Source organism: Burkholderia sp. Bp9142, assembly GCF_003853415.1.
Classification (GTDB): Bacteria; Pseudomonadota; Gammaproteobacteria; order Burkholderiales; family Burkholderiaceae; genus Burkholderia.
Genome location: NZ_QTPP01000002.1, coordinates 1 through 56,985, shown reverse-complemented (window position 1 = coordinate 56,985; position 56,985 = coordinate 1). Strand labels below are relative to the sequence as shown.

Below are 56,985 nucleotides of genomic sequence, written 5' to 3'. Positions count from 1 at the left end.
GCACGGTTTCGACCGTGCGCACGCGGAACGCGGCCTTCGAGATCGCGTCGAGCATCGTGAGCTGGTCCGGCGCTTCGTGGATGTATGCCAGATCCTGGTCGAGGTACGGCGTTTCGATCTGCCCCGTGATGTGCAGCAGCGCGGTGCCGGCCGTCAGCGCCTCGACCATCGCGCCGGCCGCGTTGCCCGCCGCCGTGCCCGTGCTCGTGAACGCGACGCCCAGGCCGCCCGACACGCGGGCCAGGCCATCGGCCATGTTCACCGCGCCCGCTTCACCGCGCGCGCCGACATACCGGATGTTGCCGCGCGAGTTGATCGCGTCGAGGATCGGCATGTTGTGGATCGAGATGACACCGAATGCGGTCTTGACGTCGCACTGCTCGAGAAAGGCGGCAATCAGCTCGCCAACCGTGGTTTTTTTAGACATGGCGTGCAAAGCCTCCAGAAACGTCGATATGGCTGCCCGTCGTATAGGACGACAGATGCGTTGCGAGATAAAAAAGTGCCCAGGCTGCCTCGTCAGGCGTGCCGAAGCGGTTCAGCGGAATGTTCTTCTTGCGGGCGAGCGCGCCCGTCCAGTCCTCCCAGCTTTCGCCGGCCTGCGCCTGCGCTTCGTAGCGGCGGCGCCACTGGCCCGACTCGACGATGCCGATCAGGATCGAGTTCACGCGGATGCGCTGCGGCGCCAGTTCGGTCGCGAGCGACTTCACGAGGCTCAGCACGCCCGCGCGCGCCGACGACGTCGCGACCATGTGCGGCTCCGGCTGCAGCGCGAGCAGCGAGTTCACGCAGGTGATGCTCGGCGCCTGCGCGTCGCGCAGCAGCGGCAGGAACGCGCGCGTCGGGCGGATGATGCTGAAGTACTTCAGTTCGAGCTCGTCGCGCCATGCGACGTCGGTCGTGTCGGCGAAGGTCGACACGCGGCCCTGGCCCGCGTTGTTGACGAGCATGTCGGCCCGGCCGAAGCGGTCGGACACGGCCTGCGCGAACGCGGCCACGTCGGCTTCGTCGAGTACGTCGCAGCGCACGGCGAGCAGTTGCGCCCCCGGGTATCGCTCGCCGAGCCTCGCTTCGGCGCGCGCGAGGCGTTCGCCGTCGCGGCCGCAAATCGCGACCGACGCGCCGGCCTGCAGGAACCGTTCGGCAGTCGCGAGGCCGATGCCGGACGAACCGCCCGTCACCACCGCCACCTGCCCGGTCAGATCGATCTCAATCATGTCGTCGGTCCTCGCCGGGCCGCCCCAAGAGGATTGACCGCCCCCTTGGGGGGCAGCGTGCGAAGCATGCGTGGGGGTCTCATTTCAATCCTAAAGCTTTGAGAAACGTGTGCTCGTCGTCCGAGCGGTAATTGAGCCGCCGCGACAGTTCCGCCGCCGCGCGCTGCACCTTGTCGATCAGCCCGTCGGCGATCAGCGCCGCGTCGATCTCCGGCCGCGGCACCGTCACCGTGATGCACGCGACGATCTTCTGCGTGTCGTTGCGCACCGGCGCCGTGACCACCGAGATGCCGCGCTCGAACGACGAATTGCTGACGCCGTAGCCGCGCAGCGCATCCTCGCGGATCACTTCGTACAACGCGTCGACCGATTCCGGCGTCGCGCTCGTCATCCGGTTCAGCTTGCCGTCCGGATACAGCGCACGCAGCTCCTTCAGCGACAGGTCGCCCATCAGCACGTGGCCATGGGTCGTCGCATGCGCGGGCAACCGCGTGCCGACGTTCACGCGAATCGAGCTGAACACCGGCGACTGGCTCTGCGCCTTCGCGACGAACACCACGTCGCGGCCGTCGCGGATCACGATGTGCGTCGTGAAGCCGGTCGCATCGCGCAGGCTCTCGATCACCGGCAGGCCGAGATCGGTCAGCTCGAGCGAGCTCAGGTATTCGAAGCCGAGCCGCAGCACGGCGATGCCGAGCTTGTAGTTGCGATCCTTGTCCGCGCGCTCGAGAAAGCCGAGCGATTCGAGCGTCTGCAGCAGACGGAACACCGTCGTGCGCGGAATGCCGAGGCGCTTGGACAGTTCCGGCGCACCGAGTACCGGCTCGCGCGGCGAGAATTCGGCGAGGATGCGCAAGCCGCGTTCGAGGCCCGGCACCACGTAGCTGGCCTCGGACTTCGCGGTGTCGGATTCTGGTTGTTGCAGCGGTTCGCTCATGCCCGCCCCCGCTGTTGATCGCACTGGCGACAAACAGCATCGATCAGTGCGGAATAGACATCCGGCGCTTCCACATAACCGGCGTGACCGGCCTGCGGAATCACCTGCAGCCCGACGTGCAGCGCGGCCGCGATACGTTCGCACGCGGCAGGCGGCGTGATCGCGTCGTGCGCGCCAACGGCCACCGCCGCGCGGCCCGTGAAGCCCGCGAGATCGGTTGCCAGGTCGGCGTTCGCGAGCAGATGCGTGGCCTGCGCATAGCCGGCCGGCACGATGCGCGCCATGTTCCAGCGCACCCACGCCCGCGCATCCTCGCTCGCGAATCCCGACAGCATGTTGCCGCTGCGCTGCTCGGCGAGCCCGGCCGGGCCGAGTTCGTCGAGCATGGCAAGGCGTGCATCGCGGCGCGTGTCGCGCGTTTGCGCGGGCGCGCTGCCGTAGCCGCCCGCGGGCGAGATCAGCAGCAGGCCGGCGATTCGCGCGGGCATCACGCGGGCCAACCCGCCCGCGATGATCGCGCCGAGCGAATGCCCGACCAGCACGCAACGCGCGATGCCGAGTGCCTCGAGCCACGCGTTGAGCGACGCCGCGTAATCGGCGGCCGCCGGCGACGTGCCGTGCACGGGGGTCGACACGCCGTAGCCGGGCGCATCCCACGCGAGCACGCGGCGCGACGCGCCGAGCGTGTCGAGCTGGCGCACCCACGATGCGGCGCCCGAGCCGATCCCGTGCAGCAGCACGACGGGCAGCGCGTGGCCCGCATGCTGCGCGCCGGCCTCGCCTGCGCCAGCCTCACGGTAGCCGATCGTGCCCGCCGCGCCGGCTTCGCAGCGCTGTTCGGGAAACTGCCCGAGCAGCGCGGCGAACGCCGCGGTGCGGTCGCGTTCACGTTTGTCGATGACACGCATTGCTTGCTCCGCCCCGTCTCAGCGCTTGATCTTCGCGAGCGGCGAATCCGGCGGATACGTCGGCGTGATGGGCTTCGGCGAACCGAGCATCACGCACATCAGCGCGTCTTCCTCGCCGATGTTGATTTCCGTGCGATACACGCCCGGCGGCACCGAGATCAGGTCGCGCTCGCCGAGGACTGCTTCCCAGGTCTCGCCGTCGCGCTCGCAGATCACCTTCATCCTGCCGCGCAGCACGAAGAAGATTTCCTCGACGTCGATGTGGATGTGGCTCGGGCCGATGTTGCCGGCCGGGATGACCATCGTCGAAAACGTGAAGTTGCCGGCCGGCACCGTGTTGACGTCCTTCGCGACGCCCGTGCCGCCCGTGCCGACGTAGCGCATCTGCGCACGGCGATACTTCGGGTCGTAGTCGGCCTGGAACTTCAGCGCGTCCCAGTCGTAGCGCCGCGTCGCATGGCGCGCGACACGCCCTTCCATCCAGTCGCCGAAGCTTGCGCCTTCCGGCTGGTCCCACGACTTGCGTTCGAGATCTGCGTCCGCCATCGTCCTCTCCTTCATTCCCAGTGAAAACTTCAATTCAATTCATCACGAAGCCGCCGTTCACCGGCAGCAGTTGACCCGTCACGAAGCGCGCGCCGTCCGACAGCAGGAACAGCACCGGGCCCGTCACGTCGTCGGGCACCTGCGTGCGCGTCAGCGCACGGCCCTGCATGTAGAACGCATGGCGTTCAGCCGGCACGTAGGCCGTCGCCTCGACTTCGGTGAGCCCCGGCGCGATCGCGTTGACCGTCACGCCGTGCGCGCCGAACTCGCGTGCCTGCGCATGCGTCATCGCGATCACGGCGCCCTTGCTCGCGACGTACGCGAGCAGCTTCGGCGCGCCCCACAGCGCGGTGTCCGATGCGAGGTTCACGATCGCGCCGCGGCCCGAGCGCGCAAGGTGCGGCAGCGCCGCATTGCTGACGAGCCACACGCCGCGCACGTTCACGTTCATCACGGCATCCCAGGTCGACACGTCGAGTTCCGTCGACAGCTTGCCGCCCGAGTTCGTGATCGCCGCGTTGTTGATCAGCGCGTCGATGCCGCCGAGGGCTGCCGCGCCCTGCGCGACGAATGCGTCGACGCTCGCCGGATCGGCCAGGTCGAGCGCGAGGAAATGCGCGGTGTGGCCGGCTTGCACGAGCTGCGCGGCCAGCGCGCGGCCTTCGTCGACGAGCACGTCGCCGAACGCGACCTGCGCGCCCGCTTCGACCAGCGCCTTCACGAACGCGGCGCCGAGACCGCGCGCGCCGCCCGTGACGAGCACGCGGCGCCCCGGCAGCGACACGACCGGTGCGGACTCAGCCATTCGCCGGCTCCGCCGCGGCGTGCGCCGCACGGTGCGCGTCAAGCGCGGACAGGTGCTCCTGCGCGCGCTGGCGCAGCATCCGGCGCACGCGCGTGATGCCGACGTCGTGCTGGTACAGGTATTCGTGATCGCGCGCATGCGGCGCGAGGCTTTCGAGGACGTAGCGGTCCTGCTCGAGCACGTCCCAGTGCAGGCCCTCGAGGCGGTTGCGGTACATGAAGCGCCACACGTCGCGCTGCCAGCCGCTGACCTTGCGGGTGCGCCAGAAGTAGACCTGGCAGTTGTCGCCGTCGACCGGCGTCGCGAAGCCGACGATCCCGAAGTTGCCGCCCGGGCCGAACTTCTGCTTGTACGGAATCGCGAGACGCATCCACAGGCAGCCCGTTTCGCCGAGCTCGACCCAGTCGAAGTTCACGTCGCGCTGGCCGATCTTCTCGAACATCAGGCCCGTTTCCGTCTTGCGCACGCGCATCTCGGCCTGCTTGTCGCCTTCGGCCATCGAGTGCGACGTCGCGTGCAGGTACGCGCCGTGCATCGGGTCCATCACGTTGTCGATCGCGTACTGGTAATTGCACTTCCAGTTCGACACGCACAGGAAATGGCCGTACTCGTCGGCGACCAGTTCTTCCGGCAGGTTCAGCGGCGCCGGTTCGCCGTGCGCTTCGTCGCCGAACCACAGGAAGATCGCGCCGGCCTGTTCTTCGACCGGATACGACTTCACGCACTTCGTGCCTTCGAGCGGACAGTTCGCGACCGCCGGCACGCGGCTGACCGTGCCGCCGCCGTCGACTTCGATGCCGTGATACCAGCAGGCGATGTTGCCGCCGAGGTTCCAGCCGAGCGACAGGCGCGCGCCGCGGTGCGGGCAGCGATCTTCCAGCGCGTGGACCTTGCCCTCGTGATCGCGCCACAGCACGATCTGCTCGGACAGGCGCGTGAGGCCGACAGGCGCGTTCGACACCTGCCAGCTCGGGGCGACGGGATACCAGTAGTTCTTGATGCCGCGGTCGAGGTAGTCGCGGACCGGGTCGTGTTGGGCTTCGTGTTGGTCGGGGGACGTCATCAGTGTGCTCCGGATGCGGTTGTCGGGTCGGCGCTCAGGCGCCCGGCGCGGTCGCTGCGGTCATTCCGCGAGCGAGGCCATTTCGGCGCGGAAACGCTCGGCGGTCCAGGCGGTGCCGTCCGGTGCGCGAAAGCCGATGCGGTTCAGGCCCGCGACGACATCGTCCAGCTCGGTCGCACCGCTCTCGAACACGCGTTCGAGCGCATCGCCGAGATCGTTCTCGTACTGCGTCGGCGCGGCCTTGCGGTTCTGCCAGACCTGGTTCTCGACCTGGCCCGGGATCTCGATCTGCCCCTTGCCGGCGACGTTGTTCGGCTGAGGCGCCACCCACGGCTTCAGGAAGGGATTGAAGTTGACGGTCGCTTCTTTCATGTCATTCCACCTTGACTTGGATTTCTTCACCCGCAAGGCGCACCGCGTACTGCTTCAGCGCGCGCCCGCCCGGGCCCTTCAGGCATTCGCCCGTCCTGATGTCGAACACGGCCTCGTGCAGCGGGCATTCGACCGTGCCCTCGTCGACGAACCCCTGCGTCAGCAGCGCGTACGCATGCGGGCACACGTTCTCGAGCGCATACACCTCGTCGCCGACGCGGTAGATCCCGATTTCGACACCGTCGGTCCGCTTGAACTCGATCGGCGTGTCTTCCGACAGCGCGCCGGCGTGCCCGGCGCAAATCCATTGTTCAGACATCTCACACCCTTCCTTCTGATCGACTCTCGGTTCGCTCCTGACTTGTTCCATATCCGGAACAGCAGTTTATGGATGGTGATTATAGAAGCGGCTTTCCACGAGCAAAACAAAAAGCTGCATGCCCTAGGGAAAACACCGACCGTTGAGTCGACGCGCTCCGCCGCAACGCCCATCAAATGTAATTTTGTGTTTTCGGCCGGGCATTTAAGTCTGTTTTTCCGGATTCTCCAACCCGCGTTGCGGATCGCCGTCATCCCCATCCGGCCCGATAAATTTATTTTTGATACGGTGCACGACACCTCTATACTCCATTCCATCAAAGGCACATTGTTCCTTATATGGAACATAAAGAATGCCCGCCCCGGTGGCGGAAACGCGCGACGGCCGGCCGTCCCCGCGCCCGCCGCCACGGCATGTTTTCCGTCAGGTTTGGAGAGTCAGGAGATCAAATGCTCAAGCAAGCGGTAGCAGCAGCAGTCATCGGAATGAGCGCCGTGTCCGGCGCGTGGGCGCAGAGCAGCGTAGTGCTGTACGGCAGCATGGATGCCGGCGTCGCGTACGTGAACAACGTCGGCGGCCATGCGAAGTGGGCAATGATCCAGGGCAACACGCAGCCCGACCGGTGGGGCCTGAAAGGCAAGGAAGACCTGGGCGGCGGCCTGTCGGCGATCTTCCAGCTGGAAAACGGCTTCTATACGAACAACGGCCAGTTCGCGACCGCGAACACGATCTGGAACCGCGCGGCGTTCGTCGGGCTCAGCTCGGAGCGCTACGGCACGCTGACGCTCGGCCGCCAGACGCCGCTGACGTTCGACTATCTCGATCCGCTCAGCACCGCGTATCTCGCGATGAGCTGGTATGCGTTCCACCCCGGCAACATCGACGGGCTCGCCGCGACCGGCAACGTGCCGTACAACAACGCGGTCAAGTACCGTTCGCCGAGCTTCGGCGGCTTCTCGGCCGCGGCGACGATGGCGCTCGGCAACACGACGAACTTCTCGACCGGCAAGTCGGTCGGCGTCGCGCTGAACTATGCGAACGGGCCGTTCAAGGCGTCAGCCGTCTATTCGAACGAGCACGACCGCTCGATCCTGGTCGGCCAGACGGGGATCACGTCGTTCCAGGGGCAGAACACCGCGAACGGCTATCTGGCGAACAAGGTCGAGAACATCGGCGCGGGCGCGTCGTACCAGATCGGCGACTTCCTCGTGCACGGCCTCTACACGCGCGTGAAGATGCAGTCGAACGGGTTTTCCGACACGTTCCAGAGCTACGACGCGGGCGTGAACTATCGCAGCAGCGCGTTCAACACGATCGCGGGCGGCGCGGCGACCACGACGCTGGCCGGCCGCCGCTGGACGCAGGTCGAGCTCGGCGACATCTATTCGCTGTCCAAGCGCACGCAGCTCTATGCGAACGTGCTGTTCGAGCACGGCTCGGGCGGTGCGAAGGCCGCGTTCTTCACGGCCGGCGCGTCGAGCACCGCGAACCAGGTGATCGTGCTGACCGGCATTCATCATTCGTTCTGAGCGGCGACGGGCGCACGCGCCCGATGACGAAAACGAAAAGAGCAGCCGTTGGGCTGCTCTATTTTTGCTGGCGAAGCCGTGCGATGCGGCGGCCTGCTCGACAGGTCAGAACATCGCGACCCGATGGCGCGCGTGCGCGAATGTCGGGTCGCTTTCGAGCGGCCGGTAGTTCAGGCGCTGCGACAGGTCGACCGCCGCGCCGCATACCGCTTCGACGAGCCGCTCCTTCTCGCCGGCCTCGCCGATTTCCGAGCGCGGCACCGTCGCCGTGATGGCCGAGACGATCGCGCCCGAATGCTCGCGCACGGGCGCGGTCACCGCCGAGATGCCGCTCTCGAACGCGGCCTCGCTGACCGCATAACCGAGCCGCGCGTAATGACGCACGCGCTCGTACAGCTCGTCGACGGTGCCCGGCGTGCGCTCGGTGAACTGCTCGAGCCGCTTTTCCGGATACAGCTGGCGCAGCGCGTCGCGCGTGAGGTCGCCCATCAGCACGTGGCCGTGCACGGTCGCGTGCGCGGGCAACCGCGTGCCGACGTGCACCTTCACCGAACCGAACATCGACGTGTTGCTCTGTGCCTTCGCGACGAACACCACATCGCGCTGGTCGCGGATCAGCAGGTGCGTCGACAGGCCCGTCGCGTCGCGCAGCCGTTCGAGCACCGGCGCGCCGAGGTCGGTCAGTTCCAGCGAATTCAGGTATTCGAAGCCGAGCCGCATCACGCCGACACCGAGCCGGAAATAGCGGTCGCCGTTCACGCGCTCGAGAAAGCCGAGCGCTTCGAGCGTCTGCAGCAGACGGAAGGTGGTCGTGCGCGGGATGCCGATGCGCTTCGACAGTTCGGGCGCGCCGAGCACCGGCTCGCGCGCGGAGAATTCGGCGAGGATCCGCAGCCCGCGTTCGAGGCCCGGAACCAGATACGACGACGCGCCGCCGGACGATTCGTCGTCGCCCGCGCCCGGCTTCGACGCGTCGTGGTCGACGTCGTCGCTGGCTGCCGCGCGCGGCGCGCTTGCCGGCTTCGCCGGCGGTTTCGGTGCACCGCTCATCGTTGGATTGACCCTGTGCACATGGACGGAATGAAAGCGTTCACGAAAGACCCGCAATGCTTGATTATGGAATTTCGACCGAGTCGGATCAACACGATCCCGCGCAGGTGGCCGACGGCGCGGTGCGCCCGACCGGACAGCCGGACTGTCATATAGCCTGATGCGATCGAAAGAATAACAGCGATAGACAGGACTGCCCACCGGAACGTCGCCGGGTACCGTGGCGGCAGTGAACGACGGGCAAATGCGAGCGCACCGCATGCGATGTCGCATACGGATCGATTCGGGCAAGTCGGAAAGGAGGGAAAGGAACAGGAAAACGCGTGACAACGAACGACCACGCCGGGCCGGGATCGGGATTGGGGTCGGCGCGACGGCGTCAGGCCGTCACGGTGTCGTCATACTCGGCGCGCGCGCGCTGGCCGGCGGCATAGGCATCGGCTTCGCCGCGAAAGCCGTCCGTGCTGAATGCGACGACTTTCACGCCAACGCCGGACGCCCGCTTCACCGTCAGCGCCCATTGCCATCCGCCGTCTTGTTCGAAGACGTGCAGCGAGGATTCGAGGGATGAGTCCAGTACGGTCACGGGTTATGCTCCTGCCCTATGGGTCCCATTGGCCACGCATCGGGCATGTCGAAAAAATGCGCCGGTTCGCGGCGCGTTTCAGCTATTCGATAGTCTAGTCAAGGAATGTTGCGACGCACCATCAGGGCTTACACTTGCCTATCGGAACCAGGTGGTCGATCGAATCCGCCTGAAAACCCTTGCGGCACGGGCCTCGCGGGCATGGTTGCGCCGCACCATACAGCACTCGTGCGGCAACGCGCCGCATGGACGACCGACGGATCGTATCGATCGAAAACGGGTCATGATCGAACGTGAGCGCGCGGCGCCGGGGCGGCAGGGCCAGCGGCTAACGACCCGCCGCCGCTGGCATGACTCTCCGGAACGTCAGATTGATGCGCTCGCCCTGCACGGCCGGCGCCTTCGGCACGCGGTGCTGCCATTCGGCCTGCGTGCGGCCGCGCATCACGAGCAGGCTGCCGTGCGTCAGCCGGTACGCATGCACGACGCCGGTCGCACGGTGACGCAGGTCGAACACGCGCATCGCACCAAGGCTGACCGACGCGATCACCGGTGTTTCGCCGAGCTCCGGCTCGTTGTCCGCATGCCAGCCGAGGCTGTCCTGTCCGTTGCGGTAACGATTGAGCAGCACGCTGTTGAAATGCGCGCCGCACGTGGCCTCGACTGCACGCTTCAGGTCGAGCACGGCCGCCGTCCACGGCGCGGGCACGTTGCGGATCCCCGAATACACGTAGACGGCGTCCGGCTCGCCCTGCCACGCGGTGAGCCGCGGCAGCGGAATGCGGCCGCGCGGCGTACGGATCGTGTCCTGGCGCCATGCGACTTCATCGATCAGCGCGGCCAGCACGCGATCGGCGTCGGACGGTGCGAGCCAGTCCGGGTACCAATCGACGTCGGGCGCGGGCGTATCGGCGAATAGATCGGGCGTCGACATGTCGGGATCAGGCAAAAATGAACGGTACAGACGGACCATGTCTGCATGGTAGACAACGGCGACACGCGCCGCCATGCGCTGTCATTCCGGCGCGCGACGCGGCCGTCCGCGCGAACGGCGAAGCCGATGCATTTGCGGCGTGTCACGCGATCATCACGGTGCGCGTCGATTTCGACGCTATCGCGCCCGTCACCCAGTCGCGCGCGTCAACCGGATCAGCGTGATTTCGGACGGCACGCCGAAGCGGTTCGGCGGCCCCCAGTAGCCGGTGCCGCGGCTCGTATAGAGCCACATCGCGCCGAACCGGTCGAGCCCGCCGATCACCGGCTGCTGCAGACGCACGAACGGCGGCCACGGCAGGAACTGGCCGCCGTGCGTATGGCCGGACAGCTGCACGGTGAAGCCGGCGCGGCTCGCCGCTTCCGCGCTGCGCGGCTGGTGCGCGAGCAGGATCTTCGTCGCGACGTCGCGTGGCGCGCCCGCCAGCGCCTGCTCGGGATCGCTGCGATGCGCGGGATCGAACCCGCCCGCCGTGAAATCGGTGACGCCCGCGAGCACCGCCCGCGCACCGTCGTGCTCGATCAGCACGTGCTCGTTGAGCAACACCGTCAACCCGATTCGCCGGAATTCGTCGATCCACGCGTGCGCGCCGGCGTAGTACTCGTGGTTGCCCGTCACGAGGAAGCTGCCGTGCCGCGACTGCATGCGGCCGAGCGGCGCCGTGTGTTCGCGCAGCCGCTTGACCGAGCCGTCGACCACGTCGCCCGTCACGACGACGAGATCCGCATCGAGCGCATTGACCGCCCGCACGATCCGCTCGATATAAGGCCGCTTGATCGTCGGCCCGACGTGAATGTCCGACAGTTGCACGATCGTCAGCCCGTCGAGCGCGGCCGGCAGCCCGTCGACCGGAATCGACACGCGCTTGACCGCCGCCGTGCGGCGCGCGCCGACGAATCCGATCGCGGTGACCAGCACCGCGGCCACCAGCACGCCGAGCGCCGTGTCGGCGCTCGCGCCGCTCCAGGCGCCGTCATGCCCGAGATGCCGCCACACGATGACGCCGAGCAGCACCAGCTCGCGCAGGAACGTCAGCACCAGCAGCGACGAGAAGAAGCCCATCGCGAGCGAGCCGGCCCAGCCAACGAGCGTCGCGGCCCAGCCTTCGTCGAAGCGGCGCGAGAACATGCCGACCGGGATCAGCACGACGAAGCTCGCCAGTACCAGCGCCGCGATCGTGCGCGCGAGCGGCGACGCGAATGCGCCGGGAATGATCCGCAGCCCGACATACAGATGGAACAGCACGCCGATTGCGATGAACCGGACAAAGAAACTTCGCATGGAACACTCATCCTCGTTGCGCTACCACCGTCGCGCGGCGCATCGGCCGGGATCGTGACGTCAAGTTCTCGTCATGCCCCGCGCCACGCGCCGCGTCCTTCGCACGATGGTACACAGATACCGGCCGACTCGACCGGGCGCGGATTCGCAACCGCTCGAGCAGCAATCCGGCAATCGCTGCCTCGATTCCCGCACATCGGCGAACAAACGTCGGCGGCGGGGTTCCGCCTGACGATCCTTTACAGTCCGTCGGCACCCATGCGAAAGCAAGCGCTGGCAGAATCGCGGACCGCGCCACGACCGCACCCGAACCGCCTCCGGGCGCCCCGGCGCGCGCCGCATCGCTGGCGGTCCGCATCGCGCTGATTTATGATCGGCTCCGTATCGCGGAATCGTCGTCGCGGCAACGAACCGCATTGCGCCGTGCCCGGCATCCACCCCCAACGTCGAGCTCGTCACGCCATGAGAAAAACAACGCCGCGCGTACCCCTGCGCGCCGCCGCCACCCTGGTGCCCGCCCTGCCGCTTGTGGGCTGCACGTCGCGCGGCGCACCGTCGTACGTCCTGTTCGGCGCGTATTTCCCGCTCTGGCTCGTCAGTGCGATCGTCGGCATCGTCGGCGCGATCGTCGCGCACCGCGTGTTCGTCGCGACCGGCTGGGCCGCCACCGTGCCCTACCAACTCGCCGTCTGCACCGCGATCGGGCTCGTGGTCGCCGTGATCGTATGGCTCACCGGCACGGGGCCGTTTGCATGAAGGCCGCCGGAATCGCCCGCCCCTCCACGAAAGGCCGCGTGATCGCGCTGGCGATCGTCGCGCTCGGCATCGCCGCGCTCGCGTATGCGTACCACCGCACGTCGGCCTACCCGTCCACCGACGACGCGTCGATCGACGCGGACCTCGTCCACGTCGCGTCGCCCGTCGGCGGCCGCATCGTGCGTCTCGCCGTGCACGAGAACCAGCGCGTCGCGAAGGGCGACCTGCTGTATGAAATCGACCCGGTGCCGTACCGGCTGACGGTCGCGCAGGCGCAGGCCGATGTCGAGCTCGCGCGCGCATCGCTCGACACGCGCCGCCGGTCGCTGATCGGCGAGCATTCGAACGCGGCGGTCGCCGCCGAGCAGGTCAAGCGCGCGACGCAGAATTACGACCTCGCGACGCGCGACGCGAACCGCCTCGCGCCGCTCGCCGCGCAGGGCTACGTGAGCGCGCAGCAGTTCGACCAGGCGAAGGTGCGGCAGCGCGATGCGGCCGTGTCGCTCACGCAGGCCAAGGAACAGCAGCGATCGTCCGCGCAGACGATCGGCGACGATGCCGACGCGATCGCGACGCTCCATGCGCGCGAAGCCGCACTCGCCCGCGCGCAGCACGCGCTCGACGATACGGTCGTGCGCGCGCCGCACGACGGGCTCGTGACGGGCCTGACGGTGCTCGCCGGCGAAACCCTCGCGCCGAACCAGTCGATCTTCACGCTGATCGACGCAAGCGAATGGTTCGCGGTCGGCAATTTCCGCGAGACGTCGCTGAATCGCATCGCGGTCGGCGATTGCGCGACCGTCTATTCGATGATCGACCGCAGCCGTCCGCTGACGGGCAAGGTGGTCGGCATCGGCGCGGGCATCGCGGACAGCGATCGCATCAACCTGCCGCGCGCGCTGCCGATCGTGCAGCGTTCGGTGAACTGGGTGCATGTCGCGCAGCGCTTCCCCGTGCGCGTGAAGCTCGCCGAACCCGACGGCAAGCTCGTGCGTGTCGGCGCGAGCGCGATCGTCGAGGTCCGGCATGGCTCGGCCTGCCGCTGACGTCCGCGCGCCGGGCCCGCGCGAAGTCCTGCGACTGCTCGCGCCGTTTCCGGGGCGCACGTCGATCGCCGTGCGGGTCGCCTTGATCTGCGCGCTGACCGTGCTCGTGACGAGCGCGTACGGTACGCCCGAAGCCGCGCTGTCCGCCTACGTCGTGTTCTTCATGATCCGCGCCGACCGCGTGACGAGCATCGTGCTCGCGGCGGCGCTGCTGCTGATCGTCACGGTCGTGATCGGGCTCGTGCTCGGCATCGCGATCTTCAGCATCGACTATTCGATCCTGCGGGTCGCATGCATGGCCGTGCTGTCGGTCGGGCTGCTGTACCTGACGTCGGCCAGCAAGCTGCGCCCCGTGGGCGCGATCCTCGCGATGATCGTCGGCTTCGGGCTCGACCAGCTCGGCCTCGCGCCGTTTGGCGAAGCCGCGACCCGCGCGCTGCTCTATATCTGGCTGACGATCGCGATCCCGGTCGGCGTTGCGATCGTCGTCAACCTGCTGATCGCGCCGTCGCCGCGCCGGCTCGCGCTCGCGCAGATCGCCAAGCGCCTGCGGCTCGCCGCGCGGCGGCTGCGCGGCGACGACGACGCGCGCGCAGCATTCGACGCCAGCCTGCGCGAAGGCGACAAGCAGTTGCTGACGTGGCTCAAGCTGTCGAAACTCGAAGGCTCGTCGAGCGCCGCCGACGTTGCGGCGCTGCGCCAGGCGATTGCGTCGAGCACGGCGCTGATGGTCGGCGTCGCGCTGGCCGATCGCGAACCGGACGCGCGGCTGCCCGCCGCGTTCGCCGCACCGATCGCGGCCACGCTCGACGAGATGGCGGCCATTCTCGAGCGCGGCGGCTATCCGGTCGACGCGACGCTCGCGCTGCCGCCGGCCGATACACTGCCGCCGCTCGCGCGCGTCGCCGCGACCGATCTCCATGCGGCGATCACGCGCTTCGCGGAACCGGGCGCGGCGGCCGATACGACTGCACCCGCGCCGGCCGCCCCCGTCAGCGCGTCCGCTGCCGCCCGCCCCGAGCCCGTCGCCACGCCCGCGCCGGCGCCGCGCGGCGGCTTCTTCCTGCCGGATGCGCGCAGCAATCCCGATCACATCCGCTATGCGCTGAAGACGACCGCCGCGGCCGTCTTCTGCTATCTGCTGTATTCGCAGCTCGACTGGTCGGGCATCCATACGTGCGTCGTCACCTGCTACATCGTGTCGCTCGGCTCGACCGCCGAGACGGTCGAGAAGCTCACGCTGCGGATTGTCGGCTGCATCGTCGGTGCGCTGCTCGGCACCGCGGCGCTCGTGTTCGTCGTGCCGGCGCTCTCGTCGATCGGTCAGCTGATGGCGCTGGTGTTCGCCGGCGCGTGGCTGTCCGCGTGGGTCGCGTTCGGCTCGCCGCGCATCGGGTATGCGGGCTTCCAGATCGCGTTCGCGTTTTTCCTGTGCGTGATCCAGGGCGCCGGCCCCGGCTTCGACCTGACCATCGCGCGCGATCGCACGATCGGCATCCTGCTCGGCAACGTCGTCGTGTATCTCGTATTCACGCGCATCTGGCCCGTCAGCATCGGCAAGCAGATCGACGTCGCGCTCGCCGCGCTGCTCGAGCAGTGGCGCCGCGTCGTGCAGATCGCGCAGCCGGCCGAACGTCGCACGCTCGCCGCCGAAGCCTTCGCGCGCCACGGCGCAATCGCGCAGGAACTCGGCCTCGTCCACTACGAACCGTCGTGGGTACGCCCCGCCGCCACATGGCTTGCCACCCGGCGCCGCGCGCTCGCGGAACTCGGCGCGCTCGAAGGCCCGCTGTTCCTGCTCGCCGAGCGCACGCCGGGCGACGCGGCGATCAGCGCGCGGCTCGCGCGCGTGGTCGTGCTGCGTGACGGCGACCCGGCTGCCGACACTGCTGCGCCGGCGCCGCCGTCGACAGCAAGCGCGGCAACCATGCCGGCCCCGCCGCCGGCCGCCGCGCCCGCCGACCCTGCACGCGACGCGCTGCTGAACCTGATCGACACGCGGCTCGCGCACATCGCCGACGCCGCGCGTCAAGCCACCCCGAAGGAGCCTGCCCCTCATGCGCGTCCCTGAACCGCTGGCCGCGTCGATCGCCGCCGCCGCGCTCGCGACTGCCGTCGCGCTGGCCGGTTGCGCAACGTCGTCGATCGATCTGGCGCCGGACGCACCCGATCGCCCGTGGCAGCCGCAAACGTCGACCGCGGGCGACATCGTGCCGGCCCCGCCGCTCGCGTCCGCGCAACGCGCACCGCACGACTACACGCTGCCGGCCTCGCCCGCGCTCGCATCGGTGTCGCCGCCCGCCGCGCTCGATGCCGCGCATCCCTACACGCTGCCCGAACTGATCGACCTCGCCGAATCGACGAACCCGCTGACCCGCATCGCGTGGAACGACGCACGCAACGCGGCGCTCGCGGTCGGCATCGCGAAGGCCGCGTACCTGCCGAACCTGTCCGCGACCGCGATGGGCGCGTACCAGACGAGCCACGGCTCGACATCCACAATCCTCGGCGACGCGTCGAGCAACACGACCGTGCACGGCACCATCTCGGCGCTGTCGCTGCAATGGCTGCTGTTCGATTTCGGCGGCCGCGCGGCGCGCGTCGAGGCGGCCGAGCAGGCGTCGGTCGCGTCGAACGTCGCATTCACGGCCGTGCATCAGCAGGTGATCCACGACGTGACGGTCGCGTACTACCGCTACGAAGCCGCCCGCTCGCGCGCGGCCAGCGCGCAGCAGGGCCTGGCGAACGCCGATGCGATCCTCGCGGCGTCCCGCGCACGGCTCAGGCAAGGCGTCGGCACCGTCGTCGAACTCGCCCAGGCGACGCAGAACCGCGCGCAGGCGAATCTCGCGCTGGTGCAGGCGAACGGCGCGCAAAGCGACAGCTATCTCGCACTGGTTTCCGCGCTCGGCATCTCGCCGCTGTCGAAGCCGTCGATCGCCGCGCTGCCGAAGCGGTCGCTGCCGCCGGCGCTCGCGTCGTCGGTCGACGCGATCGTGTCGGATGCGATCGCGCGCCGTCCCGACCTGCAGGGCGCGTATGCGCTCGAGCAGGCCAACCGCGCGAAGATCAAGGCCGCGGAAGCCGCGTTCATGCCGAAGATCTTCCTGTCCGCGTCGACGTCCTATGCCAGCGGCGGCACGGCGATCACCGCGCTGCCCGCGATCGGCGACCAGGCGCCGACCGTCAACCTGAACGGCAGCCGCTACGGCGGCGGCGTGTTCCTCGGCGTGACGATCCCGCTATACGATGGCGGCCTGCGCTCGGCAGTGCTGATGCAGGCACGCAACGATGCGCAGAGCGCTTCCGAGCGCCTCACGCGGACCAAGGAGGAAGCCGTCCGCCAGGTCGTCGCCGCACAGAATGCGGTGCAGACGAGCCTCGCGTCGCACGACGCGGCCAAGGCGCTCGTCGATGCCGCGCAGACGAGCTACGACGCGGCGCTGACCGCGTACCGGAACGGCGTGGGCTCGGTCACCGATGCGACGATCGCACAAAGTCAGCTGCTCGCGGCCCGCAACGCGGAAGTCGACAGCTACGCCGGCGCGCTGTCGGCCGCCGCCGCGCTCGCGCTCGCGACGGGGACGATCGGGTCGTCGCAGTAGCCGTCGCGGTGAGGCGCCGGCCGTGCGCGGCCGGCCGCCAAACCGGTTGACGGGTGCGCGGGCGGCCTACTAGAATGCCGCCCATTCTTCCTTCAGGAACCATCGTGGACAGTTGCAGCACTCCGTTGCGTGCGCCGCTTGCCGCCTGAACGCCTGTCCGACGCAGTTCTCCTGCCGCGGCTCGCGTTCCGCGAGCCCGCACGCCTCCCGTTTCACACCGAATGACGCATTCGCGCGGTACAGTGCCGCGCGATGACGGCCATCGTGCCGCGTTCGGCATCGCGCCGCCGCGACGCGGGCCAACATGCGCTCATTGCACGGCAGGACACTCATGACTCTCGATTTCGCACTCCGTCTTTTCGTCGCGTTCGCCTGCGGCGTCGCGATCGGCCTCGAACGCCAGATGCGGCAACGCACGGCGGGCCTGCGCACGATCACGCTCGTCGCGAGCGGCGCGTGCCTGTTCGTCACGCTCGGCGTGCTGACCGGCAACGGCGTGGCCGGCGTCACGCAGATCGCCGCCTACGTCGTGTCGGGCGTCGGCTTTCTCGGCGGCGGCGTGATCATGCGCGACAAGGGGTCGATCCAGGGCATCAACACGGCCGCGACGCTGTGGTGCTCGGCCGCCGTGGGCGTGCTGGCCGGCTCCGGCCACTTCGTGCCGGCGCTGGCCGGCACGGGCGTCGTGCTGCTCACCAACACGGTACTGCGCGGCGTCAGCCAGGCGATCAATGCGACCCCCGTGTCGAATGCCGATCTCGTGCGCGAATACCAGATCACCGTGATCTGCCTCACCGCGGACGAAGTGCACATCCGCACGCTGCTGTCGAATTCGATGTATGCGAAACCGCTGTCGTTCCAGAGCCTGACCAGCGAGGACGTGCCCGAGCAGCCGGACCGGCTGAAGGTGACCGCGACGCTGAAGCTGCATCCGAAGGATCAGCAGAAGCTCGAGCAGATCGCGAGCCGGATGAGCATGGAGAAGAGCATTTCCAGCGTGAGCTGGACCGCGAAGGAAGCGGAACCGCTGATGGAGTGAGCGGCAGCGGTCGCGCGTGCGATCCGGCGGCAGGACTGCCCCGCCGCCGGTGCCGCGTCAGGGCGTTTCGATGAGTCCGGCCCCGATCGCCTTGACCACCGCCTGGACCTTGTTCGTCGCGCCGAGCTTCTCGAGAATGTTGTTCACGTGGAAGTTGACCGTGCGCTCCGAGATGCTGAGGATCTGGCCGATCTCGCACGCGGTCTTGCCTTCGGCCGTCCAGCACAGCACCTCGCGCTCGCGCGCGGTCAGCGTGACGCTCGACTCGGGCGACAGCTTCGGCACCATGAAGCGGCTCATCAGCGAATGCGACAGGTTCGCGAGCCAGTTCGTCTGCAGCGTCAGCATGTTGATCTCGGCCGGCGTGAGCCGATCCGCATGACGTGCGATGCTCAACAGCCCGAACGCGCCGCGCGCCGCCCAGCTCGACTGCGCAACGCCCACCGACAGCCCGTAGTCGCGCGCGTCCTGCCACAACGGGCACGGGTCGATCCGGTCGACGTCCGGCCACACGATCATGTTGGTGCTCAGCGCGCCGTCGCGAACCGTCGAATCGATCTCGATGTAGTTCTGCGCCTGGTAGCGCGCCATCCAGCCGTCGGGATAGGTATTGAAGATCGCGACGGCCGGCTTCGATACGGGCAGCGGCACGCGAATGCCGTAACAGCAATATTCGAAGCCGAGGCGTTTAGAATAGGCAGCGATCCGCTGGAAGAGCTGCTGCTCGTCTTCCGCGGCACTGAATTGTTGGTAGGCATCCTGCCAGCGTAATTCCATTATTTCTCCGACAACGTCACGCTGTCATACCTGTCAGGTGCCAGCGCCGGTTCGGGGCTGATACATTCCGCGCATGACTTCACCTTTGTTGCACCCGGTCCGCGGCCCGTCTCCGGACGGCTACGTACGGCTGTCCGAAAACGCACTGGCCGCGCTCGCGCTCGACCATGTCGCCAGCGACCTCGACGCATCGCTGCTCGCGGAACTGCGCGACAGCGCCATCGACGCGCGCCTGGCCGGCTACACCGAATGGCACCGCCCGGCCAGTGCCGGCGTCGCATACCTGACGGTCGGCTGGGACTGGTATCTCGAACGTGCAACGGGCGCGTTCGTGATCGCGGGCGGCGATGTCCGCAGCAACATCATGGCTGTGGACGCCAACGGCACCGACCTCGGCATGTTCCGCACCGCCGCCGCGCTCGTCGCGCGCCTGGCGGGCATCGACTGGGCCGCCGCCGTCGCATCGGCGCTGCTCGGTCGTAACGACACCTATCATGCCGGTCCCACGCTCCAGTGACAATCGGCCACGCTTTCCTCTGACATTTCCTCACGACTGGCGCTCTTTATAAGCAAAAGCCGCCCGTATTTCAATCCCGCCGATCAAGAAACCGTTACCACCGGTCAAATCGCGTCGGCACACGTCTACCTGTAAGAGTTACCAGTTACCGCCTCCTCGGGACGCGCGCTGTAATGCGTGCATACAAAGACCAATCCGAGGACACCATGCGAACCTTCGTTCACGAGGAAGGGCGGTTGCCGCACGAACTTGCAGCGGATCTAGGGCGCTATCGGCGCCGTGTATTCGTGGAACAGCTCGGTTGGGCGCTTCCGTCGGCGAACGAAAGTTTCGAGCGCGATCAGTTCGATCGCGACGATACCGTCTACGTCTTCGCGAGAAACGCCGGCGGCGACGTGTGCGGATGTGCGCGCCTGTTGCCGACTACCCGCCCGTATCTGCTGAAGTCGCTATTCGCCGACCTGATCGCCGAAGACGTCCCGCTGCCGCAATCGGCCGCCGTCTGGGAGCTGTCCCGGTTCGCGGCGACAGGCGACGAAGGTGGTCCGGGCAATGCCGAGTGGGCCGTCCGCCCGATGCTCGCCGCAGTCGTCGAATGCGCGGCGCAGCTGGGCGCGCGGCAGCTGATCGGCGTGACGTTCGCGAGCATGGAGCGGCTGTTCCGCCGGATCGGCGTGCACGCGCACCGGGCAGGCCCGCCCAAGCAGGTGGACGGTCGTCTGGTTGTCGCGTGCTGGATCGACATCGATCCGCAAACGTTTGCCGCACTTGGAATCGAGCCGGGACGGGCCGCCCGGCAAGCCATCGCCGCCTGAGCCGGAACGCGCGTAGTCCGGCCGCGGCATCGTAACGAAGGAGAACCAGCTTGGACCAGTCTCAGGTCTTTCGCGCGATGATGCCCGGCTTGACGGGTGCCGGCGGCGCCCGCATCGCAGTCGCCTACCCGTCGTTCCTGCGGCCGCTGCCGCTCGTGCGGCTCGATCGCCGCGGCCTCGTATTCCGGGCGGCCGGCGCCGCGCCGCTCGTCTGCGGGCTGCCACGCACGGCGATGCTGCTGGTCGCCGACGAGCCGCTCTGCTCGCTGCGCCTCGTGATCCGCGACATCGCCGTTGCCGACGACGGCCGGCACGACCTCACGATGCAGCCATCCGGGGCCGCCGGCGACGAACTGCTGTGGCACGCGCTACGCGAGCGCGAACCATACCGGCAGATCCGGCAGCCGCTCGCGCCCGTCGACGCGGCCATCGCATCGAACGGCGAGCCGCAGGCCGCCGGGGATGCCGCGCAGCGTCCGTCGCGCAGCGCGGCATTCCGTCTGCGCAGCCACAGCGATGCGCTATTCTTCGCCGACTGGCTCGAATATCACTTCGATGAGTTGCGCGCGCTGTCGCAGCGGCACGGGCCGCAATTGCAGCTCAACCAGTTGCAGCGGCAGGTCGCCGACGACGAGGTGGGCGTGCGCTTCCTCTACGACATCGATGGACACGCGACGCGGCACGCGCTGACCGACTGCGCGCGCGAGGCCTGCGCGTGGATCGAGATGGAAATGCGCGACAAGTACGCGGTACCGGTTGCGCAGGAGCGGTTCGGCGCATTCGCCGCGCACGCGCGGGCAGGCGGCAAGTGAGCATGTGCGAGCGACGGCGGGCCCGCGGATACGCGACGGTCGGTGGGTCGAACGGCAAATGTTCCGTGGCAGGACGTGGCGGAATGTCGGATCTCGGGGAGGAGCCGCGATACGCGGTGCCTCGCCCTTGCCGCAGGCAGGAAGGCTCGATCAGCGCTGCGTTGCACAATTACAACTAGGGCTTGCCATCCCTCGGGTTTTCCCTTAAAGTTGCGTCTGTCTCCTCCATGTCTCCAAACATGGATTCAGCCCGCTCCAGTAGCGGGCTTTTTCTTGCCTGCGCGGTTTAGCGGGGACACATCAAAACTCCCTGCCATCCGGCACATTCACCGTGGCCGGCGGCTTATCATCGGCGAACCGTCACGCACAGCCGACGTCGTCATGCACGCCCATCTGCGCATTGCCCGCCCGTCGCCGACCTCGCCCGAACCGAGCGTATGTACCGCGACGCGTTCGAATTGTCCGTACTCGCGCGCTTCGACGATCACGACGGCTTCTCCGGCGTCATGCTCGGACGAAAAGGGCTCGACTACCACTTCGAGTTCACGCATTGCCCGGCGCATCCGGTCGCACCCTCGCCCACGCCCGAAGATTTGATCGTCTTCTATGTGCCCGACAACGGCGCCTGGGAAGCCGCATGCGCACGCGCAGCCGCGCACGGCTTCATGCGTGTGGCGTCGTTCAATCCGTATTGGGATGCCTCCGGACAGACGTTCGAGGACACCGACGGCTACCGGATCGTCCTGCAGAACGCGGAATGGCGTTGACGGGCAGGCATGCCAGAACCGTTGCGCACTAAGATCGGCGGCGGGACGAACAGTCATCGCGCATGCGGCAAATACCACATGCGGCGGTCGCAGCGCGTGGCCTTGCGGCGACGCGAGATGATCACCGAGATCGCGTGCGTCGGATTGCGCTTCGAAGCGTGCGATGGTTGCCCGCGCATCGGCCACCGACCTCGGGCCGCGCGCGAGCCATGCGGTCACGTCGGGATCTGAACGCGTCGCCACCAGCGCGCCGGCATCGTCCGGGCGCCGGCGATGCAACATCAAACGTTCGGTTTCGATCTTCGATGGCGCGGTCAACCGTGATCGGGATGTACAGAGCGCACGGGATGCGTCGAGCCGCACGCGGGCAATTTCGATAGCGCGGTAACGAGCCCGAATGCAAACTGAAGGAGTGAGACGATCGCGATCGTCGCCTGAACCGGCAAGAAGCGTCGACGGTCACAAGCACCGACGACGAGAAATGAATGCAGCGGAACGCATCGCCCGGCCCGGCGTTCGCCGAATGCGCGCGCGGGCGCCCGTTCGGGCGCCCGCGCGTCGAACGCGCTTACTCGTTCTCTTCGAAGTAATGCCCGAACTTCACCTGCTTGGTCCGGATATAACGCTCGTTTTCCTCGCGCATGGGCACCGCGAGCGCCACGCGTTCGCAGACGGGAATGCCGTGCTTCACGAGCGTGTCGAACTTCTTCGGGTTGTTGCTCATCAGACGCACCGACGTCACGCCGAGGATCCGCAGGATCGCGGCGGCCGAGTCGTATTCGCGGGCATCGTCGGGCAGGCCGAGGTCGAGATTGGCCTCGACCGTATCACGCCCCTGCTCCTGCAGTGCGTATGCGCGGATCTTGTTGCTCAGGCCGATGCCCCGCCCTTCGTGGCCGCGCAGATACAGCAGCACGCCGCGGTCTTCCGCCGCGATGTAGCGCAGCGCGAGATCGAGCTGCTCGCCGCAATCGCAGCGGTAGGAGCCGAACACGTCGCCGGTCAGGCACTCGGAATGCAGCCGCGCCAGCACGGACTGCTCGCCGGTGACGTCACCCATCACGAGCGCGAGATGTTCGGCATCGCTGCCCGACACGCGGAAAGCGTACGACGTGAACGTACCGTAGCGCGTGGGCAGCGACGCGGTGGCGACGAGCGTCACGCACTCGTCGGCCTGGCCATTGCCCGGCGTGGGCGATTGGGGACGCGAAGACATCATGAATTGAGTCGAAACGATCAGGAATGTAGGAGTTGTGTGGATAGTGCGTGACCGGAGTTTACCGCTAATCTGAAAACGTCACGCGACTGCCTCAGTCGGCCCGGCTATACTGGGCCCATCGGGTGCCGCGCATCACGCCCTGCCTTCCCTGCATCGTCCCGCACACGGAGAAAGCAAATGAGCACGACTGTCGCGCAAATTCTCAAGGCCAAGCCGGATTCCGGCCGCACGATCTACACCGTCACAAAAGCCGATTTCGTCTACGACGCCATCAAGCTGATGGCCGAAAAGGGAATCGGCGCCCTGCTGGTCGTCGACGGTGACGACATCGCCGGCATCGTTACCGAGCGCGACTACGCGCGCAAGGTCGTGCTGCAGGACCGTTCGTCGAAAGCCACCCGCGTCGAGGAAATCATGACGGCCAAGGTACGCTACGTCGAACCGTCGCAATCCACCGACGAGTGCATGGCGCTGATGACCGAGCACCGGATGCGCCACCTGCCCGTTCTCGACGGCGGCAAGCTGATCGGCCTGATCTCGATCGGCGACCTGGTGAAGAGCGTGATTGCCGACCAGCAATTCACGATCAGCCAGCTGGAACACTATATCCACGGCACCCCGGCGGTCACGTCCGTCTGATCCATCCCAGCGAAAAAGGCCCAAACGCGCGAGCGTCTGGGCGGGAAAGCCGCCGGAATGCGGCGACGGAGGTTCTGCTCTGCTGACGCGGACGCGCGCTAGCGGCGCGCGTCCCGTCGGTCACATGCTGTGCTCGGGCGGACCCGGGATGTTCAGTTGCCGAAGTAGACGGAGTTCACGGGGTTCGGGGCTTCACGCGTGACGCGGCGGCCCGACTGGCCTGCGCTCATCGCCACGGCACCGTAGCCGCTCGTATCGGCTTGCGCGAGCATCGGCTGGTTCGGCTGAATCCGTTGTTCCGCGGCCTGGATGTCCTGCGGATATTGGGAATCGCTCGCGACCGGCTTGTAGCCGTTCTGTTCGAGTTGCACGAGATCGGCCCGGACCTGCTCACGGGTCAACCCCAGCCCGGACTGTGCGAACGATGCGATCGGGGCGGCAAGGACGGATGCAGCGATCGCTGCGTAGATGATCGACTTCATGATGGACCTCCGAAATATGTTCTCTTTTGGCGTCGCTCCCGGCAGGACTGTCTGAAGCGATGGAAACAAGTGTAGTGCTCGCGATACCAAGGGGAAACCCTTGGTTTGAACATACAGCGTTGCGTTTTTGGAAAATATCCATCGCCGTCGGGTCACTGGATCGCCATCACTTAAAGCATTTGCACAACAATGCCTGACGGAAGGCCGACAGCCGAATCGCCGATCCGGAAGGTTGTGTTGTAGAATCGTAAGGCTTTATTCACCCGTCGGTACCCTATCCACCATGCACGCGCCCACGCCTCTTTCGGTTTTGCCGTCCGGCCCCGCCGGCGTGTGCATGCGCGCCGGTCATCCGGCGCCCACCTGCATTCGACGCACGGCCCAGGCACCGCTCGCCCCTGCCCGGCGCCTGATCTGACGGCACGGTCTCCTCCCGGAGCCAGGTCAGACAGGCTCCGGGCGATCCTCATAGGCATGCCACGCCTGCCCCCGCCGATCATTTGGAGAACTGCCATGAAACAACGCCTTTACCAGCTGAGCGAAGTCGACGTCGCTCGCCTCGAGAAGCACGCCGAACACAACCCGCGCTTCCAGGCGATGCTCGACGCGCTGCTCGAGCGCGCGGACATCGTCCAGCCCGACGCCATCAAGGCGAACGTCGTCACGATGAACTCGCAGATCACGCTGCTCGATGAAGCGTCCCAGGAACAAGCCACCTGGACGATCGCTTATCCGGATGCCGCCAATCTCGAACTTGGACGCCTGAACGTGTTCTCGCCGGTCGGCATGGCGCTGCTGGGCACGCAACGCGGTCAACTGGTGAAGGTGCTGCAGCCGAGCGGCGCCGAAAAGCTGATGAAGGTCGCGGCGATCGTGTTCCAGCCGGAAGCCAACGGCGAATACACGCGCTGACGCCGCTGCGGGCCGGCAGCGTATCTCGGCCATCCCAAACGAAAAGCGAGGCCCCGAGCCTCGTTTTTTTGCGTCCGGACGATACGCACCGTCGTCGCGACCTGCGTCGCCGTATTCGACAGGCGAAAAAAAGGCGCCTGAAGGCGCCTTTTTCGATACTGCGAAGCTGGTTACCCAGCCGTCACGCTTAGAAGCGGTGACGCAGACCAACCGTTGCTGCGGTTTGGTTGATCGACGAGCTCGGCAGGTTGTTGTTGAAGCTGTCGCCGTTGTAGATCGATGCGCCAATGCCGTTCTTCGCTGCACGCTGGTACACAGCTTGTGCGTAGACGTCCGTGCGCTTCGACAGCGAGTAGTCAGCTTGCAGGCCGAACTGGTTCCAGTGCGTGCTGCCGTTGTTGATCTTCGCGTTCGTGTACGTGTAAGCAGCACCCAGGCCGAGAGCCGGCGTCAGGTTGTACTTTGCGTTGACTTCGTAGTTGTCGGTGCGCAGCGTGCCCAGACCAACTGCGTTGTTGTCGAGACGTGCTTGCGTCCATGCAGCGCCGACTTGTGCCGGGCCGAATGCGTAACCAGCAGCAGCACCGTACGTGCGGACGCGGCCTTGGCTGGCAACGCCACCGATTGCCGACGACGTCGCGCCGTTTGCGTTCGTACCGTCACCCAGGTTCGCTTGCGAGTATGCACCCGCCAGCTTCAGGCCTTGGAACTGGTATGCAACGCCTGCGCTGTACGCACGGTTGTTACCGAAGTTCGTGTTGTTCGAGAACGAGTACGTGCCGCCGAATTGCAGGCCAGCGTAGTTCGCGCTCGTGAACTTGATGGTGTTGTTCGCTGCGACGTCGCCGGTCGTGCTCAGACGGTCGAGGTTCAGCGGGTGCGCGAAGTACGTGCCGCCCCACGAGCCCGTTGCCGTCAGCGGCGCCAGGTAGTCTTGCGTTGCGTCATACTGCTTACCCAGCGTGACCGTGCCGTACTGGCTCGACAGACCGACAAATGCTTGACGGTTGAACATGCCGCCGTTGTTGCCCAGCTTGCCGTTACCGATGCCGAAGCCGCTTTCCAACGTGAAGATTGCCTTCAGGCCGCCACCCAGGTCTTCCGAGCCACGCAGGCCGAAACGGCTCTGGTCAATGCCCGAACCCATCGCCCAACGCGACTTGCCAGCTTGGCCGAGTGCCGGCTGGACGTTGCTCGTGTAGGTGATGCCTGCGTCCAGCACGCCGTACAGCGTGACGCTGCTTTGCGCGTGAGCGACGGTAGCGAACGATGCTGCAGCTGCTGCAACGATCAGAGTCTTGTTCATTCGTGGAGCTCCCTTCTAAAAAGAGGCAGGTCTCGCGACCTTGTTCATAAACGGTCTGCAACCGCCCGGGAGCGCCATCGGTCCTGCTGGCCGCGCCCGGATAGTTGCCCGTTTGGGAACCGTGAGTTTAGGGGTGTACCCTAGGGGCGCGATCTGCAAATAAAGAAATAACCTTTTCCAGAACTAGAAATAATGAAAGTGGGGACGATTTATAAGTATTTGTTTTAACGTATTTTTTTGACTTCTTGACGGCCGCTTTTTGGCCCCTCCTATCCCACCATTCCTTCATGTCAGCGTCTTGACGGTTGCATAGAAACAACAAGCGGAATCGGCAAATCGCCCGAAATCGGTAGTTTTTACCCGACGAAATCTCAAATACCGGGCCGCGCCGCCTAAAAACCAATCGGTCGACGGTAAACACACCTCCGCGCGGCCGCTGCTGGTGGCCTACGCCGTCGGCACTGGGCCGCAATGGGAGATGGGCCGCGCCACCGGACGACCAACGGGCCGTCGTGACATGCAGTAACAGCCTTAACGGCCTGCGTAACCCGGCAACGAGACCGGGAGGCTAATGTACGGCGGACCCGACTACATATAAGAGGACCCACGATGAATCGACGCTCGTTGTTGCGCGCCATCGGACTGACCGCCGCCGTCGCGGCGACCGGCGGCTGGCTGCGTACCGCTTCGGCTCAGCCCGCACCGCCGGGATACCGGCCGCCCGGACCGAACCACGGGCCCGGCAGGCCGCCTTATCCCGATCGCCCCGGCTTCGCGCCGCCGGCACCGCGGCACGATCGCCGGCCGCCGCCGCCCCGACCGCACGGCTATGTCTGGACCGACGGCTACTGGCGCTGGCAGCGCGGCCACTATATATGGGTGTCCGGCCGTTGGGTCGCGCGGCGCCCGGGGCGTCGGTGGGTGCCCGGCTACTGGCGGCGCCAGGGGCCGGTGTGGGTCTACGTCGACGGCACCTGGCGATAGGCGGTCGCCCGCGCCGGCTTTCGGTCGGCGCAGCGCCGTCCGGCGGACGACCCGGCGCCGTTCGACGGCAGGACGGCGCGCCGGCGTGCGAGGCGGCTAATCGGCGCCCGAACCGGCCCCGGACGGCAGCCGATCGCATCTGCCCCGATCACGGTGGATCGCGCGCCGCAAGCCGCGATCGCCACGCATAGGTTGTCCCCTTCGCAACAACGCGCGCGAGCAGCACTCTCAGAACGTTCGGATAACGAAATCACTCGATGCCGGCGCGGCAAATGCATACAGCCGCGGCCGAGCACCGGATAACGCGCGGATCGCCCTCCCTTCTCCTCCCCGCTTTCCGGTCCTCATCGCGCGCACCCGCAGCTAACCCGTTTGGATGGCACGCAGCGCCGGCATTGTTGCCATCATGCCCGTCATTCCACCCGGGCGGCATCGACACCGTGATGGCGCGCCCGCCGGAATGCGCGGATTTCGAGCCGTCGTCTATCTATGGCGGGCTGCCGATCGCACGTAGTGGCAATCCCGACGAAGTCGCGAGCCTCGTGCTGTTCCTCGCATCCGACGAATCCGCGTACTGCACGGGCTCGGAATTCATCGTCGACGGCGGGATGCGCGCGGGCAGCGCGTTCCACTGATCCGGGCCGCAGCCGACACGCGACGCCGCGCTCAGTACCCCTTCGGCCGGATCACCCGGGCGCCGACATCGCGCGTCGCCTGCTTGGCCCCGACGGCCAGCCACCCGCCAGCGCCTTGTACAGCGCGACCGTCGACGTCGCGCTGCGCATCCGCGCGTCGGCCGCCGCGTCCTGCGCCTGCAGCAGCGTTCGCTGCGCGTCGAGCACTTCGTAGTAGTCGATCGCACCGGCCGAGAAACGCGTCTGCGCAAGCTGCGCGGCGCGCGCGCTGTCGTCCGCGGCACGTACCAGATGGGCGGTCTCGTCCCGCGTACGCGCGACGCGCAGCAGCGCGTTCTCCGTTTCCTCCAGCGCGCCGAGCACGGTCTGCCGGTACTGCGCGAGCTGACCAGCCGCTTCCGCGTCGCTCGCGGCGATCCGCGCGCGCACGCGGCCGACGTCGAGGAACGACCAGTCGATGCCGAGCGCGATCAGGTTCGTGTCGCTGCCCGCGCGGAAGAACCCGTAGCTGCTGGTCGCGCTGCCGAGCAGCCCCGCCAGCGTGAAGCGCGGAAACAGGTCGGCCGTCGCGACGCCGATGCGCGCGGTCGCCGCATGCAGCCGCGCTTGCGCGGCGGCGACGTCCGGACGCCGCAGCAGCAGGTCGCCCGGCGTGCCCGGATCGATGTCCGCGGCAAGCGCCGGCAGCGGCGCCGGCGCACCGTTCGGCGTATCGAAACGGCCGATCAGCGCGTCCGGCGTCTGCCCCGTCAGCACCGCGAGCCGGTGCTCGTCGACGCCGATCGCGGCTTCGTACACGGCGATCCGCGACGTCGTCGATTCGTACTGCGCGCGCGCACGCGCCGCGTCGAGTTCGGAGCCGCGCCCCGCGCCGACGCGCGCATTGATCAGCGCGAGCGTCTGCTTCTGGTTCTCGGCGTTCTCGCGGGCGATTCGCAATCGCTCCTGCGAGCCGCGCAGATCCACATAGGTGCGCGCGACTTCGCCTGCGATCGCGACACGCACCGCGCGCACGTCGGCCGCGCTCGCGGCCGTTTCCGCGCGCTGCGACTCGATCGAGCGGCGCACGCGGCCGAACAGGTCGAGCTCCCACGCCGCGTTGATCCCGACGCTTGAAATCGGCGTATCGCGCTGGCTGCGCGGCGCGCCGAACGCATGATCCTTGCTCGTCAGCTGATGGCCGGTCTGGCCGCTCGCGGTGAGCGTCGGATAACGGTCGAACGTCGCTTGCGACAACAACGCGTTCGATGCGTCGTAGCGCGAAACGGCAACCTGCAGGTCCTGGTTCGCCGCGAGCGCCGCATCGATCAACTGCGTGAGCGCCGGGTCGCCGAAGCCGCGCCAGAACGCGGCGTCGGCATCGGCCGACGCATCGGGCGGCACCGCATCCTGCGCGGCCGGATGCGTGTCGCGCGCGAACCGCGCGGCGCTCGCCGTGTCGGGCCGCTTGAAATCGGGGCCGACCGCGCACGCGGCGAGCGTCACCGCCATCGCGAGCGCGGAAAGACGGAAAGCGGCGCTCATCGGTTTTCTCCTTCGAGGGTGCCGTGCTGTTCGCTCCAGACGGCCGGCGTGCCGCCCGCGAGCTTGCGTATCGCCACATAGAACACGGGCGTGAGGAACAGCCCGAACAGCGTGACGCCGAGCATCCCCGCGAACACGGTGACGCCGGTGGCCGCACGCACCTCGCTGCCCGCGCCGCCGCCGATCAGGAGCGGCACCGAGCCCGCGATGAACGCGACCGACGTCATCACGATCGGGCGCAGCCGCAGCCGGCACGCCTCTAGCGCCGCTTCGATCGCGCCCTTGCCCTGGATTTCGAGTTCGCGCGCGAACTCGACGATCAGGATCGCGTTCTTGCATGCGAGCCCCATCAGCACGACGAGACCGACCTGCACGAACACGTTGTTGTCGCCGCCGGACAGCCATACGCCGAACAGCGCCGCGCACATGCACACCGGCACGATCAGGATCACCGCGAGCGGCAGCGTCCAGCTCTCGTACAGCGACGCGAGCACCAGGAACACGAGCATCACCGCGAGCGGGAACACGACGATCGCCGCGTTGCTTTGCGTGACCTGCTGGTAGCTGAGGTCGGTCCATTCGAGCGTGATGCCCGGCGGCAGCACGTCCTTCGCGATCTGCTGCAACTTCGCGATCGCCTGCGACGACGACATCGCCTTCGGATCGGCGTCGCCGATCAGGTCGGCGGCCGGATAGCCGTTGTAGCGCACGACCGGGTCCGGCCCGTACGCGGGCGCGACCGTCACCATCGAGCCGATCGGCACCATCTCGCCCTTCGCGTTGCGCGTGCGCAGGTTGGCGATGTCGGCGGCCGTCTGGCGGTGCCCGGAATCGGCCTGCGCCATCACGCGGTATACGCGGCCGAATGCGTTGAAGTCGTTCACGTACATCGAGCCGAGATAGACCTGCAGCGTATTGAACAGGTCGGTCAGCGCGACGCCCTGCGCCTTCGCCTTCAGCCGGTCGACCTTCACCTCGAGCTGCGGGATGTTCGCCTGGTACGCGCTGACGGGATAGCTCATCCCGGGCGTCTTCGCGACCGCCGCCTGGAACGTGGTCAGTGCCTTCTGCAATTCGCCGTAGCCCAGCCCGCCGCGATCCTCCAGGTACAGCGCGTAGCCCGAGCCGTTGCCGAGGCCCTGGATCGGCGGCGGCATCAGCGCGTAGGTCATGCCGCCGCCGATCGCCGCGAAGCGCGCGTTCAGGTCGGCGTTGATCTGCGCGGCACTGCGGTGACGCTGGTCGAACGGCTTCAGGATCACGTACGCATTCGTGATGTTCGGCGTGTTCACGCCCTGCAGCGCATTCAGCCCGGCGAACGCCGGCACCATCTCGACGCCGTCGGTGCCAAGCGCAATCTTCGTCATCTGCTCGGTCACCGCGCTGGTGCGCGCAAGCGACGCGCCTTCCGGCAGCTTCGCGCCGGCGAACAGGTACAGCTTGTCCTGCACGGGGATGAAGCCGCCCGGCACCGCGTTGAACAGCAGCGCGGTCGCCGCGAGCAAGGCCGCATAGACCGCGAACACCGCGCCGCGCCGCTTCAGCGTGCGCGCGACGACGCCGTGATAGCGCCCCGAGCTGCGCTCGAAGAAGCGGTTGAACGGATGGAACAGCCAGCCGAATGCGCGATCGAGCACGCGCGTGAGCATGTCCTTCGGCGCACCGTGCGGGCGCAGCAGTTTCGCCGCGAGCGCTGGCGACAGCGTCAGCGAATTGACCGCGGAGATCACGGTCGAGATCGCGATCGTCACCGCGAACTGCCGGTAGAACTGGCCGGTGACGCCCGACATGAACGCCATCGGCACGAACACCGCGCACAGGACGAGCGCGATCGCGACGATCGGCCCCGACACCTCGCGCATCGCCTGGTGCGCGGCATCGCGCGGGCTCAGCCCCTGTGCAATGTTGCGCTCGACGTTCTCGACCACCACGATCGCATCGTCGACGACGATCCCGATCGCCAGCACGAGGCCGAACAGCGTGAGCGTGTTGATCGAATAGCCGAGCAGGTAGAGCCACGCGAACGTGCCGACCACCGACACCGGCACCGCGACGAGCGGAATGATCGACGCGCGCCAGGTCTGCAGGAACAGGATCACGACGGCCTCGATCAGCGTGTGCTGCACCGCGCGGATCGATTCGCGCACGAATACGGTCGGATCCCACACCGGTCGGTACGCGATACCGGGCGGGAAGCGCTTCGACAGTTCGTCGAGCTTCGCATACACGGCCTTCGCGACGTCGAGCGCGTTCGCGCCCGGCGACAGGAAGATGCCGACCACGGCCGAATGCCTGTCGTTGAAATACGAGCGCAGCGTGTAGTCGCCCGCGCCGAGCTCGATGCGCGCGACGTCGGACAGCTTCACGACCTGGCCGTCGTCGCCGTTGCGCAGCACGATGTCGCCGAATTCCTGCACCGTGCGCAGCCGGCCGCGCACGTTGATCGACACGAGGAAATCGTTGTGCTTCGGCGACGGCTCCGCACCGAGCTGGCCGGCCGACACCTGCACGTTCTGCTAGCGCACCGCGGCGATCACGTCGCTCGCGGCCAGCCCGCGCGATGCCAGCCGGTTCGGGTCGAGCCAGAGGCGCATCGCATAGTCGCCGGAGCCGTACACGCCCACGTCGCCGATGCCGGTCAGGCGCGACAGCTCGTCCTTCACGTGCAGCGTCAGGTAGTTGCGCAGGTATAGCGAATCGCGGCTGTTGTCCGGCGAATAAAGGCTCACGTACATCAGCGGCGTCGGCGACTGCTTCTGCGTGGTCACGCCGTACTGGCGCACCTCGTCCGGCAGGCGCGACAGCGCCTGGCTCACGCGGTTCTGCACGCGCACCGCGGCCGTGTCGGGATCGACGCCCTGCAGGAACGTGACGACGACCTGCAGGCTGCCGTCCGAGCCCGCGACCGACTTCATGTACATGATCCCTTCGACGCCGTTGATCGCCTCTTCGAGCGGTTCGGCGACCGACTCGGCGATTTCCTTCGGGTTCGCGCCCGGGTACGTCGCACGCACGACGACGCTCGGCGGCACGACTTCCGGATATTCGCCGGCCGGCAGCATCGGAATCGAGATCAGGCCGATCGCGAAGATGACGATCGACAGCACGACCGCGAAGATCGGCCGGTCGATGAAGAATCGGGAGAAATCCATCGCATGTCTCCCGTTACCGCGCGGCCGGCACGCCGGCATCGGCCAGGGCCTGCGTGCCGCTGCCCGGGCCGCCGCCTGCGCCCGCATCCGCGCGCGCGGGCAGCGCCTTCGGTTTCACCGGCGCGCCCGGATAGTAGATCCGCTGCACGCCGTCGACGACCACGCGATCGCCGGACTGCAGCCCCTTCTCGACGATCCGCTCGCCGTCCAGCTCGCGGCCGATCGTCACGTCGCGGCGCAGCGCCTTGTCACCGGCGCCGATCACGTACACATACTTGCGATCCTGGTCGGTGAGCACGGCCTTGTCGTCGACGAGCAGCGCGTCCTGGTCGCGGCCGCTGACGAGCTGCACGCGAGCATAGAGACCCGGCGTGAACGTATGGTCCGCATTCGACAATCGCACGCGCGCGCGGATCGTGCCGGTTTGCGGATCGAGCCGGTTGTCGAGGAAATCGACGGTGCCCGCGTGCGGGAAGCCCGTCTCGTTCGCGAGGCCCACACGCACCGGATCGGCACCGATCGCACGATGCTTCGGATCGGCGCGCCGCGCGTTGTAGCGCAGGTAGCTCTGCTCGTCGCAGTCGAAATACACGTAGACGGGATCCTGCGACACGACGGTCGTCAGCAGCGTGTCGTCCGCACGCGCGAGGTTGCCGGCGGTCGCGATCGCGCGGCCGACACGGCCCGCGATCGGCGCACGCACCTCGGTGAAGCCGAGATTGAGCTTCGCGTCGGCGACGGCCGCGTCGGCCGCCTGCAGGTCGGCGCGCGCCTGCTCGGCGGTCGCGCGCGCGTTGTCGAGTTCCTCCTGGGAGGTCGCATGCGCATCGATCAGCGTACGCACGCGCTTGAGCTGCACGTTCGCGAGGCTCGCGGCCGCGCGCGCCCGCTGCTGCTGCGCAATCGCGCGGTCCAGCGCGATCCGGTACGGACGCGGGTCGATCTCGAACAGCACCGCGCCCTGCGCGACGAGGTCGCCCTCCTTGTAGGCGACGCGTTGCAGATAGCCGCTCACGCGCGGCCGCAGCTCGACCGCGTCGACCGCTTCGACGCGTCCGTTGAATTCGTCCGCGAGGCGGATCGTGCGCGGCGCGACGGTCGTCACGCCGACTTCGGGAAGGGGAGGTGCCGACGATGCGCCTTTGCCGTCGTGACAGCCCGACAACGCCAGCAGCAATGCACAGGCCGCGCCCAAAGGCGACGTCCTGCGTAGGGATAGGGAGAGCATGATGCCTCGCGACGGGTTAAACTGCCGCGTAGCATAAAAGTTGAAGTTAACTTCAAGTCAAGCTTTCCCGGAGGGCGTCATGGGTATCGACGAAACCCCGCAATGGCCGCTGATGTCGATCCGCGAAGTGGCCGCGCGCAGCGGCGTGCCGGCATCGACACTGCGGTTCTACGAGACGCGCGGTCTCATCAAGTCGCACCGCAACGGCTCGAGCCATCGCCACTATTCGCGCGCGGTGCTGCGCTTGATCGCGTTCATCGTGTTCGCGCAGAAGATCGGCTATTCGCTCGACGAGATCGCCGAACAGCTCGTGAGCCTGCCGGAAGACACCGCGCCGACCAACAAGGACTGGCAGCGGCTGTCGCGCGGCTGGAAGCAGCGCGTCGCGAGCCGGATCGAGGAGCTGCAGCGGCTCTACATCAACCTCGACGAATGCATCGGCTGCGGCTGCCTGTCGCTGAAGCGCTGCAAGTTGACCAATCCCGAGGATCGCGCGGGGCGCAACGGCCCCGGCGCGCGGCGCTGGCTCGGCGATACGCCGCCCGATCTCGACTGACGCACGCGGCCGACCGGCGTCTGCTCGCGGATCGTCGCCGCGATGGCCGGTGCGATGCCGGCATCGCCGAACAAGCGCGTATCGGCGATCTAGCCGGGCGCGACCGTATTGATCGTGACGCCGCGCGGCCCGAGTTCGCGCGCCAGCGCGACGGCACGACCGCCGAGCAGTGCTCGCGCTGCGCGACACCGCGCGGCACGCGGTTGGCACGCTGGGGCTGGTGGCTGCGACGTGACGGCGACGTGATCGCGCGCGTCGCGCGCGCGGCGCTCAGTCGAGCAGGAAGTTGAGCGCGACGTCGAGCACGGCCTGCCGGAACGCATCCTGCCGCGTGGGCAACGACGTGAACTCGAGAATCAGGTGGCTATACGATACCGTCGTGCCGACCGCGCTCGCGATCATGAAGAACAGCACATCGGGATCGACGGGGTGGATCGCGCCGGCGTCGACAGCCTCCGCCAGCAGCGGAAACATCGCGTCGTGATACGGACGCACGAGCCGCTCCCGCAGCCGGTCGAGCCGCGCGCCCTCCTCGGTCGCCGCCGTCGAGAAGAACATGCCGATGTCCGGCTCGTCGAATTCGTGATCGACGCACAGCTCGATCGCGTGCCGCACGCGCTCGTGATGCGGCAATGACGACGTGCGCAGCGCACGCAACGCATCGAACATCGGCTCGGCCAGCTCGGCGATCTGCTCGACGACCGCCAGCCACAGCGTTTCCTTCGTGCCGAAATGATGGGCGATCAGCGCCGCGTCGATGCCCAGCTCGCGCGCGACCTCACGCACGCTCGTCGCATCGTAGCCGCGCTTCGCGAACGTGCGGCGCGCGGCTCGCAATATCACGTCCGGACCGACGGACGCGTCCGCCAGCGGCCGCCCGCGCGTGCGTCGCTTCGATGGCGCGCACTCAGTGACTTCTGCCACGTATTCCTGCTCCTGTTGATTGATTCGAACGCCCGTGTTCGTGCCCCGATTTCGCGTCGCCGGAGCCGGCCGCCTTGCCCCGCTCCGTTGACACGCGAAGCCGGGAAGCGCTAGGATCATACCTTATTCATCACGTGATGATTTATCCATGACAACCCCAACTTCTCCTGCTCGTATCGTCATCGTCGGCGGCGGAATCGCCGGCTTGCAGCTCGCGACCCGCCTCGGCGAACGCCTTGGCCGTAGCGGGCGCGCGCAGGTCACCGTCGTCGACCGCAGCCCGACCCACGTGTGGAAGCCGATGCTGCACACGATCGCGGCCGGCACACGCGACGTGCAGCAACAGCAGGTGATCTTCCTCGCCCACGCGCGCGACCACGGCTACACGTACCAGCCCGGCGAATTGAAGGGGCTCGATCGCGCGCGCCGCCGCGTGCAGCTCAGCGAGATCCGCTCGCCGGACGGCGAACTACTGCTCGACGCGCGCGAGCTCGAATACGACGTGCTGATCCTCGCGCTCGGCAGCCAAGCCAACGATTTCGGCGTGCCGGGCGTGCGCGAGCACTGCTACTTCATCGACAGCCAGCAGCAGGCCGAAACCTTCAACGAAGCGCTGCGGATGCGCGTATTCCGCAGCGTCGCGCGCGACGAGCCGTTTCGCGTCGCGATCGTCGGTGCGGGCGCGACGGGCGTGGAGCTGGCAGCGGAGCTGAGCCGGCTGCTGGAAGTCGCGCAGGCGTATGGCGATGCGACGGTACGCGAGCGGCTGCAGCTGACGCTGCTCGAAAGCGGCCCGCGCATCCTCGCCGCGTTTCCGCCGAGGATTTCCGCGTCCGCCCAGCGCCGGCTCGAACAGATCGGCATTCACGTTCTGACGTCGACGCGCGTCACGTCGGCCGATGCGAACGGCTTCCACTATGGAGACGGTTCGTTTGCCGAAGCGGATTTGATGGTGTGGGCGGCCGGCGTGAAGGCGTCCGATTTCATGCAGGCGCTGGGCGGGCTCGATACGAACCGCGCGAACCAGATCATGGTCGGGCCCACGCTGCAGGCCACGGCCGACGAACACGTGTTCGCAATCGGCGATTGCGCGAGCCTGCAACCCGACGGCCAGGAGCGGCCGCTGCCGCCGACCGCTCAGGTAGCGACCCAGCAGGCCGAGCATCTCGCGAAACACCTGCCCGCGTGGCTCGACGGCAAGCCGTTGCCACCGTTCGCGTTCCACGATTTCGGCGCGCTCGTGTCGATCAGCGACTACGACGCATTCGGCACGCTCGGGCAATTCGGGTTCTTCCGCGGCGGCTTCATCCAGGGGCGTTTCGCCCAGTTCAGCCATCTGATGCTGTACCGGCGGCACCAGCAGGCGCTGCACGGGTTCCCCAAGGCGACGCTGCTGTGGATCGCCGAACGGATCAACGGCTGCGTGCAGCCGCGCATCCGCCTGTCTTGATACATTGCGTAACGTTTCGAGGAAAGCAGACATGAGCAACAGTGCAGCCGCCTGGCTCAGGACCGTCGCCGCGATCGGCAGCTTCGACATGCCGTCCGTCTCATGGGTCGCGCCGCGCCGGCGCAGCGTCACGCGCGACCGCTTGCCGTCGTGGGACGCGACGAGCCAGCCGACCATCAGCGTGCTCGAGCGGTCCACCGCCGACACCGTGATGATTTCGTGGCGCGACGCGTGCACCGGCCACTACGGTTACCAGAAGTGGCGGCTGTTCACGACGCGCAAGCGCGGCGTCTGCGCGCTGTCGGGGCGGCCGATCGCGCCCGGCGACAGCGTCTATGCGCCACAACTGCTCGGCTCGGCACCGGGCAACGCCGCCGCGATGGTGCTGGCGGCGTCCCTCGACGAGGCGTGCGCCGCTTAAGCGGACGTCGCCCGACCGGCGCCATAAGCCGGATCGCCGTTCTGCCGTTCCAGTTCCGCATCGAGATGCGCGGCATGCGCCCTCGCTTCGGACTCCGACATCAACTCGCCTTCCCACTTCGCGACCACCGCGCTGGCGATCGAGTTGCCCACCGCATTGGTGGCCGAGCGGCCCATGTCGAGGAACGTGTCGACGCCGAGGATCAGCAGCAGCCCCGCTTCCGGAATGTCGAACTGGTGCAGCGTCGCCGCGATCACGACGAGCGATGCGCGCGGCACGCCGGCCATTCCCTTCGACGTCAGCATCAGCACCAGCAGCATCGTGACCTGCGTGCCAAGCGACAGATGAATGTTGTACGCCTGCGCGATGAACAGCGACGCGAACGTGCAGTACATCATCGAGCCGTCGAGATTGAACGAATAGCCCATCGGCATCACGAAGCTCGAGATCTTGCGCCGCACGCCGAACCGGTCGAGCGCGTCGAGGATCTTCGGGTACGCGGCTTCGGAACTGGCGGTCGCGAACGACAGCATGAACGCTTCCTTGATCAGCGCCAGCAGCTTGAACACACGACGGCCGAGGAACAGCAGGCCGGCGGCCACGAGCGTGCTCCACAGCAGGAACAGGCTCACGTAGAAGTCGCCCATGAACACCGCGAACTTCAGCAGGATCGACAGTCCGTTGATCGCGACGGTCGACGCCATCGCGGCCAGCACCGCGAGCGGCGCGAGCTTCATCACGTAGCCGGTGATCTTCAGCATCACGTGCGCCAGCTGGTCGATCGCGGCAACGAGGATCTTGCCGCGCTCGCCGAGCGCCGACAGCGCGACGCCGAAGAACATCGAGAACACGACGATCTGCAGGATCTCGTTGTTCGCCATCGCCTCGGCGATCGACTTCGGCACCATGTGACTGACGAAATCCTTCAGCGTGAACTTGGACGTCGCGAGATGCGCGGATGCGCCGACGTCGGGCAGCGGCAGGCCGAGGTTTTCCCCGGGGCGCAGCAGGTTCGCCATCAGCAGCCCGAGCAGCAGCGAGATCAGCGATGCGGTGACGAACCAGCCGAACGCCTTCACGAACACACGCCCCACCGACGATGCGTCGCCCATGTGCGCGATGCCGACGACGAGCGTCGAGAACACCAGCGGGCCGATCACCATCTTGATCAGCCGCAGGAACACGTCGGACACGAGCGAGATGTAGCCGGCGATTTCCGTCGCGGACTGCTTGTCCGGAAACTGCGTGTAGATCATGTAGCCGATGAAGATGCCGGCCGCCATTGCGAGCAGGATCCAGACTGCCGCGGACATTCGTTTGTTCATAACGGTACTCGACGCACGGTGCAGGAATGGAAGAAAACGCCGCGCCGGTGCCGTGCCACGGTGTGCGTTGCGGGCCGGTCGTGCGCCCTATCGCTGCTTCGGCGCTCGCGCGATGGCGAACGCCGGTTGCAACGGTTCAGCGTGATGCGATCAAATCGGATCAGGTCGGTACCCGTCAGTAACCGATCGCCGATCCGGCCGGGCGGCGCGGGTCGTTGACGCCGTATATGTAGCCGACGCGTACATTGCCGGAGACCGACGAGTCGTTACCGGAACTCTGGCGGCTCGCCGCTTCGGTGCCGGGCAGACCGACCATGATCAGCTCGGCGGCGCCCCACGGCGTCTGCTCGACCATCTTGTAGCCCATCTTGTGCAGGATCGCGAGCGTGTCGGGCGACAGCCCGCGGGTCTCGTAATAGACCTCGTCCGGCAGCCATTGATGATGAACGCGCGGCGCACCGACCGCATCCTGCGGCGTCATCCCGTAGTCGATCACGTTCAGAACGGTCTGCAGCGTGATCGTGATGATGCGCGAGCCGCCCGGCGAACCGACCACCATGAACACCTTGCCGTCCTTCTTCACGATCGTCGGCGCCATCGACGACAGCGGCCGCTTGCCCGGCGCGATCGAGTTGCGCGTGCCCTGCACGAGGCCGAACAGGTTCTGCGCGCCGACCTTCACGGTGAAGTCGTCCATCTCGTCATTCAGGAAGAAACCCGTGCCCGGCGCGATCACCACGGCGCCGAAGCGGCCGTTGACGGTGTACGTCGTCGACACTGCGTTGCCGTCGTGATCGACGATCGAATAGTGGGTCGTCTCCGGCTTCTCGTGCACACCGACGCCCGGCTGCACGTCGACCGACGCCGTCGCCATCTCGCCGCTGATCTGCTTGCGGATCTCGGCTGCATACTGCTTGCTCGTCAGCTTCGCGACGGGATTGTCGATGAAGTTCGGGTCGCCCAGCAGCGTGTTGCGATCCTCGTATGCATGGCGCATCGCCTCGGTCATGTAGTGGACCACCGACGCCGACTGGTAGCCCATCTTGCGCAGGTCATAGCCTTCGAGGACGTTCAGCGTCTCGCACATCGTCACGCCGCCCGAGCTCGGCGGCGGCGCCGACACGAACTCGTAGCCGCGATACGTACAGGTCAGCGGCGTGACGTCCTGCGCGCGATACGATGCGAAATCGGCTGCCGTGATCAGGCCGCCGCCGCGCTTCGCGGCCGCTTCGACGATCTTCGGGATCTCGCCGTGATAGAACGCCTCGGGGCCCTGCTCCGCGATACGCTCGAGCGTGCGCGCCAGGTCCTTCTGCACCAGGCGGTCGCCCGGCTGCAGCGGCGTGCCGTCCGGGCGCAGGAAGATGCGCGCGGCTTCCGGATCCTTCTTGAAGCGCTCGATCGTCGTGTCGAGGATGTCCGTGTCGCCGCGCGTCAGCACGAAGCCGTCACGCGCGAGCCGGATCGCCGACTCCATCACCTGCTTGCGCGTCAGCTTGCCGTACTTGCGCTGCGCGAGGTCGAGACCGGCGACCGTGCCCGGCACGCCCACCGCGCGATAGCCGTACAGGCTGTCGTCCGGAATGACGTTGCCCTTCGCATCGAGATACATGTTCGCCGATGCCGCGGCCGGCGCCGTCTCGCGGAAATTGATGAACCGGTCGCGGCCGTCGGCCAGATGCACGGTCATGAAGCCGCCGCCGCCGATGTTGCCGCAGCACGGATTGGTCACCGCCTGCGCGTAGCCGACCGCCACGGCGGCGTCCACCGCGTTGCCGCCCTTCCTCAGGATGTCGACACCGATCTGCGACGCGAAATGCTGCGACGACACGACCATGCCGTTCTTCGCTTCCACCGCGGGTTCCGAAGCGGCGAGCACGCACGCGCTCATGGCAGACAACAGGGTGAGTACTACGAGCCGCCTCATGACGGAATCCTCCAGACGAATAACCGGCCATGCCGTGATGCGCGACCGGCCCCGAGGGCTGGCCAACGCTACTGATCAGGCATGTAATGAACAGTACATTCCAGCGAGGCCGCGATCATATCACCGGGATTTTTATTCAAAAACCTAGGGTTATCACTGAACCATTCCGCGATATCTGACGGTTCACCGTTGCTTTGAATGTTTGTTTTATTACACATGTGAATGATTGAAGGTGGTGCGATGCGTCCCTCTAAACTGCAGTCGTACACGGCCCGCAGGCCGTCGATCGGCTAACATGCATGGAGTCGCCGGCAGACATATGTCTGCCGTTTGTCATTCAGATACGAGCAAGCCGGAGTGCCCGATGGGGACAAGCATCAGGGCGTTGCTGCTATCCCAGATGGATAGCTTCACGCCGTCGGAACAGAAGGTCGCGCATGCGCTGCTGGATCGCTATCCGAGCCTCGGTCTCGGGCCGATCGCGAGCTTTGCGAAGCAAGCCGAAGTCAGCGACCCGACCGTGTTTCGCTTCGTCGTGCGGATCGGCTTTCCGAACTACTCGTCGTTCCAGCAGGCGTTGCACGACGAGATCGACACCGCGATGAATTCGCCGCTCGCGCGGATGGATGCGTTCCACTCGGAATCGGGGATGCGCGACAGTAATTCAGCGATCTTCCAGCGGCTCTCGCAAGCGCTCGCCACGACGATCGAGGAACTCGACGCGGCGGCGTTCGACGAAGCGGTGACGCTGCTGGCCGATCCGGATCTCCGCGTGTTCTGCGGCGGCGGGCGTTACACCGCGCCGCTCGCGTCGCTGTTTTCCTTCACGCTCGCGTATGCGCGCCCGCATGTGCAGTACGTCGAGCCGAACGTGAATCTCGCGTCGGTCACGCTGACGGACATGGGGTCTGCCGACGTGCTGGTCATTTTCGATTTCCGCCGCTACCAGAAGGACAGCATCCGGTTCGCGCAGGCTGCGCACCAGCTCGGCGTCAGGGTGCTGCTGATTACCGACGAATGGCGCTCGCCGATCAGCGCGTTCGCCGAGATCGTGTTGCGGATCCAGGGACGCCCGTTCGCGATGCTGCAGACGAACGTGCCCGCGCTCGCGCTCGCCGAAGCGCTGGTGATCGGCGTGACGAACCGGCTTCCCGAACTGGCGCGGCAGCGGATGGAGAAGATCGAGCGGCTCAGTACCGGCGGGACCGGGCAGGATGCAAACCAGTGGGATCTGCCCGAATGACGGCGGGACGTCATTCAGGCGCGGGTATCAGCTCTCGACATCGCGGTGTTTGCAACTTGGATTAAAAACTACAACCCGCACCATTAAAGCGTTGCTCGAAGCATCGCCGCAATACTTCGTTCATGGCACCAGCTCTATCCGGTTACCCGTCACGACCAGCTTGACGGGATCCGTCTTCTTCCACCGTGACTTCGGAATCACCAGTTGCCACTCGGCACCGCCCTGACCACGGAAGAACCCCGCAACACCCACGGCTTGCGCGTCATTCGCCATTGGCGCAGACAGCCTCACCGTGGCGCCAGGCGCAAGCGTGGCTTCCAGACTGCCGAGCAAATCGCCCCCGAGTAATGCCTTGTCGTTATCGATCAGCTGGACGTAAGCTGCGTTCTCGAAGGCCTTCGCATCCTTCAACTGGTAGACGCGCATCACAACCGGCAGCGATTGTCCTTGCTCGTTCGCGTTGAGAGCGGAGCGGCTTTCGATCACGAAATTCATCTGCTTGACCTTCGCGACGAAAATCGCGCGCGTCATGTCGGTGGTCGTCTCATTCACCAATTGCCACATGCCGCAGCCAGACAACAATGCTGCTGTCGTCGCAGCAGCACACGCCAATCGAACGCTTCGCGTTATCCGATTTGTTTGCGGTGTCACAACCAGTCTCCTGTCTTGATCGTACATGGATAGCGCCTGATGGGGCCGCCCACGCCTTCGTACAGAACGAGCCGGACTGCAAAATGAAAGCACGCGTAGCGGCCTACGAAGCAGCTGAGTACGTCGCCGAACAGCGCGGCGTCACCCGGCCCGGCAAAACCCGATGGCTCGACCCCAACGTTTACATTCACGATGCGATCGACACGCGCCCCCGCCAGCTCCGTTTCCTCGTCGAGCCAAACGTAATGAATCGCGTCGATACGTCGTCGGTTATCGTCCTGTCGGGTCCAGTCGTACAACGACAGCGCGCCGCGCAGCACATTCGCGTCCATCATGTTCAACTCGGTTGTGCCGGCCCCATTGAAGTGAGAAATCACCTGCCAGCCATAGTCGCCACCGCGCGGGGGATACAGCGGCATCGTCGGGGCCGTCAGGTTGCGCACCCGTTCGACGCCGTTAAAGGTCGAAGCAGGCGTCGCAATCATCGATTCACCCAGCGCCATACGCGGCAAGCGCCCGTTGTTTGCCAACACCCGAACCGTTACGTGCCCGTCGGGCAAGCTGCCGGGTTCATCCCAGAGATGTCCACCCAACGTCACGATCATCTCGCGCTGGCCCGTCACGCCCTGTCGAATCGACGCGTGGTAGTGCCGATCCGGCAACTCGTGTCGGATCATCCCGCCGCGGTGCCGGAACTCCTTGATCGACTGATAGACGTATTGCTTGGCGGTGCGCGGATCGGTAGCCACGGCTGACAATACGTCGTAGGGTTCGACGTACTCGCCGGCCGACGCCGGAGCCCGCACCGGATAGTCGCGATCGTGTATGTTGGGTCGGATTGCCTGCGCGTCCAGTTCGAACAGATTGATCACCGGCGTGCAGAACAACCGGATGTTGTCCGCGCCGAATGTGACGTCACCGGGAATTCGATCCCGGATCACGATATCGAATTCGATGCGCGTTTCGCCCGGCGGCACACTTGCCGCGTCGAAACCGCACAAGTCGACGAAGTGGAACTTCTCGGGGAACGCGAAATATTCGAGCATCGTTTGCTCGCGATCGAAATCTGCGCCGCGCGCGGCAAAATCGATCGGCCACAGTCGTGCCTGCGCACCAAAGCCAGCCGCCTCGACAGTCATCGCCGGTCGTGGTTGTAGCTGGCCGTCGAGTATGCGCGGCATGCGCACACCGATCGACTCGACCTGGCGCGTGAAAACCGCGTACAGCGCCGATGCAGTCGACCGGTCGCCATGCAGGTGCAGGCGGATACGCGACAGGTCGTCCAACAACCGCTGCTCACGGTGCAGCAGGTCGAACGCGATCCGGATCACCGTACGACCGTCCTCGCGCACGCGCGCGCCGGCCTCGCACACATTGAGCGGTAGCAGGCGTATCGGCTGAGTGGTTCGGTAGACACATATCGTCCCGTCCGGTCCCACCGGTGTCGAACGGACCTGCAACCCCGGCGGCAGCGTATCGAGAATCCGCGCTTCGCCGGCACGCGGCATGCACTCGAGGATTGCCAGCGACGGAATCGTGCGGCCTGCATGCGGCCACAGGTGATCGAGCAATGGATCGGTGATTTCCGGCAGCGCATCGTCGAGTTTCATTCGCAGCCTGCTCGTGAGGAACGCAAAGCCCTCGTAGGTCTGCTCAACACTATCGTGGCGCGCGCCGGGCATCGTCATTCCTACTCGACGCGCGCCTTGTGGCTGGGACTTCGCAAACTCCCTACCCGCTTCGCGCAAGTAACGCATCTCCGCGTCGAAGTAGCGCAGGTACGGATCGTCCTCCGCACCGAAACCGCCCCGTTCAGGCATCGTCGGTTTGTCTTTGTCTTCACTCATGGCTGGAGATCCGGTGGCAGCGCGGCAGGAGCGGCATCGTCGACGCAGCGCCCGCCTTGCCGACGACGAAAATGCGATCCGGCATGCGGAATCCGCGCAGTTTCAGCAGTTCGATCGGCCCGGCACCGACCTGCGTACGCAACACGTACGACAGCGGCTCGTCACTTCCGGCATTCCACGTGAGTCGATAGCGCGTGCTATCAAGCTGCTTGATGTCAGCCTGGCTCAGCAGACGCAGGAACGCCCAGTCGCCAGTCGAATCGAATGCCTGTCGCAGGCCGGCGTTGAGCGTCTGCCATGAGAGCCCCGCGTGCCCGCTCAGGCCATTGCCGGGCCACGCCAGCGGCGTCCAGCGCTCCTGCTGATTGAAATAGATAACCTGCGTGCCATCGACCGACAGCGCCGAGCGCGTCACTTTTGGCGTCGGCAGCGCCATGATGTCGAATTTCTCTCTCGCGTCACCCTGCACGTAGAGCTGCGCGCCAATCGTCGACAACTGCCGAACGGCACTCAGGAACTTGGGATCGAACTGCAACGCCTGCGGTGCCAGCTCACTTGGCGCCCAATGGTCGCCCTCGAGTTTCATCACGCCGGCCAGCTGTGTCGTGACGAAGCGCGAAATCAGTCCGGTATCGGGCCGCACGTAGCGGCCAAGCTCGGCGAAGGACGCATCGGCCTGCGTATCGAAGAACGGATAGCGGCCACTCATCGCCGCGTTGAATGGCGCGGCAACACTGCCTCGCCATGCTTCATTCAGGCTCGCTGCGGCCGGCTGCAGGATGGTCTGCCAAGCAGCTTCGAGCGGCTGCGCGAAGACCGTATCGCCGAAACCCGCCCACGCCGTACCCAGGCTCGCGGCCGTGAGCGCCGCATCGTCGCGCGCCTGGGACAGTTCCGACAACTTGCCTTGAAACACCGCCTGCGCGAGCGATCGGGCCATTGCCTGCGCGTCGGAACTGCTCGCGATCTGTTGCAGCTTCAACCGCATCGTCGTGACCGCCGTCAGGTAACGCGACAGGCTCACGCCGTTCAGCGCGATGTTGGCTGGCATGGTGCTCTTTCCATTTGCAGCTGCAGGCAACGCGCCCGTGTCGCCCATCAGCCCGAGCAATGGACCAAACGGCGTGTCGAGCGGGTTGAAGGCGATCGCCCCTGCCTGCTCGTCCGCCCCGATCAGGTTCTGCGCCTTTCTTACCAGCGTGTCGGCTAGCGCCTGAGACGGCCGCCCAGCCTCCGCCTGATATTGGATGGATTGCATCAGCGCGATCAACGGAGAAGTCTGTGCATCCGCCAGTCGAGAAAGCTGTTCGACCGCGCCACTGAGATTGGACGCCGATTGCCACTGCATGCTGTTCAGCATGCGCTGCCATGCAGCCGTGTACTCGCCAAAATACCGTGCCTTCAACCGCTGCTTCAGTTCCTCGGCCGCGCGTTTCTCATCGACGATTGCGTTGGATTGGATCGTGCCCCGCCCAAGCGGGTTGCCGATTGTCAGCCGAGGCTGCGTGCCAGTCAGCACCCAATCGCTGCTGAGCTGGCGGTCGCCGGAAGCCTTGTCGATCGCGGCGGCGATCATGCCGTCCCACGCCGCGCGCGTATAGACCCCCGGCACGGTTCGCGACGCCATGAACATCCCGTGCGAATCGGCGCCATTCAGGAGCGTTTCGAGCGACGCGTCGGCATACTTGTTTTTGACTTCGTCGAGGATGCGTTGGTACACCGTGTCGTCAGCCGACGCGAGTCCCATCTGCGTAACCAGCATGTTGCGAGTCGCGGTCACGACGCGGTCGTCCATCGCTATCCGCCACTCGGGATGCGCTTTCAGGTGATTGGCGTAGAAACCTGCAAGCCGTCGGCCGGTATCGTCACGCTCACCCAGCGGCATCTCAACGGGGCGCGACCACAAGGCGACGAGCATGCGCTTCAGGAACGCCGGATCGGTGCGAGACGGGTCGCCGAGCATCAGGTAGGCCTTGAGCGCATTGTAGGTGCTCCCCCGCGTCTCCTGCGATTGAAGGCTGTCGGCACGCGCTTGATCCGTGGCCTTCAGCAACTCGCCGATCGTTTGCACCACAGGCACCTGCAAGTTGCGGGTCGCAGCGAGTCGGTATGGGTGCCAGAGTCCGCGGAGAATATCGTCATTGCGCGACAAGCCTGCCCGCAAGTACCACGGTGCGCCATGCTGCTGACGGTATTCGAGCTTTTCCATCAACTGTTGTAGCGCCAGTTGCGCACGCCACGCGGCGGCGGTCTGCGGCCGCGCATCGACCGCTGCGCTCGCTGCCGCCTTCGCATCGCGCATGAGTTGCTGGTTGCCAATGAACGACACGGTCATCCATACGCACCACGCCATCGCCGCGCCGATCAGGCACATCGCCAATGCGTTCGGCCAGTAAAATCCCACGCGCCAACCCATGCGCCGCCGGCTTGCGATTGCGCGCCACGCCGGCAGCAGTGCGGCCGGTTGCGGCGGAAACTCGATCGGGAGGTGCGTCATCGATTCACTCGCACCCGCCGCGATCGGCGCCGGAGTTGGCACCGCCGCTGTCGTCGCAAATACAGGGGCGAACATCACCCCCGCCAGCGGCGCGCGCAGCCAGTGCGAAGCAAGGAGCGCTTTCCAGCCGGTGACGATGTGTTCGCGCTGTTTCCCGATGTATTGCGAGATTTCGGCTAGATAGGTGACGCGCGTGGGCGCTGTGCAAAGCCGCACGCCCGCATCCGCCGTATCACGCTCGATCGCGGCGAGCTGATCGCGCAGGGCCAGCGCCGGCTGCCCGCCCGGGTACGGCGGCCCCGGAAACGCACCGATCGCCTCGAACATTTCAGGTCTGTCGCCTTGTGCAGGCACTGTATGCAGGAACGTCACAGGTGCAGCCCAACCGATGTCGGTCGCAAGCGCAGCGAGTGCGCGCGGGAGTTCGGTATCGCATTCATCCACGTGCGTGATCTGCACAACGCTGTCGACCGGCCGCCTGCGCCGCAGCTTGCGGATTTGTCGGCGCCATGTGCCCGCCTCGATGCCGTCCGGCGCCGCGTGCACGAGAATCACGTTGCCGACAGGCATCGCCCCCGCGCGCTTCAGGCCCGGGGCGACCTGGTCGATCAATGTGTCTGAACCGCTCACCATCAGCCACGGTGATCGGTATCGCCAGCGTAGGCCCTGCGACGCACGCAGTTCCTCGACCATGCGTTGCAGACGGGCATCGCGTTTCAGCGGCTTCCGCGGCTTCGTCGTTTCACCTATATCCCTGCGGAACATCTGTCCGGCAATGGCGTATGCGCCGATAAAAAACAAGCAGAGATGGATGGCGATGAATACGATCAGGGCGACGCTGATGGCGATCGCGACTTGCATACGGGCCACACCGGGCGCGAGATCGAACAGGTCGCCGCGGTGCCATACGAGGCCAATCGCGAACGCTGCAGCGATCAGCGCCGCGACAACCACGCCCCAGAGCGCGAGGCGCCCAGAGGGCGCAGACTCCATAGCGGGAGCCGAGTCAAACGGCCGCAAGGTCAGTTTCGGATCGGTCATGCTGAGCGTGTCCAGGCAACGAAGATTCCTTCCCGTGTTGACCGGGAAGCACGTGAATGACGGCGGACTGCACGCCATCGATGATCAGTTGCGGCGCGTCGGCCGCACCACATTCGATAACAGCGGCGACAGAGAGCCAGCCGCTGGCACTGCCAAAATCGCCCATGATGTAGGCGAGGTCGCATTGGGCGTCGCCGTTCGCAAGCGCCTCCAGGTTCGCGATGCGTAGCCCCTGATTGCAGCGCTTGACGGCGCGCGTGACCCAGGCACGCGTCACGGCATCGAAATCTGCCCGGCCCCAGATCACGGCATTCGCGAAACCGTACTCGATCTCGTCGGCCTTGCCTTCGACAGGTCGATGCAGGGTCGCCATCACTGGCACATCTTCTGGTAGGCGGTAGAAGCCGGCGTCGAGCAGCATCGCGACACATCCTTCCGTGCTGCCGGTTGGAGGCAGCTTTTCATGCCATGTCGTTGCGATCACGAGCAGCGGGCATGCTTCGCGGGCGTCGAGCCATGCGTCTGCCACCAGCAATCCGCGCGAAGCAGGTATGGTCAGTACGGTAAGGGGCGGCAGACCGGCCAATTGCAGCGCGTCGCGAACCTCCTGTTCGCGTAAGGCTTCGTCGCCAGGTTCTGCCAGGATGCGCACCTTCGGCCAGTGGGTGGCTTCGTACTGCGTGAGCGCGTGCAGGCTCGCGGCGAGTGGTTCGAGCGCCTCGGCGATCCTGAGTGCAAGCTGAGTAACGGGTCGCGTTGGAACCGCATCTAGTACGGCATCTGCCTCGGTCTCGTGAGTTGCGTCGACCGCATCGACTTCGTCAGCTTCGTCGAATATTTCCTGTGGGTCATCAAAGCGGCAATGCTCGACGACACCTGCGCCAGAACGGGGCTGCTGCTGTCGCGGCAAACGCACGCCAGCATGGATTGCCTGAGCAAGCGTCTGATCGTTCAAGGGCAAGCAATAGCCAACGCCAAGCACCCGAAGCGGCTGCTGCGCGACACGGACGCGCTCCGCCAGCCATCGGTCGCGATGGAGGTTGCGGTGGTAGGCGCGGTACCACATGGCCTCATAGCGAGCACGCTCGATCGCGAAGAGAAAGCCGAAAAAACCGTGCGGAATACCGAAGACGCAGAACCAGAACCACGGGCTGCCCGCTCGCTCGCCCTTGGGCCACATCAACAAGGCAATCACCGCCCCGAACACCGCGCAGGCCAGCCAGATGCAGAACCACCACGGCCAGAAGCGTGGACGGCTCGGATAGGCGCTCGGGCGTCCCGCCTGAGAGAGATCGACGGGCATTATTCGAAGTGGACGTTCGGCAGCGACGAGACCAACCGACAGGCACATGCGCAGCGATGACCATCAAGCGCGAATGGCTTGTTGTCGCGATCGGGGAACTTGTCGGCGCCTTCGTCGATGACGGTAGGTCCATGCAGGTCGCAAGTCGCATCATCACCCTTGCGGGCAAGCGGCTTGCCCATGAAGATCGTCCACGGCGAGCCACCGGCGACCTCGCCGCCGTGTTCGAGCGCGTCGCCTTTTCGGATCGGAGATTTTTTATGCATGTTTTCACTTAAATCAAGTAGCCCTTACTCTTCAATCGACAACCTAGTAACACATGTTTTAGGAATATTCCGATCCCAATAAGTGCTCATCAGACAACGCCTCTTTTTATCCACCCTAAGGTTAACAAACTCATCACCACATGACGGAAATCTTTCCACAAATCCATTATAAGAAGGAGAAAATGTAAAAACCCGATCGACTTGATACACCCCCTTCCCGTCGTCTGCGTGCGACACCCAAAAACCAAGACGCCCACTAAAATCATAACTACCAATTTTTATAATTAACGGTTTTTCTGTGTCGAAATTCACCTCCCCGCGTCTAACGCCGTTCTTTCCAGATAACCTCCAATCCAATTTTCCACCCTCAATTCCCACCACCGCGATAGCCCCAGGAGATGGGGAAAATTTTTTTGAAAAGTCAGCAGCATGCGAAAAAAATGATATCGCCAGCATCGCAACCGCCACCAAACCCCTAAAAATACTCATAAACACCGCAAACCAAACACACCCCACTTATAACAACACACCACTCCGACAATTACATCAGTTACCCATCAATTTTATTGACTTAATTATTGCATTGATCGCCCTCACCTTATTCTCCGCCTTTTCACTGAGCCTCCCGCCAGGGGTGGGTGGTTGCTCAATAATTGCAGAAACGAAAATCACAGGATTCTCGCCCGGGCTTTTCACTGAAACCAATGCAGCAGCGTAACAAATTGCTGGCCTCTCCCCATCATTCGAATCGACTTTACAAAGCACATTGTCGGCGTCATATGTAACGAAGTCGCCAATCATCTTCTTTCTTGCCGGATAAAGAACGTTATACCCGCCTTCTACGTATACAAAGGCATCGTCGGGCAACAAAGGAACTCGCCTTAAACCCTCTGCAGGAAGGTTTCTATATTTGATAAACCCATTATTCCAGACAACATCATCGGTAGACTTTCCATGCAAGCATATGGTCGCAGTTACCCTCAAGCGACTCACGTCCACACACACAGAACCATCCGAATCGATTCGCTTGTTTTCATAAATCGGCAAATCCACCTTGACCCCATTATTCAACACAACCTTCCTTGCATGCAAAGGAGATGCGACGCAAGTACAGCCGATCAGAATTAAAAACGCACCACATAAAAGTCGCTTAATCATACCCATCACCCACAACAAAAAAATCAGCGCGCGATCAAATTATTTATTCCAATTGAACAATCGAACGCATGCCACACCATCAACCCCAATCAATTTCCCAGTCTTTATTTCAATGATGTCGTTTTTTGAGTCTATCTCGCATCGATACCGACCCAACGACACATACCTTCCATCAAGCGATATAACGGGGTTCATATTCGACGATGCCTCTTCTTTCAATTTTGACTTGCTTGCAGTAACTCTGTAGAAACCTGGCACTTCTACCAACCCCCTATCACTCCCAATCCTTCCAACAACCGCCACAAAACTCAGAGGAGAAACAGTAATCGGAACCATTGATGCATAAATCCCGGCCTTAATATTTATATCCGACAGGAAGCTCACATGCGGAGCTGCACGCCGCGAATGAACGGGCGCACCATTCTTGCAATTATTTAAGTCATTGACAGGAATGTAATCAGTGCCAGCCAAGATAACTGCGCTTCCATCGGAACTCAGTGTAGGCTCTACGGGATCTTTGTCGACTAAGCAATCAAAATTACCCGCCGGCGTACGCACAGATAAATTAAAATACTCCCCCTCATTTGGAACGGCAGTGACCCGACACCAACTCAAAGTTGAGGCAGCCAGGAGCCCAACAAACATGAGAACTTTCAGTTTCAAAGAAGAATCTCCTTGATCATTCGAGTATATTTTATTCGATCACCAATCCCTGCCAGCCCCCCGTTGATTCCTCTAGTAATATTTTTTATTATTGCCTCCTCTCTCACGCGCTCAGCCGGCGTTCTCGGCATACAAACACTATCCTGATCAATGGCGCGAACAACCTTCGATCTGAGATAGGTTATATACCAAGCACCGGAATCCAAGCAATTTTCCGGCTCGGTGGCAACAATTTGAGGATTATTAATACGGGCAGGAATTTTCTTCATCAGCGCGCGATTTTTAGACGCATATTGAGGATCAGTCCACCATGCAATAGTAAAACTCGACTGCTGAATCCAGCCTCGATACAACCAATAATCCGAGTAACTACTGCGAAATGTAAGCTGCTTAAATCCACGGCCACGAAATTTTTGAGAATCCTCTTTATCACAGTTTCCAAATCGCCAATCATACGATGAGGCTATGAGACCGCCTTTTGAACTGTACTTAGTCAATCTAAAGTATGGATCCTCTTCGGAGGGAATTTCCCCATACCAATGCCCAAGATCTTTTTCGGACTTTACCGATATTGGATTTATGCGATCCCCATAAATTGCAACCTCTGTCACCTTACCTACCATACTCGATTCCTGCATACCACATAGAAATTTTGACTCCACCGCACCTTGGCCCAAAAAATGAGATTGCCTCAAATAATTCACCAATCCATATTTCCTCAGCGAAAAATTCAGGGATTTTCTGTACTTTTCCCGGGTAGCACCCGCCTCGGCAGACATATGACTATCCGAATAAATCAATGCAAGTTCTTCTTTGCTAAACCATGTTGATTTTCTAAAATGCCTGACAAACGCAAGCGGATGAAAAAACCACAGCTTCTGCCCCGCCGAAAGCCCCGTTTTGTCCCAAAACTGAACTTCCTTCAGGTACTTCAAGAAATCCTTGTAGCCCTTCTCATTACCGTGGTAAAAGCCGCCCTCATCGAGCAGCCTCGCATAGCGTCCCTCGTTGTTCGTACTATCCCACTCACTCGGTGCGTGACAGACAAGGCCGCGCAACTGCCGCCGTACCGGGGCAGTCGACAGCGCTCTGATCTTGCGAGCTTCCGGCGCCTCCCCGGTCACCGCTGGCACTTCGTGCGAAGCAGCATCGTTGAGCATCTTCTTCAGCGCATCCACATCGCACAGTCCGTCACTGCTGAACGGCGTATTGCCCTCACTGACTTTCTGCCAACCCACGGAAGACAGGAAGTCCGCATCGGAGAACTTGTGGATGCTTGAATCATTGATATCGATGTAGCCAACCTTGTCTGCCGCCCAGTTGACCTGCATCCACGTCGCGCGCGCATCTGCCGCCAGAGTTTGGGACGGGGACAGGATGCGGCCAAAGCGCAGCAGCTCGTAGCCGTCGCTGGGACAAGACGGATAAAGCGCCGTTGCACGCTTGTACAGGTCGTATTCGTAATCCTTTTCCTCGACGGGTTGCGGTGTGAGCAGCGTGCGAGTGCCGTCATGCGCCAGGCTCCAGACAATTGTGTATTTCGAGCCGACGCTGAAGTAGCTCTCAACGAGCAACGGCAGGGGATTTGAGCCCTCTTGACCTGGCTTGAATTCAATCCCATGCAACTTGTTGCGGGCATCGGCCTTCTCAGGCAAACGGCGAAACCTGCTGCCTGCCGGAATGACAAAATACGCATGCCCCCACCAGTCCGTTCCGGTTGGCGGGGTGGGCGTACTGTTACCCAGTTGCGTACGCCCGAAATACGCATCGAAATCCGCCGGCAACATGAAGATTTCGAAATGCAAATGCGGCATGCCCTCATACTCGCCACGCCACCCCAACACGTCCTTGCGCCGGACCTTCTTGCCCTCCCCGGAGACCGCCGGCGTCACCTGCCCCTTGTTCACCGAACCGGTCGGCATGCGCAGGAACTCGGGCATGTCCTTGGCGTTCGCACTGTGCTGCAGATACTCCGCCAGCGGCATCAGATGCATATAGAGCGAATAGAAGGTCAGCATGCGGCCTTCCCCAGTCTCGGTCGTATGCTTGAGCAACACAAAACCCGTGTGGCTCACGCCGCCGTCAACCCCATGCTGACAGACGCGATAGGCAACGACCTCGCCGTCCGCAATCGCGCGCACCTTACCCTTCGTATCGGGCTGAAGATGCACACCGCAGTGCCAGCGCCGATCAAAGGCAATCGGATAGACGCCGTGGTCACATTCGAACTTGTCTACTGCATCCATCATCGGATCGGGGTTCGTCCCGGTCGGGGCCGCGAGACCGGCTTCGGGCAGAAACGGAGGGCTGATGATCATGATCGTTACTGTGTGTGGCTGTATTTGACGCTGGGCTGGTAGTCACTCACCGGCAGTTGCGGCAAGTGGATGGACGTATTGCCGGGCCCTTCGAACGTGAACGAAGCCGCTCTGATACGGAATTCACCCGGACAGTTGAATACGACATTGCCGTTCTCGATGGTCATCGACGCGCCGCCGCTGGTCACCATCGCCCTTGTCTTGGCATTCACGAGCACATTCGCGTTGGCGCTCGACACGTGCAATTGCTCGTCGGAGAAGAGATCCATCGGAGCACGTTGTGCTTGCAACTCGATTTTCCCTTTCGAGAAAATCTTGATGCCAAGCTTGTGCGCACACAGCGAGATCAGATCACCGGCCACCATGCGCAGGCGCCTGACGACGCTCACGTCCATATCCCGGCCCGCGGTGATGATCACGTTCTCGCCCGCCGAGTGCTGCGCCGATTTCGATGTCACGAACGCCATGCCGCCGGGGGCACTGGCAAGCAGCCCCGCGTCGCGAAGCTGATTCAGGCTGTCGAGCAGCGCCGCCTGCGTCGCGCGGTCAGCAGGCTCGGCCTTGACCTGCGTCGTCGCGGCCGCAAGATCCGTTACGCGCTGCAATGCAGCCTTGAGTTGCGCAACAGCGGCGGGCATATCGAGGTGCTGCGTCGCGGACCCGCCGGCTGCGTCTGCCGAGACGAACAGCCCCTTTGGCGCGCGCACCGTGCCCCAGTTCTGCGTGGTCAGTTCGAAGCCCTCGCCGCGCTTGTTCTTCTCACGGTCGACCAGATGGCCCATATTGAGCGACGACTGCCCGAACACCGTCGCCAGCCGGATGCCCTCGTGTTCTTTCAGATCCTCGAAGCGCAGCTTGTTGCCGAGCAATGGCGAGCGGAACACGGCGCGGCTGTACCAGCCCTCCTTGCCATGCACGAGGTCCCGACGCGCATGGTCATGCAGGGCTCCTGCGATAAGCAGGCGATCGCAATTTCCTTGAGTCGCGACGACGCGTACTTCCGACCGCGGCAGCAAAGGGATGTGCAGGCCGCCTTGATACGACGCAGACGTACGCAGGAGGCGCAACGGCATGCTGTTCGTGCCGCGCTTGCCGCTGTGCCGGGTGAACAGAAGCCTGATGCGATAGCGGCCGTACTCGTCCATCCACGCGTACGGCTCGTCATCGCCGGACTCGACCACACCGATCAGCATGCCGGTGACCCATCGCCAGTGCCTTTCAGGAACATATTCCGGCCGGTAGGTCTGGTGCGCGGGGATCGCTTCGAACGTATTGGTCACGGATTGGCTGCGGCTACCCGTCGTGACGAGCCGCGTAATCACCATCCCGTGCGGCGCCTCCGGCACCACGTCATTGGTGATCCGCACCACCATGCCGGGCGTCATGCCAATTACGTTACTCGTGCCCGCGAGCCGCATCTGCCGCGCAAGCAGTTCGTCACGCCGCGCGTCAGCCAGCGCCTGCCCTTCTTCGACCGAATGGAAATGCTCGATGCTGTGGTTCACGCTCCCATACACCGAGCGGTCGTCATCGGGCACGACCGATTCGACCTGCAGTGGGTCGTCGGGTACGCGATAGTTGTGATCCCATTCGCGCACCTTCTGCGGCACGAGCGCACGCGTGACTTCCAGCGTCAGAATCGCCTCGTGCCAGCTCGCCAGACCAGAATGCGGCAGCAACGGCACATCGAGCGCTCGCATATAACCGCGCGGCGTATTGCCGAACACCAACGTGTCGCGTTGCGGACCGTCCTCCTTCTTGGCCTGCTTGAAGTAGTAATAGATCCCCGCGCGCCGGCAATGCCGATCGATGAAGTTCGCGACTGTCTCTTCGTACATCACGGTTTGTTCCAGCTTCCCGTCGAGCCCTTCCAGCTCGAACTCGATATCGAAGGATTGGAACAGATTGCGATCGACGATCACGTCGGTCAGTAGTTCGCGAAACGACTTGTCCAGAAATACGGCCGAATCGTGCACCTCTTCGAGCAGCGAGAGACGCGGCTTCAGGTGTAACTGATAGGTCGCCTCGTCGCGAGACGTTTTGACGCGAGTCCATCGCGTTACTACGCCATGCACGGTACGCGCCGCATGCTGAACGGGATCGATCAACCCCGCCATCGACGGCACGGACGCGTGTTCCTCGATCGTGAAAATCGCCGGCCGACCGACGATCGTCGCACCGTCGATCCGTCTGTCCTGCGACGTCACGGTGATGTCCGCGAGGAATCGCGTATTCATTTCCTCGGTCAGGACGAACGACAGAACGGAGATCGACGCGTCCAGCGTCGCGATCTCCAGATGCAGAGGCTGGGTAACGACCGAACTGGGGTGTTTCAGAACATCCTGAATGGTTCGCATGGCTGCTATTGAACGAGAGGTTGGAAACCGGCACGTTCGCCCACTCATGCAATCGGGGACGCAGTGCCACTACGCTCTCGCCAGTGAAGCATATGCTCACGAAAATGAACACACGCCGCCCCAGACCTGATAATCCGTTATTTTTAAGATATGCCCAAAACATCGGGCCGCATTTAATTAACTCTATTTTTATTTCTCTCGCCCTGGACCATCTCAGCATCTCTCCTTTCAAGGCATCGATAGAGCTGAATCCTTGGAAGGGGCAACGTGTCCGCAGGCCTCATATCCTATAGGTGCATGGCATCCGCCTCCAGTGCCACTCCTCATCACGGAAAATCAATCCCTCTGAAATTCGAGTTATTGAGCGATCGAGACGAATTCAATAAAACATCATTTAAATCCGCGCACCTCGTTGCAATACCGGTCCATTAATCCGGAAAATAATCGAATCAAACAATGTAGAAAATTGTCACGCGATCGTCGCGATTCGATCTCGCTATTTTTTGAGATGATTAACCGGGACCGGCAGACCGGCAGAACGATCAGATGTCCGACATGGCATGGCGTTGCGCCGAAGCCAGAATGACGTTCGGGTTCGTTGCCGATCTGGTCGAACAACTATTCGGAGGCTGTCCGGCACCTTCACGGCCGGACTCGTCGGCAGCGCCGCCGGCGCTGTGCAGCAGGCTCCGACGTCGGCGCGACATCGATGACGGATGGACGTCGCGCCCTATGTATCTACTCCCGGACTTTACGACTCGACATCCTCAAGACTGAACACTTCCGTCTTGTCGTTGTACGAAAAGACTTCTCCGTAACGGCCCCAGTCGATCACCGCGTCGAGCGTTTCCTCGGCCGCGCCGTCCGACAGAAAATCCTCCAGCTCCTGCTCGAAACGCACGCGCGGCGCGCGATGGCCCGGGCGCTCGTTCAGCACCTTCTTGATCCGTGCGGCGAGCGGCACGTGCTTCAGCAGATGATCGGCGAACATCAGCTTGCGCTCCTGCGTACCGAATTCCGCGAACACGCGCGCAGGCGGCGTCAGGAACACGTCGCCCTCCCGCACGTCGGCAAACCCGAGGAACTGCAGCACTTCCGCGATCGGAAACAGCTCGTCCACCTCCAGATGCAGCGTGCGAGCGATTTCCGGCATGTCCGCGCGGCCGTGGTACGGCGCCATCGCGAGCGTCTCGATCAGGCCGGCCATCAGGTTGGT

Annotated in this window: 52 protein-coding genes and 2 pseudogenes (1 of these 54 only partly in view); 19 read left to right on the top strand and 35 right to left on the bottom strand. The window is 64.8% G+C overall.

All coding sequences use genetic code 11. The features are described from left to right. The 9 genes from DIE22_RS03000 to DIE22_RS02960 all read right to left on the bottom strand — a co-directional run. A protein-coding gene (locus DIE22_RS03000; protein ID WP_124604485.1) for a thiamine pyrophosphate-binding protein crosses the window boundary here: on the bottom strand, nt 1-427 show its 5' end (the start). The gene continues 1,244 nt to the left of window position 1, outside the view; the window shows 427 of its 1,671 coding nt (coding positions 1-427); the start codon lies at nt 425-427; its stop codon lies beyond the left edge, outside the window. Continuing rightward, on the bottom strand, nt 420-1,217 hold the full coding sequence (locus DIE22_RS02995; RefSeq protein ID WP_124604484.1) for an SDR family oxidoreductase: 798 nt from the start codon (nt 1,215-1,217) through the stop codon (nt 420-422). Before DIE22_RS02995 ends, DIE22_RS03000 begins: the two co-directional genes overlap by 8 nt. 79 nt (nt 1,218-1,296) lie before the next feature. Then, nucleotides 1,297-2,154 carry an IclR family transcriptional regulator gene (locus DIE22_RS02990; RefSeq protein WP_124604483.1) on the bottom strand — a complete coding sequence of 286 codons (858 nt, stop codon included), beginning with the start codon at nt 2,152-2,154 and terminating at the stop codon, nt 1,297-1,299. Next, nucleotides 2,151-3,062: an alpha/beta fold hydrolase gene (locus DIE22_RS02985; RefSeq protein WP_124604482.1), complete on the bottom strand. Its 912-nt coding sequence runs from the start codon at nt 3,060-3,062 to the stop codon at nt 2,151-2,153. Before DIE22_RS02985 ends, DIE22_RS02990 begins: the two co-directional genes overlap by 4 nt. Before the next feature lie 18 nt (nt 3,063-3,080). After that, complete coding sequence (locus DIE22_RS02980; RefSeq protein ID WP_124497874.1) at nt 3,081-3,608, bottom strand: cupin domain-containing protein; 528 nt, start codon at nt 3,606-3,608, stop codon at nt 3,081-3,083. 34 nt (nt 3,609-3,642) lie between these two features. Beyond that, entirely contained in the window at nt 3,643-4,413 is a 771-nt protein-coding gene (locus tag DIE22_RS02975) for an SDR family oxidoreductase (RefSeq protein WP_124604481.1), read from the bottom strand. Next, nucleotides 4,406-5,476, bottom strand: a complete 1,071-nt coding sequence (locus tag DIE22_RS02970; RefSeq protein WP_124604480.1) for an aromatic ring-hydroxylating oxygenase subunit alpha — start codon at nt 5,474-5,476, stop codon at nt 4,406-4,408. The genes DIE22_RS02975 and DIE22_RS02970 overlap by 8 nt, the downstream gene beginning before the upstream one ends. 60 nt (nt 5,477-5,536) lie before the next feature. Further along, complete coding sequence (locus tag DIE22_RS02965) at nt 5,537-5,848, bottom strand: recombinase-like helix-turn-helix domain-containing protein (RefSeq protein ID WP_121857174.1); 312 nt, start codon at nt 5,846-5,848, stop codon at nt 5,537-5,539. A gap of 1 nt (nt 5,849) precedes the next feature. Beyond that, a complete protein-coding gene (locus DIE22_RS02960; RefSeq protein ID WP_124497877.1) occupies nt 5,850-6,167 on the bottom strand; it encodes a non-heme iron oxygenase ferredoxin subunit in 318 nt (105 codons plus the stop codon). Between the two features lie 72 nt (nt 6,168-6,239). On the opposite strand from DIE22_RS02960, the gene DIE22_RS02955 reads away from it, so the two are divergent. Next, nucleotides 6,240-6,635, top strand: a complete 396-nt coding sequence (locus DIE22_RS02955) for a hypothetical protein (protein WP_124604479.1) — start codon at nt 6,240-6,242, stop codon at nt 6,633-6,635. Continuing rightward, complete coding sequence (locus tag DIE22_RS02950; protein WP_124604478.1) at nt 6,617-7,696, top strand: porin; 1,080 nt, start codon at nt 6,617-6,619, stop codon at nt 7,694-7,696. The genes DIE22_RS02955 and DIE22_RS02950 overlap by 19 nt, the downstream gene beginning before the upstream one ends. Nucleotides 7,697-7,801: 105 nt before the next feature. Here the strand turns inward: DIE22_RS02950 and DIE22_RS02945 are convergent, their stop codons facing one another. The 4 genes from DIE22_RS02945 to DIE22_RS02930 form a co-directional block, all read right to left on the bottom strand. Next, nucleotides 7,802-8,746 carry an IclR family transcriptional regulator gene (locus DIE22_RS02945; protein ID WP_124604477.1) on the bottom strand — a complete coding sequence of 315 codons (945 nt, stop codon included), beginning with the start codon at nt 8,744-8,746 and terminating at the stop codon, nt 7,802-7,804. 379 nt (nt 8,747-9,125) lie between these two features. Then, entirely contained in the window at nt 9,126-9,332 is a 207-nt protein-coding gene (locus DIE22_RS02940; protein ID WP_006751287.1) for a hypothetical protein, read from the bottom strand. Nucleotides 9,333-9,660: 328 nt separating this feature from the next. Then, complete coding sequence (locus DIE22_RS02935) at nt 9,661-10,266, bottom strand: alpha-ketoglutarate-dependent dioxygenase AlkB (RefSeq protein WP_124604476.1); 606 nt, start codon at nt 10,264-10,266, stop codon at nt 9,661-9,663. Nucleotides 10,267-10,455: 189 nt separating this feature from the next. Beyond that, nucleotides 10,456-11,607, bottom strand: coding sequence for a metallophosphoesterase (locus tag DIE22_RS02930; RefSeq protein ID WP_124604475.1), 1,152 nt, complete (start codon nt 11,605-11,607; stop codon nt 10,456-10,458). Nucleotides 11,608-12,069: 462 nt separating this feature from the next. Here DIE22_RS02930 and DIE22_RS02925 point away from each other — a divergent pair, with 462 nt between their 5' ends. The 5 genes from DIE22_RS02925 (at nt 12,070) to DIE22_RS02900 (ending at nt 18,053) form a co-directional block, all read left to right on the top strand. Next, entirely contained in the window at nt 12,070-12,363 is a 294-nt protein-coding gene (locus tag DIE22_RS02925; RefSeq protein ID WP_124604474.1) for a hypothetical protein, read from the top strand. Further along, entirely contained in the window at nt 12,360-13,409 is a 1,050-nt protein-coding gene (mdtN, locus tag DIE22_RS02920) for a multidrug transporter subunit MdtN (protein WP_124604473.1), read from the top strand. Before DIE22_RS02925 ends, mdtN begins: the two co-directional genes overlap by 4 nt. After that, entirely contained in the window at nt 13,390-15,480 is a 2,091-nt protein-coding gene (locus DIE22_RS02915) for an FUSC family protein (RefSeq protein ID WP_124604472.1), read from the top strand. The genes mdtN and DIE22_RS02915 overlap by 20 nt, the downstream gene beginning before the upstream one ends. Then, on the top strand, nt 15,467-17,014 hold the full coding sequence (locus DIE22_RS02910; RefSeq protein WP_124604471.1) for a TolC family protein: 1,548 nt from the start codon (nt 15,467-15,469) through the stop codon (nt 17,012-17,014). Before DIE22_RS02915 ends, DIE22_RS02910 begins: the two co-directional genes overlap by 14 nt. Nucleotides 17,015-17,345: 331 nt before the next feature. Further along, a complete protein-coding gene (locus DIE22_RS02900; protein ID WP_011659108.1) occupies nt 17,346-18,053 on the top strand; it encodes an MgtC/SapB family protein in 708 nt (235 codons plus the stop codon). A gap of 57 nt (nt 18,054-18,110) precedes the next feature. Here DIE22_RS02900 and DIE22_RS02895 read toward each other — a convergent pair whose 3' ends face one another. Beyond that, nucleotides 18,111-18,830: an autoinducer binding domain-containing protein gene (locus DIE22_RS02895; protein WP_105787035.1), complete on the bottom strand. Its 720-nt coding sequence runs from the start codon at nt 18,828-18,830 to the stop codon at nt 18,111-18,113. A gap of 73 nt (nt 18,831-18,903) precedes the next feature. On the opposite strand from DIE22_RS02895, the gene DIE22_RS02890 reads away from it, so the two are divergent. The 4 genes from DIE22_RS02890 (at nt 18,904) to DIE22_RS02875 (ending at nt 21,741) form a co-directional block, all read left to right on the top strand. Next, nucleotides 18,904-19,347, top strand: coding sequence for a DUF4902 domain-containing protein (locus DIE22_RS02890; RefSeq protein ID WP_124604469.1), 444 nt, complete (start codon nt 18,904-18,906; stop codon nt 19,345-19,347). Between the two features lie 206 nt (nt 19,348-19,553). Then, complete coding sequence (locus tag DIE22_RS02885; protein WP_105833364.1) at nt 19,554-20,162, top strand: acyl-homoserine-lactone synthase; 609 nt, start codon at nt 19,554-19,556, stop codon at nt 20,160-20,162. Between the two features lie 50 nt (nt 20,163-20,212). Beyond that, nucleotides 20,213-20,974, top strand: coding sequence for a hypothetical protein (locus DIE22_RS02880; protein ID WP_185640532.1), 762 nt, complete (start codon nt 20,213-20,215; stop codon nt 20,972-20,974). Nucleotides 20,975-21,411: 437 nt separating this feature from the next. Next, entirely contained in the window at nt 21,412-21,741 is a 330-nt protein-coding gene (locus tag DIE22_RS02875) for a VOC family protein (RefSeq protein ID WP_124604468.1), read from the top strand. Nucleotides 21,742-22,309: 568 nt separating this feature from the next. Here DIE22_RS02875 and ribA read toward each other — a convergent pair. Further along, nucleotides 22,310-22,960, bottom strand: a complete 651-nt coding sequence (gene ribA / locus DIE22_RS02870) for a GTP cyclohydrolase II (protein ID WP_006752576.1) — start codon at nt 22,958-22,960, stop codon at nt 22,310-22,312. A 177-nt stretch (nt 22,961-23,137) separates the two neighbouring features. Between ribA and DIE22_RS02865 the strand changes: the two genes are divergently transcribed. Next, nucleotides 23,138-23,599, top strand: a complete 462-nt coding sequence (locus DIE22_RS02865; RefSeq protein ID WP_124604467.1) for a CBS domain-containing protein — start codon at nt 23,138-23,140, stop codon at nt 23,597-23,599. A gap of 152 nt (nt 23,600-23,751) precedes the next feature. Here DIE22_RS02865 and DIE22_RS02860 read toward each other — a convergent pair whose 3' ends face one another. After that, entirely contained in the window at nt 23,752-24,081 is a 330-nt protein-coding gene (locus tag DIE22_RS02860; protein WP_124604466.1) for a DUF4148 domain-containing protein, read from the bottom strand. Nucleotides 24,082-24,594: 513 nt separating this feature from the next. Here DIE22_RS02860 and DIE22_RS02855 point away from each other — a divergent pair. Beyond that, nucleotides 24,595-24,993 carry a GreA/GreB family elongation factor gene (locus DIE22_RS02855; protein ID WP_124604465.1) on the top strand — a complete coding sequence of 133 codons (399 nt, stop codon included), beginning with the start codon at nt 24,595-24,597 and terminating at the stop codon, nt 24,991-24,993. A gap of 187 nt (nt 24,994-25,180) precedes the next feature. Here the strand turns inward: DIE22_RS02855 and DIE22_RS02850 are convergent, their stop codons facing one another. Then, nucleotides 25,181-26,299 carry a porin gene (locus DIE22_RS02850; protein ID WP_124604464.1) on the bottom strand — a complete coding sequence of 373 codons (1,119 nt, stop codon included), beginning with the start codon at nt 26,297-26,299 and terminating at the stop codon, nt 25,181-25,183. Between the two features lie 609 nt (nt 26,300-26,908). Between DIE22_RS02850 and DIE22_RS02840 the strand changes: the two genes are divergently transcribed. Both DIE22_RS02840 and DIE22_RS38625 read left to right on the top strand, forming a co-directional pair. Further along, nucleotides 26,909-27,283 (top strand): YXWGXW repeat-containing protein, encoded by a 375-nt coding sequence (locus DIE22_RS02840; protein ID WP_124604462.1) that lies wholly within the window; start codon nt 26,909-26,911, stop codon nt 27,281-27,283. A 257-nt stretch (nt 27,284-27,540) separates the two neighbouring features. Further along, a complete protein-coding gene (locus tag DIE22_RS38625; protein WP_311767727.1) occupies nt 27,541-27,918 on the top strand; it encodes an SDR family oxidoreductase in 378 nt (125 codons plus the stop codon). A gap of 51 nt (nt 27,919-27,969) precedes the next feature. On the opposite strand, the gene DIE22_RS02830 is transcribed toward DIE22_RS38625, so the two are convergent. From DIE22_RS02830 to DIE22_RS02820, 3 genes and pseudogenes are all read right to left on the bottom strand, one after another. Further along, nucleotides 27,970-29,442, bottom strand: coding sequence for an efflux transporter outer membrane subunit (locus DIE22_RS02830; RefSeq protein ID WP_124604461.1), 1,473 nt, complete (start codon nt 29,440-29,442; stop codon nt 27,970-27,972). Then, nucleotides 29,439-32,594 (bottom strand): annotated as a pseudogene (locus tag DIE22_RS02825) (efflux RND transporter permease subunit). Before DIE22_RS02825 ends, DIE22_RS02830 begins: the two are co-directional and overlap by 4 nt. 13 nt (nt 32,595-32,607) lie before the next feature. Next, the gene (locus DIE22_RS02820) at nt 32,608-33,822 is read right to left on the bottom strand and encodes an efflux RND transporter periplasmic adaptor subunit (protein ID WP_124501973.1); all 1,215 of its coding nucleotides are present in this window, start codon (nt 33,820-33,822) and stop codon (nt 32,608-32,610) included. A gap of 79 nt (nt 33,823-33,901) precedes the next feature. On the opposite strand from DIE22_RS02820, the gene soxR reads away from it, so the two are divergent. Continuing rightward, on the top strand, nt 33,902-34,378 hold the full coding sequence (gene soxR / locus DIE22_RS02815; RefSeq protein ID WP_124604460.1) for a redox-sensitive transcriptional activator SoxR: 477 nt from the start codon (nt 33,902-33,904) through the stop codon (nt 34,376-34,378). On the opposite strand, the pseudogene DIE22_RS39155 reads toward soxR, so the two are convergent. Further along, a pseudogene (locus tag DIE22_RS39155) lies at nt 34,375-34,539 on the bottom strand (SDR family oxidoreductase); the annotation flags it as partial. The gene soxR and the pseudogene DIE22_RS39155 sit on opposite strands and share 4 nt — an antisense overlap. A gap of 109 nt (nt 34,540-34,648) precedes the next feature. After that, the gene (locus tag DIE22_RS02805; RefSeq protein ID WP_124604459.1) at nt 34,649-35,302 is read right to left on the bottom strand and encodes a TetR/AcrR family transcriptional regulator; all 654 of its coding nucleotides are present in this window, start codon (nt 35,300-35,302) and stop codon (nt 34,649-34,651) included. A 148-nt stretch (nt 35,303-35,450) separates the two neighbouring features. Between DIE22_RS02805 and DIE22_RS02800 the strand changes: the two genes are divergently transcribed. Both DIE22_RS02800 and DIE22_RS02795 read left to right on the top strand, forming a co-directional pair. Continuing rightward, nucleotides 35,451-36,752, top strand: a complete 1,302-nt coding sequence (locus DIE22_RS02800) for an NAD(P)/FAD-dependent oxidoreductase (RefSeq protein ID WP_124604458.1) — start codon at nt 35,451-35,453, stop codon at nt 36,750-36,752. A gap of 31 nt (nt 36,753-36,783) precedes the next feature. Then, on the top strand, nt 36,784-37,173 hold the full coding sequence (locus DIE22_RS02795) for a DUF3331 domain-containing protein (protein ID WP_124604457.1): 390 nt from the start codon (nt 36,784-36,786) through the stop codon (nt 37,171-37,173). On the opposite strand, the gene DIE22_RS02790 is transcribed toward DIE22_RS02795, so the two are convergent. Together DIE22_RS02790 and ggt are read right to left on the bottom strand one after the other, a co-directional pair. Further along, entirely contained in the window at nt 37,170-38,498 is a 1,329-nt protein-coding gene (locus DIE22_RS02790; RefSeq protein ID WP_124604456.1) for a dicarboxylate/amino acid:cation symporter, read from the bottom strand. The genes DIE22_RS02795 and DIE22_RS02790 overlap by 4 nt on opposite strands. 175 nt (nt 38,499-38,673) lie before the next feature. Continuing rightward, a complete protein-coding gene (gene ggt, locus DIE22_RS02785; RefSeq protein ID WP_124604455.1) occupies nt 38,674-40,425 on the bottom strand; it encodes a gamma-glutamyltransferase in 1,752 nt (583 codons plus the stop codon). A gap of 364 nt (nt 40,426-40,789) precedes the next feature. On the opposite strand from ggt, the gene DIE22_RS02780 reads away from it, so the two are divergent. Continuing rightward, nucleotides 40,790-41,668 (top strand): MurR/RpiR family transcriptional regulator, encoded by an 879-nt coding sequence (locus DIE22_RS02780; RefSeq protein WP_124604454.1) that lies wholly within the window; start codon nt 40,790-40,792, stop codon nt 41,666-41,668. Nucleotides 41,669-41,788: 120 nt separating this feature from the next. Here the strand turns inward: DIE22_RS02780 and tssJ are convergent, their stop codons facing one another. The 11 genes from tssJ to DIE22_RS02725 all read right to left on the bottom strand — a co-directional run. Beyond that, entirely contained in the window at nt 41,789-42,346 is a 558-nt protein-coding gene (gene tssJ / locus DIE22_RS02775; protein ID WP_260426595.1) for a type VI secretion system lipoprotein TssJ, read from the bottom strand. Next, nucleotides 42,316-44,166: a type VI secretion system baseplate subunit TssF gene (gene tssF, locus DIE22_RS02770; protein ID WP_124604453.1), complete on the bottom strand. Its 1,851-nt coding sequence runs from the start codon at nt 44,164-44,166 to the stop codon at nt 42,316-42,318. Before tssF ends, tssJ begins: the two co-directional genes overlap by 31 nt. Then, entirely contained in the window at nt 44,159-47,704 is a 3,546-nt protein-coding gene (locus DIE22_RS02765) for an ImcF-related family protein (RefSeq protein WP_260426594.1), read from the bottom strand. The genes tssF and DIE22_RS02765 overlap by 8 nt, the downstream gene beginning before the upstream one ends. Then, the gene (locus DIE22_RS02760; RefSeq protein ID WP_124604452.1) at nt 47,670-49,007 is read right to left on the bottom strand and encodes a hypothetical protein; all 1,338 of its coding nucleotides are present in this window, start codon (nt 49,005-49,007) and stop codon (nt 47,670-47,672) included. Before DIE22_RS02760 ends, DIE22_RS02765 begins: the two co-directional genes overlap by 35 nt. Continuing rightward, entirely contained in the window at nt 49,007-49,189 is a 183-nt protein-coding gene (locus DIE22_RS02755; RefSeq protein WP_311767726.1) for a PAAR domain-containing protein, read from the bottom strand. Before DIE22_RS02755 ends, DIE22_RS02760 begins: the two co-directional genes overlap by 1 nt. A gap of 108 nt (nt 49,190-49,297) precedes the next feature. After that, nucleotides 49,298-49,762 (bottom strand): hypothetical protein, encoded by a 465-nt coding sequence (locus tag DIE22_RS02750; protein ID WP_124604450.1) that lies wholly within the window; start codon nt 49,760-49,762, stop codon nt 49,298-49,300. A gap of 57 nt (nt 49,763-49,819) precedes the next feature. Then, complete coding sequence (locus tag DIE22_RS02745; RefSeq protein ID WP_124604449.1) at nt 49,820-50,431, bottom strand: hypothetical protein; 612 nt, start codon at nt 50,429-50,431, stop codon at nt 49,820-49,822. A gap of 39 nt (nt 50,432-50,470) precedes the next feature. After that, nucleotides 50,471-51,094 carry a hypothetical protein gene (locus DIE22_RS02740; RefSeq protein WP_124604448.1) on the bottom strand — a complete coding sequence of 208 codons (624 nt, stop codon included), beginning with the start codon at nt 51,092-51,094 and terminating at the stop codon, nt 50,471-50,473. Next, on the bottom strand, nt 51,091-53,412 hold the full coding sequence (locus tag DIE22_RS02735; protein WP_124604447.1) for a M23 family metallopeptidase: 2,322 nt from the start codon (nt 53,410-53,412) through the stop codon (nt 51,091-51,093). The genes DIE22_RS02740 and DIE22_RS02735 overlap by 4 nt, the downstream gene beginning before the upstream one ends. A gap of 5 nt (nt 53,413-53,417) precedes the next feature. After that, the gene (locus tag DIE22_RS02730) at nt 53,418-55,769 is read right to left on the bottom strand and encodes a type VI secretion system Vgr family protein (protein WP_185640531.1); all 2,352 of its coding nucleotides are present in this window, start codon (nt 55,767-55,769) and stop codon (nt 53,418-53,420) included. A 751-nt stretch (nt 55,770-56,520) separates the two neighbouring features. Then, the coding region (locus DIE22_RS02725) for an AAA-associated domain-containing protein (RefSeq protein ID WP_185640530.1) at nt 56,521-56,985 on the bottom strand (465 nt) is incomplete at its 5' end.

Excerpts from the sequence above, each read along its gene's own strand:
- DIE22_RS02895 (WP_105787035.1), bottom strand. The coding sequence starts at position 18,830 with ATGGAATTACGCTGGCAGGATGCCTACCAACAATTCAGTGCCGCGGAA.
- DIE22_RS02910 (WP_124604471.1), top strand. The coding sequence starts at position 15,467 with ATGCGCGTCCCTGAACCGCTGGCCGCGTCGATCGCCGCCGCCGCGCTC.
- DIE22_RS02965 (WP_121857174.1), bottom strand. The coding sequence starts at position 5,848 with ATGAAAGAAGCGACCGTCAACTTCAATCCCTTCCTGAAGCCGTGGGTG.
- DIE22_RS02990 (WP_124604483.1), bottom strand. The coding sequence starts at position 2,154 with ATGAGCGAACCGCTGCAACAACCAGAATCCGACACCGCGAAGTCCGAG.
- DIE22_RS02760 (WP_124604452.1), bottom strand. The coding sequence starts at position 49,007 with ATGCCCGTCGATCTCTCTCAGGCGGGACGCCCGAGCGCCTATCCGAGC.
- DIE22_RS02780 (WP_124604454.1), top strand. The coding sequence starts at position 40,790 with ATGGGGACAAGCATCAGGGCGTTGCTGCTATCCCAGATGGATAGCTTC.
- DIE22_RS02735 (WP_124604447.1), bottom strand. The coding sequence starts at position 53,412 with ATGATCATCAGCCCTCCGTTTCTGCCCGAAGCCGGTCTCGCGGCCCCG.
- DIE22_RS02885 (WP_105833364.1), top strand. The coding sequence starts at position 19,554 with ATGCGAACCTTCGTTCACGAGGAAGGGCGGTTGCCGCACGAACTTGCA.
- DIE22_RS02900 (WP_011659108.1), top strand. The coding sequence starts at position 17,346 with ATGACTCTCGATTTCGCACTCCGTCTTTTCGTCGCGTTCGCCTGCGGC.
- DIE22_RS02980 (WP_124497874.1), bottom strand. The coding sequence starts at position 3,608 with ATGGCGGACGCAGATCTCGAACGCAAGTCGTGGGACCAGCCGGAAGGC.
- DIE22_RS02890 (WP_124604469.1), top strand. The coding sequence starts at position 18,904 with ATGACTTCACCTTTGTTGCACCCGGTCCGCGGCCCGTCTCCGGACGGC.
- DIE22_RS02750 (WP_124604450.1), bottom strand. The coding sequence starts at position 49,762 with ATGAGTATTTTTAGGGGTTTGGTGGCGGTTGCGATGCTGGCGATATCA.
- DIE22_RS02860 (WP_124604466.1), bottom strand. The coding sequence starts at position 24,081 with ATGAAGTCGATCATCTACGCAGCGATCGCTGCATCCGTCCTTGCCGCC.
- DIE22_RS02820 (WP_124501973.1), bottom strand. The coding sequence starts at position 33,822 with ATGCTCTCCCTATCCCTACGCAGGACGTCGCCTTTGGGCGCGGCCTGT.
- DIE22_RS02755 (WP_311767726.1), bottom strand. The coding sequence starts at position 49,189 with ATGGGCAAGCCGCTTGCCCGCAAGGGTGATGATGCGACTTGCGACCTG.
- tssJ (WP_260426595.1), bottom strand. The coding sequence starts at position 42,346 with ATGTACGATCAAGACAGGAGACTGGTTGTGACACCGCAAACAAATCGG.
- DIE22_RS02855 (WP_124604465.1), top strand. The coding sequence starts at position 24,595 with ATGAAACAACGCCTTTACCAGCTGAGCGAAGTCGACGTCGCTCGCCTC.
- DIE22_RS02730 (WP_185640531.1), bottom strand. The coding sequence starts at position 55,769 with ATGCGAACCATTCAGGATGTTCTGAAACACCCCAGTTCGGTCGTTACC.
- DIE22_RS02955 (WP_124604479.1), top strand. The coding sequence starts at position 6,240 with ATGGTGATTATAGAAGCGGCTTTCCACGAGCAAAACAAAAAGCTGCAT.
- DIE22_RS02950 (WP_124604478.1), top strand. The coding sequence starts at position 6,617 with ATGCTCAAGCAAGCGGTAGCAGCAGCAGTCATCGGAATGAGCGCCGTG.
- DIE22_RS02875 (WP_124604468.1), top strand. The coding sequence starts at position 21,412 with ATGTACCGCGACGCGTTCGAATTGTCCGTACTCGCGCGCTTCGACGAT.
- DIE22_RS02970 (WP_124604480.1), bottom strand. The coding sequence starts at position 5,476 with ATGACGTCCCCCGACCAACACGAAGCCCAACACGACCCGGTCCGCGAC.
- DIE22_RS02800 (WP_124604458.1), top strand. The coding sequence starts at position 35,451 with ATGACAACCCCAACTTCTCCTGCTCGTATCGTCATCGTCGGCGGCGGA.
- DIE22_RS02995 (WP_124604484.1), bottom strand. The coding sequence starts at position 1,217 with ATGATTGAGATCGATCTGACCGGGCAGGTGGCGGTGGTGACGGGCGGT.
- DIE22_RS02765 (WP_260426594.1), bottom strand. The coding sequence starts at position 47,704 with ATGACCGATCCGAAACTGACCTTGCGGCCGTTTGACTCGGCTCCCGCT.
- DIE22_RS02975 (WP_124604481.1), bottom strand. The coding sequence starts at position 4,413 with ATGGCTGAGTCCGCACCGGTCGTGTCGCTGCCGGGGCGCCGCGTGCTC.
- DIE22_RS38625 (WP_311767727.1), top strand. The coding sequence starts at position 27,541 with ATGCCGGCGCGGCAAATGCATACAGCCGCGGCCGAGCACCGGATAACG.
- DIE22_RS02960 (WP_124497877.1), bottom strand. The coding sequence starts at position 6,167 with ATGTCTGAACAATGGATTTGCGCCGGGCACGCCGGCGCGCTGTCGGAA.
- DIE22_RS02795 (WP_124604457.1), top strand. The coding sequence starts at position 36,784 with ATGAGCAACAGTGCAGCCGCCTGGCTCAGGACCGTCGCCGCGATCGGC.
- DIE22_RS02985 (WP_124604482.1), bottom strand. The coding sequence starts at position 3,062 with ATGCGTGTCATCGACAAACGTGAACGCGACCGCACCGCGGCGTTCGCC.
- DIE22_RS02745 (WP_124604449.1), bottom strand. The coding sequence starts at position 50,431 with ATGATTAAGCGACTTTTATGTGGTGCGTTTTTAATTCTGATCGGCTGT.
- DIE22_RS02935 (WP_124604476.1), bottom strand. The coding sequence starts at position 10,266 with ATGTCGACGCCCGATCTATTCGCCGATACGCCCGCGCCCGACGTCGAT.
- DIE22_RS02925 (WP_124604474.1), top strand. The coding sequence starts at position 12,070 with ATGAGAAAAACAACGCCGCGCGTACCCCTGCGCGCCGCCGCCACCCTG.
- soxR (WP_124604460.1), top strand. The coding sequence starts at position 33,902 with ATGGGTATCGACGAAACCCCGCAATGGCCGCTGATGTCGATCCGCGAA.
- ribA (WP_006752576.1), bottom strand. The coding sequence starts at position 22,960 with ATGATGTCTTCGCGTCCCCAATCGCCCACGCCGGGCAATGGCCAGGCC.
- DIE22_RS02840 (WP_124604462.1), top strand. The coding sequence starts at position 26,909 with ATGAATCGACGCTCGTTGTTGCGCGCCATCGGACTGACCGCCGCCGTC.
- DIE22_RS02850 (WP_124604464.1), bottom strand. The coding sequence starts at position 26,299 with ATGAACAAGACTCTGATCGTTGCAGCAGCTGCAGCATCGTTCGCTACC.
- DIE22_RS02830 (WP_124604461.1), bottom strand. The coding sequence starts at position 29,442 with ATGAGCGCCGCTTTCCGTCTTTCCGCGCTCGCGATGGCGGTGACGCTC.
- tssF (WP_124604453.1), bottom strand. The coding sequence starts at position 44,166 with ATGAGTGAAGACAAAGACAAACCGACGATGCCTGAACGGGGCGGTTTC.
- DIE22_RS02915 (WP_124604472.1), top strand. The coding sequence starts at position 13,390 with ATGGCTCGGCCTGCCGCTGACGTCCGCGCGCCGGGCCCGCGCGAAGTC.
- DIE22_RS02790 (WP_124604456.1), bottom strand. The coding sequence starts at position 38,498 with ATGAACAAACGAATGTCCGCGGCAGTCTGGATCCTGCTCGCAATGGCG.
- ggt (WP_124604455.1), bottom strand. The coding sequence starts at position 40,425 with ATGAGGCGGCTCGTAGTACTCACCCTGTTGTCTGCCATGAGCGCGTGC.
- mdtN (WP_124604473.1), top strand. The coding sequence starts at position 12,360 with ATGAAGGCCGCCGGAATCGCCCGCCCCTCCACGAAAGGCCGCGTGATC.
- DIE22_RS02945 (WP_124604477.1), bottom strand. The coding sequence starts at position 8,746 with ATGAGCGGTGCACCGAAACCGCCGGCGAAGCCGGCAAGCGCGCCGCGC.
- DIE22_RS02930 (WP_124604475.1), bottom strand. The coding sequence starts at position 11,607 with ATGCGAAGTTTCTTTGTCCGGTTCATCGCAATCGGCGTGCTGTTCCAT.
- DIE22_RS02865 (WP_124604467.1), top strand. The coding sequence starts at position 23,138 with ATGAGCACGACTGTCGCGCAAATTCTCAAGGCCAAGCCGGATTCCGGC.